The organism is Pseudomonas sp. AFG_SD02_1510_Pfu_092 (assembly GCF_003331055.1).
Lineage (GTDB): Bacteria > Pseudomonadota > Gammaproteobacteria > Pseudomonadales > Pseudomonadaceae > Aquipseudomonas.
Genome location: NZ_PUQD01000002.1, coordinates 1 through 55,716, shown reverse-complemented (window position 1 = coordinate 55,716; position 55,716 = coordinate 1). Strand labels below are relative to the sequence as shown.

Annotated in this window: 56 protein-coding genes (1 of these 56 only partly in view); 31 read left to right on the top strand and 25 right to left on the bottom strand. The window is 64.1% G+C overall.

Annotated elements, in window-relative coordinates; genetic code table 11:
* On the bottom strand, nt 1-816 hold the 5' portion of the coding sequence (locus C6A77_RS01520; RefSeq protein WP_114167722.1) for an ABC transporter substrate-binding protein. 810 nt of this gene lie to the left of the window's left edge; the window shows 816 of its 1,626 coding nt (coding positions 1-816); the start codon lies at nt 814-816; its stop codon lies off the left edge, out of view.
* Between the two features lie 384 nt (nt 817-1,200).
* On the bottom strand, nt 1,201-1,917 hold the full coding sequence (locus tag C6A77_RS01510) for an SIMPL domain-containing protein (protein WP_114167721.1): 717 nt from the start codon (nt 1,915-1,917) through the stop codon (nt 1,201-1,203).
* 203 nt (nt 1,918-2,120) lie between these two features.
* Here C6A77_RS01510 and C6A77_RS01505 point away from each other — a divergent pair, with 203 nt between their 5' ends.
* The 4 genes from C6A77_RS01505 to C6A77_RS01490 all read left to right on the top strand — a co-directional run bounded on the left by C6A77_RS01505 (nt 2,121) and on the right by C6A77_RS01490 (nt 6,509).
* Nucleotides 2,121-3,377: an ATP-binding protein gene (locus C6A77_RS01505; protein WP_114167720.1), complete on the top strand. Its 1,257-nt coding sequence runs from the start codon at nt 2,121-2,123 to the stop codon at nt 3,375-3,377.
* Complete coding sequence (locus C6A77_RS01500; RefSeq protein ID WP_056795893.1) at nt 3,377-3,937, top strand: response regulator transcription factor; 561 nt, start codon at nt 3,377-3,379, stop codon at nt 3,935-3,937. The genes C6A77_RS01505 and C6A77_RS01500 overlap by 1 nt, the downstream gene beginning before the upstream one ends.
* A gap of 215 nt (nt 3,938-4,152) precedes the next feature.
* The gene (locus tag C6A77_RS01495) at nt 4,153-5,094 is read left to right on the top strand and encodes an AEC family transporter (protein WP_114167719.1); all 942 of its coding nucleotides are present in this window, start codon (nt 4,153-4,155) and stop codon (nt 5,092-5,094) included.
* Nucleotides 5,095-5,150: 56 nt separating this feature from the next.
* Nucleotides 5,151-6,509 (top strand): amino acid permease, encoded by a 1,359-nt coding sequence (locus C6A77_RS01490; RefSeq protein WP_114167718.1) that lies wholly within the window; start codon nt 5,151-5,153, stop codon nt 6,507-6,509.
* A 104-nt stretch (nt 6,510-6,613) separates the two neighbouring features.
* Here C6A77_RS01490 and C6A77_RS01485 read toward each other — a convergent pair whose 3' ends face one another.
* The 6 genes from C6A77_RS01485 to gatC all read right to left on the bottom strand — a co-directional run bounded on the left by C6A77_RS01485 (nt 6,614) and on the right by gatC (nt 11,844).
* Nucleotides 6,614-6,988, bottom strand: a complete 375-nt coding sequence (locus C6A77_RS01485; protein ID WP_114167717.1) for a carboxymuconolactone decarboxylase family protein — start codon at nt 6,986-6,988, stop codon at nt 6,614-6,616.
* A gap of 9 nt (nt 6,989-6,997) precedes the next feature.
* Nucleotides 6,998-8,041 carry a calcium/sodium antiporter gene (locus C6A77_RS01480; protein ID WP_114167716.1) on the bottom strand — a complete coding sequence of 348 codons (1,044 nt, stop codon included), beginning with the start codon at nt 8,039-8,041 and terminating at the stop codon, nt 6,998-7,000.
* 60 nt (nt 8,042-8,101) lie between these two features.
* Entirely contained in the window at nt 8,102-8,488 is a 387-nt protein-coding gene (locus C6A77_RS01475) for a septal ring lytic transglycosylase RlpA family protein (protein WP_178082366.1), read from the bottom strand.
* A 144-nt stretch (nt 8,489-8,632) separates the two neighbouring features.
* Nucleotides 8,633-10,078: an Asp-tRNA(Asn)/Glu-tRNA(Gln) amidotransferase subunit GatB gene (gatB, locus tag C6A77_RS01470; RefSeq protein WP_114167714.1), complete on the bottom strand. Its 1,446-nt coding sequence runs from the start codon at nt 10,076-10,078 to the stop codon at nt 8,633-8,635.
* Between the two features lie 11 nt (nt 10,079-10,089).
* Entirely contained in the window at nt 10,090-11,541 is a 1,452-nt protein-coding gene (gene gatA, locus C6A77_RS01465) for an Asp-tRNA(Asn)/Glu-tRNA(Gln) amidotransferase subunit GatA (protein ID WP_114167713.1), read from the bottom strand.
* A gap of 15 nt (nt 11,542-11,556) precedes the next feature.
* Complete coding sequence (gene gatC / locus C6A77_RS01460; protein ID WP_056795914.1) at nt 11,557-11,844, bottom strand: Asp-tRNA(Asn)/Glu-tRNA(Gln) amidotransferase subunit GatC; 288 nt, start codon at nt 11,842-11,844, stop codon at nt 11,557-11,559.
* A 205-nt stretch (nt 11,845-12,049) separates the two neighbouring features.
* On the opposite strand from gatC, the gene mreB reads away from it, so the two are divergent.
* From mreB to tldD, 8 genes are all read left to right on the top strand, one after another.
* Nucleotides 12,050-13,087: a rod shape-determining protein MreB gene (gene mreB / locus C6A77_RS01455; protein WP_003255163.1), complete on the top strand. Its 1,038-nt coding sequence runs from the start codon at nt 12,050-12,052 to the stop codon at nt 13,085-13,087.
* A 166-nt stretch (nt 13,088-13,253) separates the two neighbouring features.
* Nucleotides 13,254-14,294: a rod shape-determining protein MreC gene (gene mreC, locus C6A77_RS01450; RefSeq protein ID WP_114167712.1), complete on the top strand. Its 1,041-nt coding sequence runs from the start codon at nt 13,254-13,256 to the stop codon at nt 14,292-14,294.
* On the top strand, nt 14,294-14,782 hold the full coding sequence (gene mreD, locus C6A77_RS01445) for a rod shape-determining protein MreD (protein ID WP_114167711.1): 489 nt from the start codon (nt 14,294-14,296) through the stop codon (nt 14,780-14,782). Before mreC ends, mreD begins: the two co-directional genes overlap by 1 nt.
* Before the next feature lie 33 nt (nt 14,783-14,815).
* The gene (locus tag C6A77_RS01440) at nt 14,816-15,415 is read left to right on the top strand and encodes a Maf family protein (RefSeq protein WP_114167710.1); all 600 of its coding nucleotides are present in this window, start codon (nt 14,816-14,818) and stop codon (nt 15,413-15,415) included.
* A gap of 54 nt (nt 15,416-15,469) precedes the next feature.
* Entirely contained in the window at nt 15,470-16,927 is a 1,458-nt protein-coding gene (gene rng, locus C6A77_RS01435) for a ribonuclease G (protein ID WP_114167709.1), read from the top strand.
* 88 nt (nt 16,928-17,015) lie between these two features.
* Nucleotides 17,016-20,843, top strand: coding sequence for a YhdP family protein (locus C6A77_RS01430; protein WP_114167708.1), 3,828 nt, complete (start codon nt 17,016-17,018; stop codon nt 20,841-20,843).
* Nucleotides 20,844-20,851: 8 nt separating this feature from the next.
* The gene (locus tag C6A77_RS01425; protein WP_114167707.1) at nt 20,852-21,703 is read left to right on the top strand and encodes a carbon-nitrogen hydrolase family protein; all 852 of its coding nucleotides are present in this window, start codon (nt 20,852-20,854) and stop codon (nt 21,701-21,703) included.
* 2 nt (nt 21,704-21,705) lie between these two features.
* Nucleotides 21,706-23,145 carry a metalloprotease TldD gene (gene tldD / locus C6A77_RS01420; RefSeq protein ID WP_114167706.1) on the top strand — a complete coding sequence of 480 codons (1,440 nt, stop codon included), beginning with the start codon at nt 21,706-21,708 and terminating at the stop codon, nt 23,143-23,145.
* A gap of 139 nt (nt 23,146-23,284) precedes the next feature.
* On the opposite strand, the gene yjgA is transcribed toward tldD, so the two are convergent.
* A complete protein-coding gene (yjgA, locus tag C6A77_RS01415; RefSeq protein ID WP_009683052.1) occupies nt 23,285-23,806 on the bottom strand; it encodes a ribosome biogenesis factor YjgA in 522 nt (173 codons plus the stop codon).
* A gap of 108 nt (nt 23,807-23,914) precedes the next feature.
* Between yjgA and pmbA the strand changes: the two genes are divergently transcribed.
* From pmbA to C6A77_RS01395, 3 genes are all read left to right on the top strand, one after another.
* On the top strand, nt 23,915-25,261 hold the full coding sequence (pmbA, locus tag C6A77_RS01410) for a metalloprotease PmbA (protein WP_114167705.1): 1,347 nt from the start codon (nt 23,915-23,917) through the stop codon (nt 25,259-25,261).
* Between the two features lie 242 nt (nt 25,262-25,503).
* Nucleotides 25,504-25,905 carry a FagA protein gene (locus C6A77_RS01400; RefSeq protein WP_114167703.1) on the top strand — a complete coding sequence of 134 codons (402 nt, stop codon included), beginning with the start codon at nt 25,504-25,506 and terminating at the stop codon, nt 25,903-25,905.
* The gene (locus C6A77_RS01395; RefSeq protein ID WP_114167702.1) at nt 25,898-27,274 is read left to right on the top strand and encodes a class II fumarate hydratase; all 1,377 of its coding nucleotides are present in this window, start codon (nt 25,898-25,900) and stop codon (nt 27,272-27,274) included. Before C6A77_RS01400 ends, C6A77_RS01395 begins: the two co-directional genes overlap by 8 nt.
* A gap of 12 nt (nt 27,275-27,286) precedes the next feature.
* On the opposite strand, the gene C6A77_RS01390 is transcribed toward C6A77_RS01395, so the two are convergent.
* From C6A77_RS01390 to C6A77_RS01345, 10 genes are all read right to left on the bottom strand, one after another.
* Nucleotides 27,287-27,559 carry an HPr family phosphocarrier protein gene (locus tag C6A77_RS01390; RefSeq protein ID WP_085623981.1) on the bottom strand — a complete coding sequence of 91 codons (273 nt, stop codon included), beginning with the start codon at nt 27,557-27,559 and terminating at the stop codon, nt 27,287-27,289.
* Nucleotides 27,560-27,578: 19 nt separating this feature from the next.
* On the bottom strand, nt 27,579-28,433 hold the full coding sequence (gene rapZ, locus C6A77_RS01385) for an RNase adapter RapZ (protein WP_114167701.1): 855 nt from the start codon (nt 28,431-28,433) through the stop codon (nt 27,579-27,581).
* 2 nt (nt 28,434-28,435) lie between these two features.
* Nucleotides 28,436-28,900, bottom strand: coding sequence for a PTS IIA-like nitrogen regulatory protein PtsN (ptsN, locus tag C6A77_RS01380; RefSeq protein ID WP_015269060.1), 465 nt, complete (start codon nt 28,898-28,900; stop codon nt 28,436-28,438).
* A 12-nt stretch (nt 28,901-28,912) separates the two neighbouring features.
* Nucleotides 28,913-29,221, bottom strand: a complete 309-nt coding sequence (raiA, locus tag C6A77_RS01375) for a ribosome-associated translation inhibitor RaiA (protein ID WP_003255135.1) — start codon at nt 29,219-29,221, stop codon at nt 28,913-28,915.
* A 79-nt stretch (nt 29,222-29,300) separates the two neighbouring features.
* The gene (locus C6A77_RS01370; protein ID WP_114167700.1) at nt 29,301-30,794 is read right to left on the bottom strand and encodes an RNA polymerase factor sigma-54; all 1,494 of its coding nucleotides are present in this window, start codon (nt 30,792-30,794) and stop codon (nt 29,301-29,303) included.
* A gap of 174 nt (nt 30,795-30,968) precedes the next feature.
* Nucleotides 30,969-31,694 carry an LPS export ABC transporter ATP-binding protein gene (gene lptB, locus C6A77_RS01365; RefSeq protein WP_003255132.1) on the bottom strand — a complete coding sequence of 242 codons (726 nt, stop codon included), beginning with the start codon at nt 31,692-31,694 and terminating at the stop codon, nt 30,969-30,971.
* A complete protein-coding gene (gene lptA, locus C6A77_RS01360) occupies nt 31,695-32,219 on the bottom strand; it encodes a lipopolysaccharide transport periplasmic protein LptA (RefSeq protein WP_112250782.1) in 525 nt (174 codons plus the stop codon).
* Complete coding sequence (lptC, locus tag C6A77_RS01355; RefSeq protein WP_003257918.1) at nt 32,206-32,778, bottom strand: LPS export ABC transporter periplasmic protein LptC; 573 nt, start codon at nt 32,776-32,778, stop codon at nt 32,206-32,208. Before lptC ends, lptA begins: the two co-directional genes overlap by 14 nt.
* 8 nt (nt 32,779-32,786) lie before the next feature.
* Nucleotides 32,787-33,311 carry an HAD family hydrolase gene (locus C6A77_RS01350; protein WP_112250784.1) on the bottom strand — a complete coding sequence of 175 codons (525 nt, stop codon included), beginning with the start codon at nt 33,309-33,311 and terminating at the stop codon, nt 32,787-32,789.
* 12 nt (nt 33,312-33,323) lie between these two features.
* Complete coding sequence (locus tag C6A77_RS01345) at nt 33,324-34,298, bottom strand: KpsF/GutQ family sugar-phosphate isomerase (protein ID WP_114167699.1); 975 nt, start codon at nt 34,296-34,298, stop codon at nt 33,324-33,326.
* Nucleotides 34,299-34,546: 248 nt separating this feature from the next.
* Between C6A77_RS01345 and C6A77_RS01340 the strand changes: the two genes are divergently transcribed.
* The 13 genes from C6A77_RS01340 (at nt 34,547) to C6A77_RS01280 (ending at nt 44,742) form a co-directional block, all read left to right on the top strand.
* Entirely contained in the window at nt 34,547-35,356 is an 810-nt protein-coding gene (locus tag C6A77_RS01340; RefSeq protein ID WP_012270662.1) for an ATP-binding cassette domain-containing protein, read from the top strand.
* Nucleotides 35,356-36,153 (top strand): lipid asymmetry maintenance ABC transporter permease subunit MlaE, encoded by a 798-nt coding sequence (mlaE, locus tag C6A77_RS01335; RefSeq protein WP_114167698.1) that lies wholly within the window; start codon nt 35,356-35,358, stop codon nt 36,151-36,153. The genes C6A77_RS01340 and mlaE overlap by 1 nt, the downstream gene beginning before the upstream one ends.
* Complete coding sequence (mlaD, locus tag C6A77_RS01330) at nt 36,153-36,638, top strand: outer membrane lipid asymmetry maintenance protein MlaD (protein WP_016485045.1); 486 nt, start codon at nt 36,153-36,155, stop codon at nt 36,636-36,638. The genes mlaE and mlaD overlap by 1 nt, the downstream gene beginning before the upstream one ends.
* 9 nt (nt 36,639-36,647) lie before the next feature.
* Nucleotides 36,648-37,295 (top strand): ABC transporter substrate-binding protein, encoded by a 648-nt coding sequence (locus C6A77_RS01325; RefSeq protein ID WP_114167697.1) that lies wholly within the window; start codon nt 36,648-36,650, stop codon nt 37,293-37,295.
* Nucleotides 37,292-37,594: an STAS domain-containing protein gene (locus C6A77_RS01320; RefSeq protein ID WP_114167696.1), complete on the top strand. Its 303-nt coding sequence runs from the start codon at nt 37,292-37,294 to the stop codon at nt 37,592-37,594. Before C6A77_RS01325 ends, C6A77_RS01320 begins: the two co-directional genes overlap by 4 nt.
* Before the next feature lie 117 nt (nt 37,595-37,711).
* The gene (locus tag C6A77_RS01315; protein WP_003255121.1) at nt 37,712-37,951 is read left to right on the top strand and encodes a BolA family protein; all 240 of its coding nucleotides are present in this window, start codon (nt 37,712-37,714) and stop codon (nt 37,949-37,951) included.
* Between the two features lie 23 nt (nt 37,952-37,974).
* Nucleotides 37,975-39,240 carry a UDP-N-acetylglucosamine 1-carboxyvinyltransferase gene (gene murA / locus C6A77_RS01310; RefSeq protein ID WP_114167695.1) on the top strand — a complete coding sequence of 422 codons (1,266 nt, stop codon included), beginning with the start codon at nt 37,975-37,977 and terminating at the stop codon, nt 39,238-39,240.
* A 108-nt stretch (nt 39,241-39,348) separates the two neighbouring features.
* On the top strand, nt 39,349-39,984 hold the full coding sequence (gene hisG, locus C6A77_RS01305; RefSeq protein ID WP_003257924.1) for an ATP phosphoribosyltransferase: 636 nt from the start codon (nt 39,349-39,351) through the stop codon (nt 39,982-39,984).
* A 134-nt stretch (nt 39,985-40,118) separates the two neighbouring features.
* Entirely contained in the window at nt 40,119-41,444 is a 1,326-nt protein-coding gene (hisD, locus tag C6A77_RS01300) for a histidinol dehydrogenase (RefSeq protein WP_114167694.1), read from the top strand.
* 2 nt (nt 41,445-41,446) lie between these two features.
* Complete coding sequence (gene hisC, locus C6A77_RS01295; RefSeq protein WP_114167693.1) at nt 41,447-42,493, top strand: histidinol-phosphate transaminase; 1,047 nt, start codon at nt 41,447-41,449, stop codon at nt 42,491-42,493.
* A 25-nt stretch (nt 42,494-42,518) separates the two neighbouring features.
* Nucleotides 42,519-43,799 (top strand): CynX/NimT family MFS transporter, encoded by a 1,281-nt coding sequence (locus C6A77_RS01290; protein ID WP_114167832.1) that lies wholly within the window; start codon nt 42,519-42,521, stop codon nt 43,797-43,799.
* A 177-nt stretch (nt 43,800-43,976) separates the two neighbouring features.
* Nucleotides 43,977-44,453 (top strand): nuclear transport factor 2 family protein, encoded by a 477-nt coding sequence (locus tag C6A77_RS01285; protein WP_114167692.1) that lies wholly within the window; start codon nt 43,977-43,979, stop codon nt 44,451-44,453.
* The gene (locus C6A77_RS01280) at nt 44,446-44,742 is read left to right on the top strand and encodes a GIY-YIG nuclease family protein (protein ID WP_114167691.1); all 297 of its coding nucleotides are present in this window, start codon (nt 44,446-44,448) and stop codon (nt 44,740-44,742) included. The genes C6A77_RS01285 and C6A77_RS01280 overlap by 8 nt, the downstream gene beginning before the upstream one ends.
* A gap of 122 nt (nt 44,743-44,864) precedes the next feature.
* On the opposite strand, the gene yejK is transcribed toward C6A77_RS01280, so the two are convergent.
* A complete protein-coding gene (yejK, locus tag C6A77_RS01275; RefSeq protein WP_114167690.1) occupies nt 44,865-45,872 on the bottom strand; it encodes a nucleoid-associated protein YejK in 1,008 nt (335 codons plus the stop codon).
* 370 nt (nt 45,873-46,242) lie between these two features.
* Here yejK and C6A77_RS01270 point away from each other — a divergent pair, with 370 nt between their 5' ends.
* Nucleotides 46,243-46,524: an HU family DNA-binding protein gene (locus C6A77_RS01270; protein ID WP_003255106.1), complete on the top strand. Its 282-nt coding sequence runs from the start codon at nt 46,243-46,245 to the stop codon at nt 46,522-46,524.
* 50 nt (nt 46,525-46,574) lie between these two features.
* On the opposite strand, the gene rlmF is transcribed toward C6A77_RS01270, so the two are convergent.
* The 5 genes from rlmF to C6A77_RS01245 form a co-directional block, all read right to left on the bottom strand.
* Nucleotides 46,575-47,528 (bottom strand): 23S rRNA (adenine(1618)-N(6))-methyltransferase RlmF, encoded by a 954-nt coding sequence (rlmF, locus tag C6A77_RS01265; RefSeq protein WP_114167689.1) that lies wholly within the window; start codon nt 47,526-47,528, stop codon nt 46,575-46,577.
* Nucleotides 47,529-47,706: 178 nt separating this feature from the next.
* Nucleotides 47,707-50,553: a valine--tRNA ligase gene (locus C6A77_RS01260; RefSeq protein ID WP_114167688.1), complete on the bottom strand. Its 2,847-nt coding sequence runs from the start codon at nt 50,551-50,553 to the stop codon at nt 47,707-47,709.
* A 209-nt stretch (nt 50,554-50,762) separates the two neighbouring features.
* Nucleotides 50,763-51,116, bottom strand: a complete 354-nt coding sequence (locus C6A77_RS01255) for a DNA polymerase III subunit chi (RefSeq protein WP_114167687.1) — start codon at nt 51,114-51,116, stop codon at nt 50,763-50,765.
* A 5-nt stretch (nt 51,117-51,121) separates the two neighbouring features.
* Complete coding sequence (locus C6A77_RS01250) at nt 51,122-51,553, bottom strand: DNA polymerase III subunit chi (protein ID WP_114167686.1); 432 nt, start codon at nt 51,551-51,553, stop codon at nt 51,122-51,124.
* Nucleotides 51,554-51,602: 49 nt separating this feature from the next.
* Complete coding sequence (locus C6A77_RS01245) at nt 51,603-53,096, bottom strand: leucyl aminopeptidase (protein ID WP_114167685.1); 1,494 nt, start codon at nt 53,094-53,096, stop codon at nt 51,603-51,605.
* A 301-nt stretch (nt 53,097-53,397) separates the two neighbouring features.
* On the opposite strand from C6A77_RS01245, the gene lptF reads away from it, so the two are divergent.
* Both lptF and lptG read left to right on the top strand, forming a co-directional pair.
* Nucleotides 53,398-54,513 (top strand): LPS export ABC transporter permease LptF, encoded by a 1,116-nt coding sequence (gene lptF / locus C6A77_RS01235; RefSeq protein WP_114167683.1) that lies wholly within the window; start codon nt 53,398-53,400, stop codon nt 54,511-54,513.
* On the top strand, nt 54,506-55,567 hold the full coding sequence (lptG, locus tag C6A77_RS01230; RefSeq protein ID WP_114167682.1) for an LPS export ABC transporter permease LptG: 1,062 nt from the start codon (nt 54,506-54,508) through the stop codon (nt 55,565-55,567). The genes lptF and lptG overlap by 8 nt, the downstream gene beginning before the upstream one ends.
* The last annotated feature ends 149 nt before the right edge of the window (nt 55,568-55,716 follow it).

Below are 55,716 nucleotides of genomic sequence, written 5' to 3'. Positions count from 1 at the left end.
CTGGATGTCGGCCGGGCGCGGGAACAGGGTGACCTGGCACTCGTTCTTCTTCAGTTTCTGCATGCGCACCGAGGCATCGGTGGTGATGGCGAAGATCAGGTTGTCGATCTTCACATCATCGGGTTGCCAGTAGTCCTTGTTGCCCTTGAAGCGGATCTGCGCGTCCTTCTGGTACTTGCTGAATACGAACGGGCCGGTGCCGATCGGCTTCTGGTTGAGGTCAGCGGCCTTGCCGTTCTTGAGCAACTGGTCGGCGTATTCGGCGGACTGGATCGAGGCGAAGCTCATGGCCAGGTTCTGGATGAACGCGGCGTCGACTTCGTTGAGGGTGAACCTCACCGTGTGTTCATCGAGCTTCTCCACCTTGGCGATGTTCTTGTCCATGCCCATGTCGGTGAAGTACGGGAACTCGGTGGGGTAGGCCTTGCGGAACGGGTGGTCCTTGTCGAGCATGCGCTGGAAGGTGAACAGCACATCGTCGGCGTTGAACGGGCGGGTGGGCTTGAAATAGTCGGTGGTGTGGAACTTGACCCCTTCGCGCAGGTGGAAGGTGTAGGTCTTGCCATCGTCGGACACTTCCCATTTGGTCGCCAGGCCCGGGATTACAGCAGTGCCGCCACGTTCGAACTGGGTCAGGCGGTTGAACACGGTCTCGGCCGAGGCGTCGAAGTCAGTCCCTGTGGTGTATTGCCCCGGGTCGAAGCCGGCCGGGCTGCCTTCGGAGCAGAACACCAGGTTGGACGCGGCGAGGGCCGCCGGTGCGCCGGATAGCAGGCCTGCGCCTAGCAGGAACGGAATGACTGCGTGTTTGAGCATGGTGGCCTCATTGTTGTCATTTTTCGATTGAGGTGGCCTCGTGAGCCGACCTGCGGATACTTATGCAGGGGGTGTACCCAATGCAATATGCCGAAGGTTCCCTGACGTCAGAAAAGTGGTACGGCCGTACATGGATGTCGCATTCGTATAACTTTTCGAGAAGTTGAACGTTTGCGCAGGCAAAATGATGGCTTTTTGCGGGATGTTGCGGGGCGGGATGGGTGTAGGAAGCACCTTTTTGGTGCGTAGGAAATGTCTGAAACCGCTTAATTTGAGCCTTCGCTATCCCTGTGGGAGCGCGCGCGCCCGCGAACACGGGCGCAGCCCGTGCCATCCAGCGCGTTGTCTTGTTCGCGGGCATGCCCGCTGCCACAGGTACGGCGTTTACGGCATCTGCACTTCGATCAGCCCGTCGGCATTCATGCTCACTTCGCTGGTACCGGCCTCGATATCCGGCGCCGGCGCGGCTTCGTCAGCGCCCATGGCCTTCATTGCCATCGGCGCACTGCGCAGGTACGGGCGTGGGTAACCGCTGCTGTTGAGGTTCAGGCTGACCACCTTGTAACCCTTGCCACCCAGTGCTTCGGTAGCCAGTTGCGCGCGCGCCTTGAAGGCATCTACCGCATCCTTGAGCAGGGCATCCTCGCTGGCCTTGCGCGTGGCCGGGGCAATGGAGAAGTCCATGCCGCCCATTTTCAGGTCCTGCAGCAGGTCGGCGGTCAGCTGCGACAGGGCCGGGAAGTTGGCGCTTTCCAGGCGCAGTTCGGCGCGCTCGCGCCAAGCGGTGATCTTCTGCCCCTTGCTGTCATACACCGGGTAGCTGTTGCGGCTGCCCTGGCTGATCTTCACATCCTTGACCTGGCGCGACTGCTGCACGGCCTTGTTCATGGCTTCGGTGATCTGTTGGGCAAGCTTGCCCGGGTCGCTGTTCTGCGCTTCGCTGTACAGGGTCACGACCATCAGGTCGCGCGCCACTTCCTTGCTGACTTCGGCGCGCAGCGATACCTGGTTGTAGCGCGGCTCATCGGCAGCCAGCGCCGGCAGGCTGGCAAGCAGGCCGCAGGACAGGATCAGGGCGGCGCCGCGAGGGGAAATGTGCATGGGGTACTCCTTGGCAATAAAAAGGCGTGGGCTCTGGCCATCCATGCCACGCATGGCCGATCAGACCGGCAACAGTGTAGTGGGTTCAAAAGTGCCATCATGAACCTGTGACAAAGTGTGGCGCTTTGCCGCATCGCTGCAGCAGGGCGCCCGGCTTCGGTATACTCCAGCCGATTTTTCTGGAGCACTCATCAGGAGAGCTCATGCTCGCCGCCGTACAACCGCTGTCCGCTACTCGCCAGAACCTCTGGCGCCTGACCGTCATCCGGGTTCTGGTCCTGGCTGCCCAGGCCGGCTCCGTGGGGGTCGCCTACTGGACCGAACTGCTGCCCTTGCCCTGGCTGTCGCTGGCCGGCACCTTGGCCTTGTCTTCGCTGCTGTGCGCCTTCACGGCTTTGCGCCTGCGCCTGTCGCTGCCGGTCACCGAGCTGGAATATGCCCTGCAACTGGCCTGTGACCTGCTGATCCACAGTGCCTTGCTGTACTACTCCGGTGGTTCGACCAACCCGTTCGTGTCCTATTACCTGGTGCCGCTGGCGATTGCGGCGGTGACCCTGCCGTGGCTGTATTCGCTGATCCTGTCCGGCATCGCACTGACGGCGTACAGCCTGCTGCTGGTGCAGTTCTACCCGCTCGAAGGCCTGCCGATGGCGCGGGACAAGATGCAGGTGTATGGCATGTGGCTGAGCATTGCCTTGGCCGCCGCAGTGATCACCTTCTTTGCTGCGCGCATGGCCGAGGAGCTGCGCCGCCAGGAGCAACTGCGTTCCGAGCGGCGTGAAGAAAGCCTGCGTGACGAACAGCTGTTGGCCGTGGCCACCCAGGCTGCTGGCGCCGCCCATGAGCTGGGCACACCGCTGGCGACCATGAGCGTGTTGCTTAACGAGATGCGCCAGGACCACGCCGACCCGCTGCTGCAGGAAGACCTGCAGATCCTTCAGGACCAGGTGAAACTGTGCAAAGAGACCTTGCAGCAGCTGGTACGGGCCGCCGAAGCCAACCGTCGCCTGGCGGTGATGGAGCAGGAGGTGACTGCCTGGCTGGACGAAGCGCTGAACCGCTGGCACCTGATGCGCCCGGAAGCCAGCTATCGCTTCCAGCGCCTGCGCGACGGCCAGGTGCCGCGCCTGACGCCGCCACCGGACCTGACCCAGGCGCTGCTGAACCTGTTGAACAATGCCGCCGATGCCTGCCCCGATGACCTGGAAGTGCGCCTGGACTGGGACACCCATGACATCGTCATCAGCATCCGCGACCATGGCCCCGGCGTGCCGCCGGCCATTGCCGAAGCGATCGGCAAACCTTTCATTACCACCAAGGGCAAAGGCTTCGGCCTGGGCCTGTTCTTGAGCAAGGCCAGCGTGACCCGTGCGGGCGGTTCGGTGAAACTCTATAGTCATGAACAGGGTGGCACCCTGACCGAACTGCGCCTGCCCTATGGCAAGCGAGGAGATGAATGATGAGCGAAGAAAACCAGGTCGAAAGCGAAGAGCTGCCGCACCTGCTGCTGGTGGATGACGACGCCACCTTCACCCGGGTCATGGCGCGCGCCATGAGCCGCCGCGGCTTCCGCGTGAGCACCGCCGGCTCTGCCGAGGAAGGGTTGATTTTGGCCCAGCAGGACCTGCCGGACTACGCCACGCTGGACCTGAAGATGGACGGCGACTCCGGGCTGGTGCTGCTGCCCAAGCTGCTGGAGCTTGACCCGGAAATGCGCGTGGTGATCCTGACCGGTTACTCGAGCATCGCCACGGCGGTGGAGGCGGTCAAGCGCGGCGCCTGCAACTACCTGTGCAAGCCGGCCGATGCCGATGATGTGCTGGCGGCGCTGCTCTCGGAGCACACCGACCTGGATACCCTGGTGCCGGAAAACCCGATGTCGGTCGACCGCCTGCAGTGGGAGCATATTCAGCGCGTGCTCAACGAGCACGAGGGCAATATCTCGGCCACCGCGCGGGCGCTGGGCATGCACCGGCGGACCTTGCAGCGCAAGCTGCAGAAGCGCCCGGTTCGGCGCTGATGCGGTACTTGCAGCGCCGGTCTCTTCGCGGGTAAACCCGCTCCCACAGGTATTGCGCAGGCCTCGAGACTTGCGCCGTACTTGTGGGAGTGGGTTCACCCGCGAAAGGGCCGTAACTGAGGGAAACTTCTCTTTATCACCCCGCGATCCCCGCAACTAACGGCTGTTGGCGTATCATTAGCCACCTAACGGCAACCTCCCGGGATCGCTAGCGCATGCTCGCCCTACTTATCCAGACGCTGAACATCACGGCACCGGTCTTCGCCATGCTGTTCATGGGCATGCTGCTCAAACGCATCCACCTGATCGACGACAATTTCAACCGCGTCGCCTCGCAGCTGGTGTTCAACGTGTGCATGCCGGCCCTGCTGTTCCTCGGCATCTACCACGCCGACCTTGGCGCGGCGGTCAAACCCGGCGTCCTGCTCTATTTCACCCTTGCCACCCTGGCCGGCTTCGCCATTGCCTGGGGCATGGCCATCTGGCGCAGCCCACTGGCGGACCGGGGCATTTATACCCAGGGCGCATTCCGCGGCAACAACGGCGTGATCGGCCTGGCCCTGGCTGCCAGCCTGTACGGCGATTATGGTATTTCCCTGGGGGCGGTGCTCGCCGGCCTGGTCATCCTCCTGTACAACTCGCTGTCGGCGGTGGTGCTGGCGGTGTACAGCCCGGACCTGAAGTCCGACCCCTGGAGCATCTGCAAGAACATCTTCAGCAACCCGCTGATCATCAGCGTGCTGGTGGCCACGCCCATGGCCTACGGCCAGGTGCCGCTGCCCAACTGGCTGCTGACTTCCGGCGATTACCTGGCGCAGATGACCTTGCCGCTGGCGCTGATCTGCATCGGCGGTACGCTGTCGCTGTCGGCGCTGCGTGACAGCGGCAGGCTGGCCATCGATGCCAGCCTGGTGAAGATGCTCTGGCTGCCGCTGCTCGGCACCCTTGGCGCCTGGTTGTGCGGCTTCCGCGGGGCCGAGCTGGGCATTCTGTTCCTGTACATCGGCAGCCCGACCGCAGCGGCCAGTTATGTCATGGCACGGGCGGCCAACGGCAACCACGAGCTGGCGGCGTCGATCATCGTGATCACCACGCTGATGGCGGCGATCACCACCAACATTGGTATTTTCATCTTGCAGTGGGGCGGATGGATCTAGATCCTTGACTGCAAATAACAGCAACAACACTGCCTCACTGAGCTAAAGGACACTTCATGCAAGACCAGAGCACGCCCGAGCTGTTACAGCGCGGGCTGAAGAATCGCCATATCCAGCTGATCGCGCTGGGCGGGGCCATCGGTACCGGGTTGTTCCTGGGCATCGCCCAGACCATCCAGCTGGCCGGCCCCTCCGTCCTGCTGGGCTATGCCATCGCCGGCCTGATGGCTTTCCTGATCATGCGCCAGCTTGGCGAAATGGTGGTGGAAGAGCCGGTCGCCGGCAGCTTCAGCCACTTCGCTCACCAGTACTGGAGCGAGTTCGCCGGTTTCGTCTCGGGCTGGAACTACTGGGTGGTGTACGTGCTGGTCGGCATGGCCGAGCTCACCGCAGTGGGCATCTACGTGCAGTACTGGTGGCCCGGCTTCCCTACCTGGGCCACGGCGGCGATCTTCTTCGTGGTGATTAACCTGATCAACCTGACCCAGGTGAAAGTCTACGGCGAGATGGAGTTCTGGTTCGCCCTGGTCAAGGTGGTGGCGATCGTCAGCATGATCGGCTTCGGTGCCTGGCTGCTGACCAGCGGCCATGGCGGCCCTGATGCCAGCGTGGCCAACCTGTGGCAGTACGGCGGCTTCTTCCCCAACGGTGTCAGCGGCCTGGTGATGGCGCTGGCAGTGATCATGTTCTCGTTCGGTGGCCTGGAGCTGGTGGGTATCACGGCCGCCGAGGCGGATAACCCGCGCCAGAGCATCCCCAAGGCCACCAACCAGGTGGTGTACCGCATCCTGATCTTCTACATCGGCGCCCTGGCAGTGCTGCTGTCGCTGTACCCGTGGCAGAAGGTGGTGCAGGGCGGCAGCCCGTTCGTGATGATCTTCCACGAGCTGGACAGCGACCTGGTGGCGACCATCCTCAACATCGTGGTGCTGACGGCGGCGCTGTCGGTGTACAACAGCTGCGTATACGCCAACAGCCGCATGCTGTTCGGCCTGGCCAGCCAGGGCGACGCACCGCGCCAGTTGCTCAAGGTAAGCCGCAGCGGCGTGCCGCTGACCGCGCTGGGCGTGTCGGCCTTTGCCACCGGGCTGTGTGTGCTGATCAACTACCTGATGCCGGGTGAGGCCTTCGGTTTGCTGATGGCCCTGGCGGTATCGGCGCTGGTGATCAACTGGGCCAGCATCAGCATCACCCATCTGAAGTTCCGCAAGGCCAAGCTGGCGGCCGGGATCACCCCGTTCTACAAGAGCTGGGGGCACCCGGTCAGCAACTACCTGTGCCTGGCGTTCATCGTGCTGATTCTGGTGGTGATGTACCTGACACCACCGATTCGCATCTCGGTGATGCTGATTCCGGCGTGGATTGCCGTGTTGTGGGTGGCTTTCAAGATGAAGAAGGCTCGCCAGGCCAGCTAGGCAAGGCAGGTTCGGCCTCTTCGCGGGCATGCCCGCCCCCACAGATACTGAAACCTGTGCAGTACCTGTGGGAGCTGGCTTGCCGGCGATAGGGCCAGTAGCCTTCAGCCTTGATAACTGTCGATCACTTCCTGAGCCGCCCTGAAAGCATCGATCGCCGCCGGCACCCCCGCATACACGGCGCAATGCAGCAGCGCCTCGCGAATCTCCGCCACCGTGCAGCCATTGTTCAATGCCCCGCGCACATGCCCCTTGAGCTCCTGCGGGCACTTGAGTGCGGTCAGTGTGGCCAGGGTAATCAGGCTGCGGGTTTTCAGCGGCAGGCCGTCGCGGGCCCACACGCTACCCCAGGCATGTTCGTTGACGAAGTCTTGCAGCGGCTGGGTAAAGTCGGTGGCATTGCCCAGCGCGCGATCGACGAACGCGTCGCCCATCACCTGGCGGCGAATCTGCTCGCCGGTCTTGTTGTTGTCAGCCATGTGGTTTCCTCAGTGTTGGCGGCGCCAGGCACGCACGGTGGTGTACAGCAATACCATGGCCAGCACCGGCAGAACGTAGAACAGCATCAACCGCTCCAGGCGCCCGGCCAGCGGCATGCCCATGGTAAACGCGGCCACGTGCAGCCCGTAGGCCAGGTACAGGCAGAGGAACACCAGGCCTTCGGCGCGGGTGATGCGGTAGCCGGAATAGAACACCGGCAGGCTCAGCGCGGCAACACCGAGCATCACCGGCAGGTCGAAGGCCAGGGCGTTGGGCGAGATCGACAGCGGTTCGGGGGTAACCAGTGCGGTCAGGCCCAGCACGGCCAGCAGGTTGAACAGGTTGCTGCCGATGACCGTGCCCACGGCGATCTCCCGTTCCCCGCGCAGGGCGGCGATCAGCGCGGCGGCCAGTTCCGGCAGCGAGGTACAGATGGCGACCACGGTCAGGCCGATGATGCGCTCGGACAGGCCCAGGTCGGTCGCCACCTCTACGGCGGCCTCCAGCAGCAGGTGGCCTGCCAGGCTGAGCAGGCCGAGGCCGGCCAGTACCTGCAGCAGCGTGCCCGACCAGAAGCGCCCGGCTGCGCCGGTGACAGTGGTCGGTGCAGGGTAGGTGCGCGCGTAGTGGCGCGACTGGTGCCAGAGTATCGCCAGGTACCCGGCCAGGCCGAGCAGCAGCAACACACCTTCGACCCGGCCAAGGTGGCCGTTGGCGGACAATGCGTAGACCAGGCCGCTGGCGATGATCATCAGTGGAATGTCCAGGCGTACCAGCTGCCGTGACACGCGCAGCGGGATGATCAGCGCGGCCAGGCCGAGGATGACCAGCACGTTGAAGATATTGCTGCCGATGAGGCTGCCCACTGCCACATCCGGCGCGCCCTGGTAGGCCGCCTGCAGGCTCACGGTCATCTGCGGGGCGGTGCTGCCGAACGCCACCAGGCTCAGGCCGATGATCAGCGGGCGGACATGAAGGCGCTGGGCCAGGCGCAAGGCGGCGCGCACCAGCAGTTCGGCACCGCCGACCAGCAAAAGCAGGGCGATGCCCAGTTGCAGGAGGCTGAAGGTGGGAAGGGTGGCGAGGTCGAAAATGGTCGGACTCCTGTCGCGTCAGTCGCTAAGCCCTTGTACCCGCACGCGCGCGGTTCCGCTACGGATCATGCCGATTTTTTCTGCGGCGGCACGTGACAGATCGATCAGGCGGCCGCGGGTATGCGGGCCGCGGTCGTTGATGCGTACCACCACGCTGCGCTGGTTGGCCAGGTTGGTCACCCGAACCCGGGTGCCGAAGGGCAGGCTGCGGTGGGCGGCGGTGAGGCCGTGCTGGTTGAACGGTTCGCCGCTGGCGGTGCGTTTGCCGTGGTGGCGAGCGCCGTAATAGGAAGCAGTGCCGGTCTTGTCGTAGCCGTCGGGGTCGACGTCGACGTCGATGTCCTGGCTGGCGCAGCCGGCCAGCAGGGTGAAGAGGGCGAGGGTGCTAAGGGATCGCTTTAACAACTCAGATGCTCCGATATGGCCCATTCGCGGCTAAAGCCGCTCCCACAGGCACATCACCGCTTTCGAGAGCAGCGCTGTACCTGTGGGAGCGGCTTCAGCCGCGAACGAGGGCGAAGCCCTCGCAGGACTACAGGGAAAAAACAATCACCCTTCGAGCTTGGCTTTGAGCAATTGGTTCACCTGCCCCGGGTTGGCCTTGCCTTTGGAGGCTTTCATCGCCTGGCCGACGAAGAAGCCGAACATCTTGCCGCGCTTGGCCTCGTCGGCGGCGCGGTACTGTTCGACCTGGTCAGCGTTGGCCGCCAGCACTTCGTCGAGCATCTTGTCGATCGCACCGGTATCGGTGACCTGTTTCAGGCCTTTGCTCTCGATGATGCTGTCGGCGTCGCCCTCACCGGCGGCCATCGCCTCGAACACGGTCTTGGCGATCTTGCCGCTGATGGTGTTGTCGCGAATGCGCAGCAGCATGCCGCCGAGTTGCGCGGCGCTGACCGGTGCCTGGTCGATCTCGATGCCCAGCTTGTTCAGCAGGCTGCCCAGTTCGACCATGACCCAGTTGGCGGCCAGCTTGGCATCGCCACCGATGTTCACCACTTCCTCGAAATAGTCTGCCTGTTCGCGGCTGGATGCCAACACGTTGGCATCGTAGGCCGACAGGCCGTACTGGTTCTGGAAGCGCTCGACCTTTTGCGTCGGCAGCTCTGGCAGGCCGGCGCGAACGGTTTCGAGGAAGCTGTCCTCGATCACCACCGGCAGCAGGTCCGGGTCGGGGAAGTAACGGTAGTCGTTGGCTTCCTCCTTGCTGCGCATGGAGCGGGTCTCGTCCTTGTTCGGGTCGTACAGGCGGGTTTCCTGGACCACCTTGCCGCCATCTTCGATCAGGTCGATCTGGCGCTGGATTTCGCTGTTGATCGCGCGCTCGATGAAGCGGAACGAGTTGACGTTCTTGATCTCGCAGCGAGTGCCGAATTCGGCCTGGCCTTTCGGGCGGATCGACACGTTGCAGTCGCACCGCAGCGAGCCTTCGGCCATGTTGCCGTCACAGATGCCCAGGTAGCGCACCAGCGCATGGATCGCCTTGACGTAGGCCACGGCCTCCTTGGCGCTGCGCATGTCAGGCTCGGAAACGATTTCCAGCAGCGGGGTACCGGCACGGTTCAGGTCGATACCGGTGGAGCCGCTGAAGTCTTCGTGCAGGCTCTTGCCGGCGTCTTCTTCCAGGTGCGCGCGGGTGACCCCGATGCGCTTGATGGTGCCGTCTTCCAGGGCGATGTCCAGGTGGCCCTTGCCGACGATCGGCAGGTCCATCTGGCTGATCTGGTAGCCCTTGGGCAGGTCCGGGTAGAAGTAGTTCTTGCGCGCGAACACGTTGCGCTTGCCGATCTCGGCATCGATCGCCAGGCCGAACATGCAGGCCATGCGCACGGCTTCCTGGTTCAGTACCGGCAGTACGCCGGGCATGCCCAGGTCAACCAGGCTGGCCTGGGTGTTCGGTTCGGAACCGAAGGTGGTGGCGCTGCCGGAGAAGATCTTCGACTGGGTGGCGAGCTGAGTGTGGATTTCCAGCCCGATCACAACTTCCCATTGCATGTGTGAACTCCTCAGAAGCCGTTGGGGGCGCGGGTGTGCCAGTCGGTCACTTGCTGGTAGCGGTGCGCGACATTGAGCAGGCGGCCTTCCTGGAAGTACGGCGCCAGCAGTTGCACGCCGACCGGCAAGCCGTCGACGAAGCCGGCTGGCATCGACAGGCCGGGCAGGCCGGCCAGGTTGGCGGTGATGGTGTAGACGTCTTCCAGGTAGGCGGCGACCGGGTCGCTGCTCTTGGCGCCGAGTTTCCAGGCCGGGTTGGGCGTGGTCGGGCCGAGGATCAGGTCGACGTCATTGAAGGCGGCCATGAAGTCGTTCTTGATCAGGCGGCGGATCTGCTGCGCCTTCACGTAGTAGGCGTCGTAATAACCGGCCGACAGGGCGTAGGTGCCGACCATGATGCGGCGCTGCACCTCGAGGCCGAAGCCTTCGCCACGGGAGCGCTTGTACAGGTCGGTGAGGTCCTTGGGGTTCTCGCAGCGGTAGCCGAAGCGTACGCCGTCGAAACGCGACAGGTTGGACGAGGCTTCGGCCGGGGCGATCACGTAGTAGGCCGGGATGGCATGCTGCATGTTCGGCAGGCTGATTTCCTTGACCACCGCGCCGAGCTTTTCCAGCTCCTTGACGCTGGCCTGGACCCGTTCGGCGATACGCGGGTCGAGGCCGGCACCGAAGTACTCTTTCGGCAGGCCGATGCGCAGGCCCTGCAGCGACGCGTTGAGGTTGGCGCTGTAGTCCGGCACCGGCTCGTCGATGCTGGTGGAGTCCTTGGCATCGAAACCGGCCATGCCTTGCAGCAGCAGGGCGCAGTCTTCGGCGGTGCGGGCCAGCGGGCCACCCTGATCGAGGCTGGAGGCGTAGGCGATCATGCCCCAGCGCGACACGCGGCCGTAGGTCGGCTTGAGGCCGGTGAGGTTGGTCAGTGCCGCCGGCTGGCGGATCGAGCCGCCGGTGTCGGTGCCGGTGGAAGCTGGCAGCAGGCGCGCAGCCACGGCCGCAGCTGAACCACCCGACGAACCGCCGGGGACGTGCTCGAGGTTCCACGGGTTCTTCACCGCGCCGTAGTGGCTGGATTCGTTGGCCGAACCCATGGCGAATTCGTCCATGTTGGTCTTGCCCAGGGTGACCATGCCGGCTGCGGCCAGCCTGGCAACCACGGTGGCGTCGTAGGGCGCCTTGAAGTTGTCGAGCATCTTCGAGCCGCAGCTGGTGCGCACGCCGTTGGTGCAGAACAGGTCCTTGTGGGCAATCGGCGCACCCAGCAGCGCGCCGCTTTCGCCGGCGGCGCGACGGGCGTCGGCGGCACGTGCCTGGCCCAGGGCCAGGTCTTCGGTGACGCTGATGAAGCTGTTGATCTGTGGGTCGAGCTGCTTGATGCGCGCCAGCAGGGCGCCGGTCAGCTCTTCGGAAGAAAACGACTTGTCGGCGAGTCCGCGGGCGATCTCGGCCAGGGTCAATTGATGCATGGCAGGCTCTATCCCTTACTCGATGACTTTGGGAACCAGGTACAGACCGCTTTCGGTCGAAGGCGCGATGGCCTGGTAGGTGTCGCGCTGGTTGCTTTCGGTGACCTGGTCAGGACGCAGGCGCTGGCTGGCCTCCAGCGGGTGTGCCAGGGGCTCGATGCCAGTGGTATCGACCGCTTGCATCTGGTCGACCAGGCCGAGAATGCTGTTCAGGGCGTCGGTAATGCGTGGCAGTTCGCCATCATTCAGCCCCAGACGGGCCAGATGGGCGATCTTTTCCACGTCGCAGCGTTCAAGCGCCATGAGGATCTCCAAGGGAAACAAAGAACGGAATTGAGGTCCGCAGTGAGGAACATGTCAGCTTTCTGACGGTCTAACGGCCGCGAAATTCTGCTGGCGTGCTCGGAAAAACAGCCAATTTAACATATTGGCTCCTTGCCCAAAATCCCTGCCATTGTTAGAGTTTGCCGCACTTTTTTACCCACGCTTTCCCCAGGGTCACTTTCCCATGTTCAAGAAACTGCGTGGCATGTTTTCCAGCGATCTCTCCATCGACCTGGGTACTGCCAACACCCTTATTTACGTGCGTGAGCGCGGTATCGTCCTGAATGAGCCCTCGGTTGTTGCCATCCGTACCCATGGCAACCAGAAAAGCGTCGTCGCCGTCGGTACCGAAGCCAAGCGCATGCTGGGCCGTACGCCTGGCAACATTGCTGCCATTCGTCCGATGAAGGACGGCGTGATCGCCGACTTCAGCGTCTGCGAAAAAATGTTGCAATATTTTATCAACAAGGTTCACGAGAACAGCTTCCTGCAGCCGAGCCCGCGTGTGCTGATCTGCGTGCCGTGCAAGTCGACCCAGGTCGAGCGCCGCGCCATTCGCGAGTCGGCCCTGGGCGCCGGTGCCCGTGAAGTGTTCCTGATCGAAGAACCCATGGCCGCCGCCATCGGTGCCGGCCTGCCGGTCGAAGAAGCGCGCGGTTCGATGGTGGTCGATATCGGTGGCGGTACCACCGAAATCGCCCTGATCTCGCTGAACGGCGTGGTCTATGCCGAATCCGTCCGCGTTGGCGGCGACCGCTTCGACGAAGCCATCGTCACCTACGTGCGCCGCAACTACGGCAGCCTGATCGGCGAATCCACCGCCGAGCGCATCAAGCAGGAAATCGGCACCGCCTACCCGGGCGGCGAAGTCCGCGAAGTCGATGTCCGCGGCCGCAACCTGGCCGAGGGCGTACCGCGTGCCTTCACCCTGAATTCGAACGAAGTGCTCGAAGCGCTGCAGGAGTCCCTGGCGACCATCGTCCAGGCGGTCAAGAGCGCCCTGGAGCAATCGCCGCCCGAACTGGCCTCGGACATCGCCGAGCGTGGCCTGGTGCTGACCGGCGGTGGCGCGCTGCTGCGTGACCTGGACAAGCTGCTGGCCCAGGAAACCGGCCTGCCGGTAATCGTCGCCGAGGACCCGCTGACCTGTGTCGCCCGTGGCGGTGGTCGTGCCCTCGAGATGATGGACAAGCACGCGATGGACCTGCTCTCCAGCGAGTGATCCCACCCGCTGTCAATGAGCGCCCGGTTTACAGGTGGTACGCACAGTGCTACCTGTATGTGCTGGGCTGGCGCCCGTCGAGGGCGCCGTATCCGTCAACCCGCAACCAGGCTGGTGCGTTGTCCCATGTCCAATGACCTCCTGAGTCGTCCACGAGGAACGGCCCATTAAACCGCTTTTCTCCAAGGGCCCTTCGCTGGGCGTTCGCCTGCTCGTCCTGGTGGTGATGTCGGTCGCGTTGATGGTGGTCGACGCGCGTTTCGACGTGCTCAAGCCAGTGCGCAGCCAGATGGGCCTGGTACTCATGGAGTCGTACTGGATCACCGACCTGCCGCAGCGTGTATGGCAAGGTGTGGCCGGCCAGTTCGGCAGCCGCACCGAACTGATCGCGGAAAACGAAAAGCTCAAGACCGAAGCCCTGCTGCTGCAGGGGCGCCTGCAGAAACTGGCGGCCCTGACCGAGCAGAACGTGCGCCTGCGCGAGCTGCTCAACTCGTCGGCGCTGGTCAACGAAAAGGTCGAGGTGGCCGAGCTGATCGGTGTCGACCCCAACCCGTTCACCCACCGCATCCTGATCAACAAGGGCGAGCGTGATGGCGTATTCCTTGGCCAGCCGGTGCTCGACGCCCGTGGCCTGATGGGCCAGGTGGTCGAGTTGATGCCCTACACCTCGCGGGTGTTGCTGCTGACCGATACCACCCATAGCATCCCGGTGCAGGTCAACCGCAACGGCCTGCGCGCCATCGCCAGCGGCACCGGCAACCCGGAGCGCCTGGAGCTGCGCCACGTGGCCGATACCGCCGACATCAAGCAAGGCGACCTGCTGGTCAGCTCCGGCATGGGTCAGCGTTTCCCGGCGGGCTACCCGGTGGCCACGGTCAACGAAGTGATCCACGATTCCGGCCAGCCGTTCGCCATCGTGCGCGCCATCCCCACTGCTGCGCTCAACCGCAGCCGCTACATGCTGCTGGTGTTCAGCGACCGGCGTAGCCCCGAGCAGCGCGCCACCGAAGCCGCCATCGCCCAGGAAGAAGCTGACCGCAAGGGCACCGCGGCCCCGGGCCAGGCGACCGCTACGGGCGAACAGGGTGCAGCTGGCGCGCCGGCCACGCCCGCAGCCCCTGCTGCGCAGTCTGCCGCCCCGGCGGCTTCACCAGCCACGCCGGCCGCAGCGCCTGCCGCGCCCGTTACCCCCCGGAGGCAATGATGGCAGTCTCGCGCCGCAACCACGGCTGGGTCATCTGGCTGACGTTCGCCATCGGCCTGCTGCTCAGCGTTTCGCCGATGCCGCAGTTCATGGAAGTGTTCCGGCCCATGTGGCTGGCCTTGCTGGTGTCGTTCTGGACCCTCGCCGTGCCGAACAAGGTCGGTATGACCACCGCCTTCGTGCTGGGCCTGGCCGAGGATGTGCTGTATGGCACCCTGCTCGGGCAGAACGCGCTGATCCTCACGCTCATCACCTTCCTGGTGCTGTCGCTGCAGCAGCGCCTGCGCATGTTCCCCATGTGGCAACAGAGCTTGGTCATCCTGGTGATCTTCGGCATCGCCCAGCTGATCCAGCTGTGGCTCAGCGCGCTGACCGGCAACCGCCTGCCCACCCTGGCGCTGGTCTGGTCGGCGGTCATCAGTGCCTTGCTCTGGCCGTGGATCAGCTTTGCCCTGCGCGATCTGCGCCGACGCTTGCACATCAACTGACGGCGCCGTCACCACTGACAGGGAGATGTCCGCATGAACCCGCTTTACCTGGCCTCCGGCTCGCCCCGTCGTCGTGAACTGCTGACCCAGATCGGTGTGCCGTTCAGCGTCGTCAGCGCCCCCATCGATGAAACCCCGCTGGCCGAGGAAGGTGTTGCGGCCTACGCCGTGCGCCTGGCACGTGCCAAGGCCGAGGCAGGTCTGGCCCGGTTGCCGGGGCCCGGCGTGGTCCTGGCGGCAGACACGGTGGTAGCGGTGAACGGCCAGATTCTCGGTAAACCGCGTGACCGCGAACATGCCCTGGCCATGCTCGCCGAATTGTCCGATAACCAGCATCAGGTGCTCACCGCAGTGGCGGTGACCGATGGCACGCGCTGCCTCGATGTCTGCGTCGGCACCGATGTGCATTTTCGCCCTGTCAGCCCGCAGGAGGCTGAGCGCTACTGGGCGACCGGCGAGCCGCTGGACAAGGCGGGCGGCTATGCCATCCAGGGCTTGGGTGCGGTTTTCGTCAGGGCGCTGAGCGGCAGTTATTCGGCGGTCGTCGGCCTGCCACTGTTCGAGACCGCCCGTTTGCTGGAGGCGTTTTCCATTCCCTGCTGGCAGCAACACGAGGTATCAGCACCGCGCTAGCCAGCGACCCGATCGCGATCCATCATTACCGAATACCTTTGACGAGAGCGTGCCATGAGTGAAGAGATCCTGATCAACATCACCCCGATGGAGTCACGCGTGGCGGTGGTGGAAAACGGGGTACTGCAGGAAGTGCACGTCGAGCGTACCCAGCGCCGGGGCATCGTCGGCAATATCTACAAAGGCAAGGTGGTGCGCGTGCTGCCGGGCATGCAGGCGGCCTTCGTCGACATCGGTCTGGAGCGCGCGGCCTTCATCCATGCCTCGGAAATATCCCAGCGCGAAGGCTCGGCGGTGGAAAACATCACCGCCCTGGTGCACGAAGGCCAGGCGCTGGTGGTGCAGGTGACCAAGGACCCGATCGGTACCAAAGGCGCGCGCCTGACCACCCAGCTGTCAATTCCCTCGCGCTACCTGGTGTACATGCCGCGCAGTAGCCATGTCGGCATTTCCCTGAAGATCGAAGACGAAGCCGAGCGCGAGCGCCTCAAGCAGGTGGTCAGCGACTGCATGGACAGCGAAAACATCAAGGATGCCGGTGGTTTCATCCTGCGCACTGCCGCCGAGGGCGCGCGTGCGGAGGAGATCCTGCAGGACATCCGCTACCTGCGCCGCCTGTGGGAGCAGATCGGCACCCAGATCAACACCTGCGGCGCGCCCATGGTCATCTACGAAGACCTGGGCCTGGCGCTGCGTACGCTGCGCGACCTGGTCAACCCGAAGATCGAGAAAATCCGCATCGACTCGCGGGAAACCTTCCAGAAGACCACGCAGTTCGTTGGCGAGCTGATGCCGGAAATTGCCGACCGCCTCGAGCACTACCCGGGCGAGCGGCCGATCTTCGACCTGTACGGCGTCGAGGACGAGATCCAGCGCGCGCTGGAGCGCAAGGTGCCGCTGAAGTCCGGCGGCTACCTGGTGGTCGACCCGGCCGAAGCGATGACCACCATCGATGTGAACACCGGGGCTTTCGTCGGCCACCGCAACCTTGAAGAGACCATCTTCAAGACCAACCTCGAAGCTGCCACTGCCATCGCCCGGCAGCTGCGCCTGCGCAACATTGGCGGCATCATCATCATCGACTTCATCGACATGGAAGATGAAGAACACCAGCGCCAGGTGCTGCGCACCCTGGAGAAACAGCTGGAGCGCGATCATGCCAAGACCAACATCATCGGCATCACCGAACTGGGCCTGGTGCAGATGACCCGCAAGCGCACCCGCGAAAGCCTGGAGCAGGTGCTGTGCGAACCCTGCCTGGCCTGCCAGGGCCGTGGCAAGCTGAAAACCCCCGAGACCATTTGTTACGAAATCTTCCGCGAGATCCTGCGCGAGGCCCGTGCCTACCAGGCCGAAGGCTACCGCGTGCTGGCCAACCAGAAGGTGGTCGACCGGCTGCTGGATGAAGAGTCCGGTAACGTCGCGGAACTGGAGGCTTTCATCGGCCGAACCATTCGTTTTCAGGTGGAGTCGATGTATTCCCAGGAACAATACGATGTGGTGCTGCTCTGAGGCCTTCTGATACACGCTGCGGGTGGACCGGGCTGGCACGCCCGGCACGCGCTGTCGTCATGGATAAACGACCTGGAGGCCAACGGCCATGGAACGTCTGAGCCGCGTTCTGGTTGCCTTGACCCGCTGGGGGCTGGGCGTTTGCGCCCTGCTGGCGGTGCTGGTGGCGCTGTATGTCAGCCTTGGCCGCGAACTGGTGCCGCTGGTGGCCGAGTACCGGGCCGATGTCGAAAGCAAGGCCGAGCAGGCTCTGGGCCTGCCGGTGCATGTCGGTGCCCTGGAAGGCCGCTGGAGCGGCCTGGCACCGGTGCTGCAAGTGCGCGATCTGCAGCTGGGCGAAGGGGCCACGGCGCTGCGCCTGGACGAGGTCAAGGTGGTGCCCGACCTCTGGGCCAGCCTCACTGCGCGTGAAGTGCGCCTGGCACGCATTCAGCTGGGCGGCCTGCAACTGATCCTGCGCGAGAACGAGCAGGGCGCCTGGAACCTCGAAGGCCTGCCGAAGAAGGACGACGCGCCCCTCGACCCGGCCGAGCTGCTGCAACGCCTGCGCCAGCTGGGCCGCATCGATGTGTTCGACAGCCAGGTCACCTTGCACCCCTGGCAACGCGACCCGCTGACCCTGACCTATGTGAGCGCCGGTTTGCAGGCCGGTGCTTCACGCCAGGCCCTGGACCTGCGCGCGACCCTGCCCGATGGCCAGCCGCTGGCCCTGAACCTGCGGAGTCGGGCGTCGGCCGGCGCCTGGCGCGAAGGCCAGGCCGAAGCCTACCTGAGCCTGCCGCAGAGTGACTGGGCGCGCTGGCTGCCGCCACGCCTGCTCGGGCAGTGGCATGCCGACGCCTTGCGCGCCGGCGGCGAGTTCTGGGTCGATTGGCGCCAGGGGCAGTTGCAGCAGGCCGTTGTCCGCCTCAATGCACCTGAACTGCAGGGCGCCTATGCCGGGCGCAAGGCCGCTGGCGTTAACAACCTGGCGCTGGGCGCCTGGTTCCAGCGTCAGGAGCAAGGCTTCGACGTGGTGGTCGACTCGCTGGCCATGGACATCGGCAAGCGCCGCTGGGAGTCGCACCTGCAATTGCAGCAGCGCCCCGGCGAGGATGCTGCTGCAGAACGCTGGCAGCTTCAGGCCGACCGCCTGGACCTGACCCCCTTGACGCCGCTGATCGATGCCCTGGCGCCGCTGCCGGACAAGGTCATGGCCGTGGTCGATGGCTTGAAGGTGACCGGGGTGCTGCGCAATGTGCGCCTGGTCGCCCGGCCCAAGGCCGCGGGTGACCAGCGCCTGCAGTTCGAGGCCAACCTGGAAAAGGTCGGCTTCGATGCCTATCGCAATGCCCCGGCTGCCGGTAATGTCAGCGGCAGCATCAGCGGTGACCTGGGCCAGGGTGAACTGCGCCTGGATACCGATGCGTTCATGCTGCATCTGTACCCGATCTTCGCCAAACCCTGGCATTACCAGAAGGCCAACGCGCGGCTGACCTGGGCTTTGGACCAGCAAGGTTTCACCCTGGTCGCCCCTTATCTCAAGGTGTTGGGCGAGGAGGGCAAGATCGCCGGTGACTTCCTCATTCGGCTGTTGTTCGAGGAGGGCCGCGAGGACTACATGGACCTGCGCGTCGGCCTGACCGAAGGCGATGGCCGCTACACCGCCAAGTACCTGCCCGAAGTGCTCAGCCCGGCCCTCGACGAATGGCTGCGCAGCGCGATCGTCAAAGGCACGGTGGACGAAGGTTATTTCCAGTACCAGGGCTCGCTGAACCATGGCGTGGCGCCGGAAGCCCGCAGCATCAGCCTGTTCTTCAAGGTGCGTGATGCCGCCCTGGACTTCCAGCCGGGCTGGCCACAGGTGCAGCATGTGGATGGCGATGTGTTCATCGAGGACAGCGGTGTACGTATCACGGCCCAGCGGGGCATGCTGCTCGACACCCAGGTCAGTGATGTGACCGTCGATATCCCGCATGTCGAAGAGGGCCAGCACAGCCACCTGTACCTGAATGGCGACTTCGACGGCAGCCTGGGCGATGGCCTGAAGATTCTCAAGGAAGCGCCGATCGGCACCGGCGAGGTCTTCGCTGGTTGGGAGGGGGAAGGGCCGCTCAAGGGCAAGCTCAAGCTCGACATTCCGCTGGCCCACGGGCAGCGGCCGAACGTGCAGGTGGACTTCGCCACGCACGATGCGCGGCTGAAGGTGGCGCCGCCGAGCCTGGAGTTGAGCCGCCTGAAGGGTGACTTCAGTTTCGATTACGACAAGGGCCTGAGCGGCAAGGGCATCAGCCTGCAAGCCTTCGGCAAGCCGGTGACGGCGCAGATCAGCGCCGAAGGCCAGCCTGGGCAGATGCAGACCCGCATCGACGCCAATGGCAAGGTCTCGCTCAAGGCGCTGACCGACTGGCTGCAGTTCACCCAGGCCGTGCCAGTATCCGGCGAGCTGCCGTACCAGTTGCAACTCAGCCTGGGTAGCCGTGACAACCGCCTGAGCATCAACTCCAGCCTCAAAGGCCTGGCCATCGACCTGCCGGCGCCGTTCGGCAAGGCCGCGGCGGATGCTCGTGACAGCCGTTTCAGCATGACCCTGCAGGGGCCTGAACGGCGTTTCGACGCGGCTTACATCGACCTCGCCCGTTTTGCCTATGCAGCGCCGGCCGGCAAACTGGCCCAGGGCCGTGGCGAGCTGCTGCTGGGCGCAGGTGACGCCCAGCTACCTGCCGGCCAGGGCCTGCGGGTACGGGGTCGGCTGGAGGCGCTGGACCTGGCGCCCTGGCAGGAGCAGGCGGCGCGGCTGGCGGGGGACGACCCGGGTGGTAGCGCGCGACAGAACCTGCAAAGCGTCGACCTGAGCATCGGCCAACTCAAAGCCTTCGGCCAGGAGCTGAACCAGGCCGTGGTGCGCCTGGTGCGTGGCGGCCCCGCCTGGGACTTGCGCCTGGACAGCAAGGAAGTCATTGGCAACGCCCGCGTGCCGGATGCCAAGGGTGCACCGATGGTGGTGCGCCTGCAGACCTTGCGCCTGCCTGCCGCCAGCGCGGCTGAAAAACAGGCCGACGCGCAGGCGGCGGAGGCACCGGACCCGCTGGCCTCGTTCGACCCGCGCAAGGTGCCGGCGCTGGACCTGGGCATCGACAAGCTCTACCGCGGTGACGACCTGTACGGCAGCGCATCGCTGAAGTTGCGGCCGACCGCGCGCGGTGTGACCGCCAGCGATATCAACCTCGACTTCAAAGGCCTGCGTATCAATGGCGGTGGCGGCTGGGAGGGCCAGCCGGGGAGTACCAGCAGCTGGTACAAGGGCCGTCTGGACGGCAAGAACCTGGCGGATGTGCTCAACGCCTGGGGCTTTGCCCCGACCGTGACCAGCCGCGACTTCCGCCTGGATGTGGATGGCCGCTGGCCGGGTTCGCCCGCCTCGGTGAGCCTGACGCGCTTCTCCGGCAGCATGGACGCGGCACTGCGCACCGGCCAGTTCGTCGAAGTGGAGGGCAGTGCCCAGGCGCTGCGGGTGTTCGGCCTGCTCAATTTCAACTCCATTGGTCGGCGGCTGCGCCTGGACTTCTCCGACCTGTTCGACAAGGGCCTTGCCTACGACCGGGTCAAGGGCCTGCTGGTGGCCAGTGATGGGGTCTACGTGACCCGAGAGCCGATCAGCGTGACCGGCCCGTCGAGCAATTTCGAGCTGGATGGCACCCTGGACATGGTCCGCGACCGCGTCGATGCCAACCTGCAGGTGACCTTGCCGGTGACCAACAACCTGCCGCTGGCGGCGCTGATCGTCGGCGCGCCGGCGGTCGGTGGGGCGCTGTTCCTGGTCGACCGGCTGATCGGCGACCGCGTATCGCGCTTTGCCAGCGTGCACTACCGTGTCGAAGGGCCGTGGAAAGAGCCTAGAATCACTTTTGTGAAACCTTTCGAGAAATCCCGTTAGGAGTGCCCATGAAGGCAGCGGTAATCCAGATGGTCAGCCAGGACGATGTACTGGCCAACCTGCAGCGAGCCGGTGCCCTGCTGGAGCAGGCGGCGCTCGGTGGCGCCCGCCTGGCCGTGCTGCCGGAAAACTTCGCCGCCATGGGCCGCAAGGACGCCGCCGCCATTGGCCGCGCCGAAGCGCTGGGCGAAGGGCCGATCCTGCCCTGGTTGAAACGCACCGCCCGCGACCTCAAGTTATGGATTGTCGCCGGGACCTTGCCCTTGCCACCGGTCGGCCAGCCCGAAGCCAAGGCCCATGCCTGCTCGCTGCTGGTCGACGAGCACGGCGAGGTGGTAGCACGCTATGACAAGCTGCACCTGTTCGATGTGGACGTTGCCGACAACCGCGGCCGTTATCGCGAATCCGACGATTACGCCCATGGCGGCCAGGTGGTGGTGGCAGATACACCCTTGGGTCGCCTGGGGTTGAGTGTGTGCTACGACCTGCGTTTCCCCGAACTGTACAGCGCGCTGCGTGCCGCCGGTGCGGAACTGATCACCGCGCCCGCTGCCTTTACAGCAGTGACCGGCGCTGCGCACTGGGAAGTGCTGGTGCGTGCCCGCGCCATCGAGACGCAGTGCTATGTGCTGGCTGCGGCGCAGGGCGGCACCCATCCGGGCCCACGGGAAACCCATGGCCATGCCGCGATCGTCGACCCCTGGGGGCGTATCGTCGCGGAACAGGCGCAAGGTGAAGCGGTATTGCTCGCCGAGCGCGACATTGATGAACAGGCGTCCATCCGGGCGCGCATGCCGGTGGTTTCGCACCGGCGCTTTTTCTCGCAGGGCGCATTGCGGCCTGCGCACACCTCGGAGTGACTATGAGCCAGATGTTATCCACCGTCAGTGAGCAGCTCCTGGCCCCAGGCGGCTTGACCCTGGACAGCCTGCAGAGCGTACTGGGTGAGTTGGCCGGCCCCGGCATCGACGCCGCCGACCTGTATTTCCAGGGCCAGATCTCGGAAACCTGGGCGCTGGAAGACGGCATCGTCAAAGAGGGCAGTTTCAACCTCGACCAAGGCGTGGGCGTGCGTGCCCAATCCGGTGAAAAGACCGGCTTCGCCTATAGCAACGCGATCAACCTCGAGGCCCTGACCTCGGCCGCCCGCGCCGCCCGTTCGATCTCGCGTGCCGGGCAGAACGGCCGGGTGCAGGCCTTCCGTAGCCAGGATGTGACAGCCTTGTACCCGGCGGACAACCCGCTGGATGTGCTCAGCCGTGCCGAAAAGGTCGAGCTGCTTAAACGGGTCGACGCGGCCACCCGTGCCCTCGACCCGCGTATTCAGCAGGTCAGCGTGAGCATGGCCGGGGTCTGGGAGCGAATCCTGATCGCCGCAGCCGATGGCAGCCTGGCTGCCGATGTGCGCCCGCTGGTGCGCTTCAACGTCAGCGTCATCGTCGAGCAGAACGGCCGCCGCGAGCGTGGCGGGCAGGGCGGTGGCGGGCGTACCGACTACCGCTTCTTCACCGAAGAGCGGGTGATGGGTTACGCCCGCGAAGCGCTGCGCCAGGCATTGGTGAACCTGGAGGCGATCCCCGCACCGGCCGGTACCTTGCCGGTGGTGCTGGGCTCGGGCTGGTCGGGCGTGCTGTTGCACGAGGCGGTCGGCCATGGCCTGGAGGGTGACTTCAACCGCAAGGGCAGTTCGGCGTTCAGCGGCCGCATCGGCGAGCAAGTGGCGTCGAGCCTGTGCACCATCGTTGACGATGGCACCCTCGAAGGCCGCCGTGGTTCGCTGAGCGTGGACGATGAAGGCACCCCGACCGAATGCACCACGTTGATCGAGAACGGGGTACTCAAGGGCTACATGCAGGACAAGCTGAACGCGCGCCTGATGGGCATGGCGGTGACCGGCAACGGCCGCCGTGAATCCTACGCGCACTTGCCGATGCCACGCATGACCAATACCTACATGCGTGCTGGCGAAAGCGACCCGCAGGAAATCATCGCTTCGGTGAAAAAGGGCATCTACTGCGCCAACCTCGGTGGCGGCCAGGTGGATATCACCAGTGGTAAATTCGTGTTCTCGACCAGTGAGGCCTACCTGATCGAAGACGGCAGGATTACCGCGCCGGTGAAGGGCGCGACCCTGATCGGCAATGGTCCGGAGGCGATGAGCCGGGTGTCGATGGTCGGTAACGACCTGGCGCTGGACAGCGGGGTAGGGACCTGTGGCAAGGACGGGCAGTCGGTGCCGGTCGGGGTCGGGCAGCCGACCTTGAAGCTGGATGCGATTACCGTTGGCGGTACCGGGGCGTGATGGCCATCTGGGACCGCTTTGCGGTCCTTTCGCGACGCAAGGCCGCTCCTACAGGAATTGCGCCATGCAGAAATGGCCGTGCACTTACTGTGGGAGCGGCCTTGTGTCGCGATTGGGCCGCAAAGCGGCCCCAGGGTGATCAGCGTAACCCGCGCTGCAATTCGTCGAGGTCGCGGATGTACTTGAACACCTTGCGCGCAGCGGCAGGCGGCTTGTTCCGTGCCTTTTCGTGCTGGGCATGGCGCACCAGCGAGCGCAACTGCTGGCGATCGGTGTCGGGGTACTCGTTGACGAAGCGTTCGAGGTCTTCGTCGTTGCCGTCGATCAACCGGTCACGCCAGCGCTCCAGACCGTGGAAACGCTCGTTGTATTGCCGTGTCGAGCTGTCCATCTGTTCGAGCAGGGCGTGGATGGCGTCCAGGTCTTGTACGCGCATCAGCTTGCCGACGAACGACATATGGCGTTTGCGGGCACCGTGAGCGGTGTGCTTGCTGGCTTCGGCCAAGGCCTTGCGCAGCTCGTCGGTCAACGGCAGGCGCGCCAGGGTGTCGGCCTTGAGCGTGGTAAGGCGCTCGCCGAGTTCGACCAGCGCATGCAGCTCGCGCTTGATCTGGGTTTTGCTTTTTTCGCCGTCGAAGGCGTCGTCGTTTGAATCAACCATGGTGGCAGTCCGCTAAAGATCGCCGCCATGATAACCAGTCGGGGGCCGCTTGTCCGGCCCGGTCGTAGAATGACCCTCGCCGAACGCAGAATTTGAGTGGAGAGAACCATGAGTGCAGTCCAGAGCGTAGGTCCGCAAGACCTGCCAGCATTGCAGGAGCAGGTCGAGGCGATCATCGCCGAGGCGCGCCGCCAGGGCGCCAGCGCCTGCGAAGTGGCGGTGTCGCTGGAGCAGGGCCTGTCCACCACGGTACGCCAGCGTGAGGTCGAAACGGTCGAATTCAACCGCGACCAGGGCTTTGGCATCACCCTTTATGTCGGCCAGCGCAAAGGCTCGGCCAGCACCTCGGCCAGCGGCCCGGAAGCGATCCGCGAAACCGTCGCGGCAGCCTTGGCGATTGCCCGGCATACCTCCGAGGACGACTGCTCCGGCCTGGCCGACGCGGCGCTGATGGCCCGCGAGATCCCAGACCTGGACCTTTACCACGACTGGGATCTGGAGCCCGAGAAGGCCATCGAGATGGCTTTGGCCTGCGAGGCGGCGGCGTTCGACGCCGATCCGCGTATCCTCAACGCCGACGGCACCACCCTCAATACCCACCAAGGCTGCCGCGTGTATGGCAACAGCCATGGTTTCATCGGTGGCTACGCCTCGACCCGGCACAGCTTGAGCTGCGTGATGATCGCCGAAGGCGACGGGCAGATGCAGCGTGACTACTGGTATGACGTGAACCGCCAGGGCAACCTGCTGGCCGACCCGCGTAGCATCGGCGTGCGCGCTGCCCAGCGTGCCGCCAGCCGCCTGGGCGCGCGGCCGGTGCCGACCTGCGAGGTGCCGGTGCTGTTCTCGGCCGAGCTGGCCGGCGGCCTGTTCGGCAGCTTCCTGTCGGCCATTTCCGGCGGCAATCTGTACCGCAAGTCGTCCTTCCTCGAGGGCACCCTTGGCCAGCGCTTGTTCCCCTCCTGGCTGACCCTCGACGAGCGCCCGCATATCCCGCGCGCACTGGCCAGTGCTGCATTCGACGGTGATGGCCTGGCCACCTATGCCAAGCCGTTCGTCGACAAGGGCGAGCTGGTTTCGTACCTGCTGGGTACCTATTCCGGGCGCAAGCTGGGTTTGCCAAGCACGGCCAACGCCGGCGGCGTGCACAACCTGTTCGTCAGCCATGGCGTCGAAGACCAGGCGGCGCTGATCCGGCGCATGGGCCGCGGGCTGCTGATCACCGAACTGATGGGCCACGGCCTGAACATGGTGACGGGCGATTATTCCCGTGGTGCGGCGGGCTTCTGGGTCGAAAATGGCGAGATCCAGCATGCGGTGCAGGAAGTGACCATTGCCGGCAATATGAAGGATATGTTCCAGCAGATTGTCGCGATTGGCAGTGATCTTGAGACCCGCAGCAATATCCACACGGGGTCTGTGCTGATCGAGCGGATGACCGTTGCTGGTAGCTGATCTTTAGCCTGTACCGGCCTCTTCGCGGGCTTGCCCGCTCCCACAGGTAGTGCACAAGCTTGAAGCCTGTGCGATCCCTGTGGGAGCGGGCAAGCCCGCGAAAGGGCCGGTGCAGGCAGTGGAAAATTTCCAGTGAAACCGAAGACCCGGCCCTCCGCCGGGTTTTTCTGTTTGATCACCCCACACTTGAATTGATATCAAATATCAATTAATAATGAATCTCATTATCCGACCACCCGGCGATGATGTTCATGAAACCCGTCCTCCGCGAACTGCCCTACCTGGACAACTGGCGCTGGCTCAGCCGACGCATTCGTTGCGCGCTCGAGCCTGACGAGCCGCGCCTCATCGAGCACTACCTGGCCGAAGGCCGTTACCTGGCGTGTTGCACCGAGACCTCACCCTGGACTGTGGCGATGACTTCCTTCCGCCTGCTGCTCGATACCGCCAGCGACCGCATGCTGCCTTGGCATTGGCGCTGCCTATGCCTGGACCAGGCCTGGCGGCCGCTGCTGCAACTGCGCAACCTCGACCGCCAGGCCCAGAACCAGCGCTGGCAGCCGTACGCCCTGCAACTGGCCAGTTGCCGCCTGCTGCCGTCGATTTCTCCCGATGAACTGATGCAAGGATTTGACCATGAGTGATACCCGTATCGAACGCGACAGCATGGGTGAATTGCAAGTGCCGGCCCAGGCCCTGTACGGTGCCCAGACTCAGCGCGCTGTCGACAACTTCCCGATCAGCGGCCAGCGCATGCCGGCCCAGTTCATTCGTGCGCTGCTGCTGGCCAAGGCTGCCGCGGCCAAGGCCAACGTCGAACTGCAGCAGCTGTCGGCGGCACAGGGCGAGGCTATCGTCAAAGCCGTCGAGCAACTGCTGGCGGGGGACTACCTGCAGCATTTCCCGGTGGATGTGTTCCAGACCGGTTCCGGCACCAGCTCGAACATGAACGCCAACGAGGTGATCGCCACCTTGGCCAGCCGTGTTCTGGGCGACGCTGTCAACGCCAACGACCACGTCAACTGTGGCCAAAGCAGCAATGACATCATCCCCACCACCATTCATGTCAGTGCCGCCCTGGCCCTGCATGAGCAACTGCTGCCAGCCTTGGCGCACCTGGTCGAGGTAATCGAGGCCAAATCGGTGCAGGTGCACCCGTACGTGAAGACCGGCCGTACCCACCTGATGGACGCGATGCCGGTGCGCATGAGCCAGGTGCTGGATGGCTGGGCGGCGCAGATCGACGCTGCCAAGGCCCACCTCGAAGCGACCTTGCCGAGCCTGCAAGCGCTGGCCCAGGGCGGCACTGCCGTGGGCACCGGCATCAACGCCCATCCGCAGTTCGCCAGCGGCTTCGCCCGCCAGCTCAGCGACCTGACCCGGGTCGAATTCCGCCCCGGGCAGAACCTGTTCGCCCTGATCGGCTCGCAAGACACCGCCGTGGCCCTGTCCGGGCAGCTGAAGACGACCGCGGTGGCGTTGATGAAGATCGCCAACGACCTGCGCTGGATGAACTCGGGCCCGCTGGCCGGCCTCGGTGAGATCGAGTTGCAGGGGCTGCAGCCGGGCTCTTCGATCATGCCGGGCAAGGTCAACCCGGTCATTCCGGAGGCCACCGCCATGGTCGCGGCGCAGGTGATCGGCAATGACGCCACCATCGCCATCGCTGGCCAGTCCGGCAACTTCGAATTGAACGTGATGCTGCCGGTGATTGCCCGCAACCTGCTGGAAAGCATCGGGCTGATGGCCAACGTCAGCCGCCTGCTGGCCGACAAAGCCATCGCCAGCTTCAAGGTCAACGAAGGCAAGCTCAAGGAAGCCCTGGCGCGCAACCCGATCCTGGTCACGGCGTTGAACCCGATCATCGGCTATCTCAAAGCCGCCGAAATCGCCAAGACCGCCTACAAACAGGGCCGCCCGATCATTGATGTGGCGCTGGAGCACACCGACCTGTCGCGTGAGCAGCTGGAGAAGCTGCTGGACCCGGAAAAGCTGACCGCCGGTGGTATCTGACCGGCGTGAACGTTATTCGCCTTCGTCGAAATAGTTGTTGATCAGCTCGACCAGCGCGGCCATGGCATCCTCGTCCTGCTCACCTTCGGTATGCAGGTGCACCTGGGTGCCTTTGCCGGCCGCCAGCATCATCACCGCCATGATGCTCTTGCCGTCTACCAGCTTGTCCGGCGCGCGGCCGACCCTGACCTGGCAGGGGAAGCGGCCGGCTACGCCGACGAACTTGGCCGCCGCCCGGGCATGCAGGCCCAGCTTGTTGATGATGGTGATTTCACGGGCGGGCATCGTGGGGCGGATCCTTGGGCTAGAGGTCGCGATGGCGAACCTGGACGTTTTTCAGGGATTGCTGCAACAACTGGCCAAGGCGTTCGGTAATGTACACCGAGCGGTGGTGGCCGCCGGTGCAACCGATGGCAATGGTAACGTAGGCGCGGTTGCTGGCGGCGAAGCGCGGTAGCCACTTGAGCAGGTAGCTGGAAATGTCGTTGAACATCTCTTCGACATCCGGCTGCGCGGCCAGGTAGTCGATCACCGGTTGCTCAAGGCCCGAGTGCTCACGCAACTCGGGCTTCCAGTAGGGGTTGGGCAGGCAGCGTACATCGAACACCAGGTCGGCATCGACCGGCATGCCACGCTTGAAACCGAACGACTCGACCAGAAACGCCGTGCCTGGCTCGGGCTGGTTGAGCAGGCGCAGCTTGATCGAATCACGCAGCTGGTACAGGTTCAGGCTAGTGGTGTCGATCTTCAGGTCAGCCAGGTCGGCAATCGGCCCGAGCAATTCGCTTTCCACCCGAATCGCTTCGGCAAGCGAGCGGTCGGCGTTGGTCAACGGGTGGCGCCGGCGGGTTTCCGAGAAGCGCTTGAGCAGCACGTCTTCGTCGGCATCCAGGTACAGCACATCGCACTGGATATGCCGGGCACGGGCTTCTTCGAGCAATTCGGGGAAGCGCGTCAGGTGGCTGGGCAGGTTGCGCGCGTCGATCGACACGGCGACCTTGGGTTGCAGCAACTCGGTGTTGATCAGGGCATTTTCCGCCAGCTGCGGCAGCAGCCCGGCTGGCAGGTTGTCAATGCAGTAGAAACCGTTGTCTTCCAAGACATCGAGGGCGGTGCTCTTGCCGGAGCCGGACCGGCCGCTGACGATGATCAGGCGCATGTTCAGTGCTCGTTCTGTACGTCCAGGACAACCTGGAACAGGGCCTCGCTGCTGGTGGCCGCACGCAGGCGATCACGAACCTCCTTGCGATCAAGCATGCTGGCAATCTGGCGCAGCAGTTCCAGATGGGCATCGGTGGCGGCTTCCGGCACCAGCAGGACGAACAGCAGGTCCACCGGTGCGCCATCGATGGCGTCGTAGTCGATAGGGGCTTCCAGGTGCAGCAGGGCGCTGACCGGAGCGGAGCATCCTTCAAGGCGGCAGTGCGGGATGGCGATGCCGTTGCCGAAACCGGTCGAACCGAGTTTTTCCCGGGCGACCAGTTTTTCGAAGACGTCTTGCATCTCCAGTTCCGGCACTTGTTCGGCGATGACGGTGGCGACCTTTTCCAGGGCGCGCTTCTTGCTGCCGCCCGGCACGTTCACGAGGGAACGGCCGGGGGTCAGGATGGTTTCAAGTCGGATCATGGATGAGGGGGATCAGCGAGCAGCTGCACCTTGCAGCAGGCTTTGCTGTTTTTCCTTGTGTTTTTTCAGTTGGCGGTCGAGCTTGTCAGCCAAGGCGTCGATCGCTGCATACATGTCTTCGTGTTCGGCGTTGGCAACCACTTCGCCGCCGGGAATCTGCAAGGTCGCCTCGACCTTCTGCTGCAGCTTCTCGACCTTCATGATGACCTGCACGTTGGTGATCTTGTCGAAGTGACTTTCCACGCGAGCGAGCTTTTCAAGCACGTAATCGCGCAGTGGTTGGGTGACTTCTACATGCTGTCCACTGATATTGACTTGCATACAGCTTCTCCTTTGTTGCCCGTGCATAAAGAGGCAGGTCTTGCACCTGCCCCACAAACGCTGTGGCACATCTCAGGGGCTACATCAGTCGCTTGCGCTCGCTCGACGGAGCGATGCCGAGGGACTCGCGGTACTTGGCGACGGTGCGACGGGCTACCTGGATGCCTTGTGCCTCCAGTAAACCAGCGATCTTGCTGTCACTCAATGGCTTTTTCTGATTTTCCGCCGCAACCAGTTTCTTGATGATCGCGCGGATCGCCGTGGACGAGCATTCTCCGCCTTCGGAGGTGCTGACATGGCTGGAGAAAAAGTATTTCAGTTCGTAGATGCCACGCGGCGTGTGCATGTATTTCTGCGTGGTCACCCGCGAAATGGTCGACTCGTGCATGCCCACCGCTTCGGCGATGTCATGCAGCACCAGCGGCTTCATCGCCTCGTCGCCGTGGTCGAGGAAGCCGCGCTGATGTTCGACGATCTGCGTGGCCACCTTCATCAGGGTTTCGTTGCGGCTTTGCAGGCTCTTGATGAACCAGCGCGCTTCCTGCAGCTGGTTGCGCATGAAGGTGTTGTCGGCGCTGGTGTCGGCCCGGCGCACGAACCCGGCGTACTGCGGGTTGACGCGCAGGCGCGGAATGGCCTCCTGGTTCAGCTCCACCAGCCAGCGGTCGCTGTCCTTGCGCACGATCACATCGGGCACCACGTACTCGGGCTCGCTGGACTCGATCTGCGAGCCGGGGCGCGGGTTGAGGCTTTGCACCAGCTCGATGACCTGGCGCAGCTCGTCTTCCTTGATTTTCATGCGACGCATCAGCTGGCTGTAATCACGGCTGCCGAGCAAGTCGATGAAATCGCTGACCAGGCGCTTGGCTTCGGTCATCCACGGGGTATTGGCGGGCAACTGGCGCAATTGCAGCAACAGGCATTCACCCAGGTTGCGCGCGCCGACACCGGCCGGCTCGAACTGCTGAATGCGGTGCAGTACCGCTTCGACCTCGTCCAGTTCAATATCCAGCTCGGGGTCGAAGCCGGCGCAGATTTCCTCGAGGGTATCTTCCAGGTAACCCTGGCCGTTGATGCTGTCGATCAGGGTGACGGCGATCAGGCGATCGGTATCGGACATCGGCGCCAGGTTGAGTTGCCACAGCAGGTGGCTTTGCAGGCTCTCGCCGGCCGATGTGCGGGTGGTGAAATCCCACTCGTCGTCGTCATTGCTCGGCAGGCTGCTGGCGCTGGTCTGGTAGATGTCTTCCCAGGCGGTGTCGACCGGCAGCTCGTTGGGAATGCGCTCGCTCCACTCGCCATCTTCCAGGTTGTCGGCACTGACGGTGGTTTCCTGGAAACTGTTGTCCTGGACTTCGGCGGCCGGCTTGTTCTCGGCGTTGTCCGCCATCGGGTCGCTGTTGTCGAAGTCGTCGCCGTCTTCCTGACGTTCGAGCATCGGGTTCGACTCCAGCGCTTCCTGGATTTCCTGTTGGAGGTCCAGGGTGGAGAGCTGGAGCAGGCGGATGGCCTGTTGCAACTGCGGTGTCATCGTCAGTTGCTGGCCCATTTTTAGGACGAGCGATGGTTTCATGGCTGGGGCTTAATACCTTGTTCGCCGGCGCGCATGCGCCATCCACTACACGAGGGCGCCGGAGCGCCAGATCAAGCAAGTTTTATGCCTTAAATTGTAGCGTTTGCCTAGAGCACTGTAACAACTTTGCCCTCGGTGTCGGGCGAATTTCAGTGCTCCAGGCGCGTGCAGGGCTCAGAGCCGGAACTCGTGGCCCAGGTAAACCTCTTTGACCAGGTCGTTGGCCAGGATGGTTTCGGCGTCGCCTTCAGCGATCAGTCGGCCATCATTGACGATATAGGCGGTTTCGCAGATATCCAGCGTCTCGCGCACGTTGTGGTCGGTGATCAGTACACCGATGCCCTTGGCCTTGAGGTGGTGGATGATCTGCTTGATGTCGCCGACCGAGATCGGGTCGACACCTGCGAACGGTTCGTCCAGCAGGATGAACTTGGGGGCGGTCGCCAGCGCGCGGGCAATTTCCACGCGGCGGCGCTCACCGCCGGACAGGCTCATGCCGAGGTTGTCGCGGATGTGGCTGATGTGGAACTCCTGCAGCAGGCTTTCCAGCTCTTTGCGTCGGCCGTCGCGGTCGAGGTCCTTGCGGGTCTCGAGGATGGCCATGATGTTATCGGCCACCGACAGCTTGCGGAAGATCGAGGCTTCCTGCGGCAGGTAGCCGATGCCGGCGCGGGCGCGACCGTGCATGGGCTGGTGGCTGACATCGAGGTTGTCGATCAGCACGCGCCCCTGTTCGGCCTGGACCAGGCCGACGATCATGTAGAAGCAGGTGGTCTTGCCGGCGCCGTTGGGGCCGAGCAGGCCGACGATCTGGCCGCTGTCGATCGACAGGCTGACGTCACGCACGACTTGCCGCCCCTTGTAGCTCTTGGCCAGGTGCTGGGCTTTGAGGGTTGCCATTTACTCGGCCTTCTTCTTGGGCTGGATCACCATGTCGATACGCTGACGCGGCGAAGTCACGTTGCCACCACGACCGGCGGTTGCCACCTGGGTCTTGGTGTTGTAGACGATCTTCTCGCCTTCGGTCGTGTTGCCTTCGTTCTCGACTTTGGCGCGGTCGGTGAGAACCACCAGGTCTTTCTGCGCCTGATACTGGATGGTCACGCCCCAGCCTTTCATCTTGTCCGGCTTGGCTGCGCTCTGCTGCTGCTCGAAGTAGGCCAGGTTGCCCACCGAGGTCACCACGTCGATATCGCCGGAGGCGGAACGGGTGATGGTCACGGTGTTGCCTTTGATCATCATCGAACCCTGGGTGATGATCACATCGCCGGTGTAGGTGGCCACGCCCTGCTTGTCGTCCAGGTGGGCATTGTCGGCCTGGATGCGAATAGGCTGGTCACGGTCGTTCGGCAGGGCGAGGGCGCTCGCGCTTCCCAGTGCTGCGCTCAGGCTGAGCAGAAGGGGGAGGGTTTTAACGAGCCTCATACTGTCCTCTTACGTTAGAGAGCAAGTCCATCTTGCCTTCTTTCAAATACGCTTTCATTCCTTTGCCCGTAGTTGTGCCACCGGCGCCGTCGATTCTAACGGCTTGCTCGGTCTGCGCATATTGCTTCTGCGGGAACACGGTCATGCGTGAGCTGGTAATGATCATTTCGCGCTGCTTTTCATCGGTGCGGGCGACCCGTACGTTGTCGATCAGTTCGACTTCGCTGCCGTCCGGGTTGACCTCGGCGCGGGTGCTCTGCACATGCCACGGGTATTCGGTGCCGCGGTACAGGTGCAGGTCCGGCGTGGTCAGCAGGGTGATTTCACTGGCCTTGAGGTGCTCGACCTTGTCGGCGGTCATTTCGTACTGCAGCTTGCCGTCGGGCAGGAACTGCACACTGTGGGCGTTGACCGCATAGTAGTCGATGGCGCTTTCGTCGACCTGGGCCACCGGCTTGTCGAGGAAGCTTTCCGGGCTGACATTCCAGTAGCCGATCGCTACCAGCAGCGCGGCGATCACTGCGAGCAGCGCAATGTTGCGGGCTTTCTTGCTGAACATGGGCAGCCTTACAGGTAGTTGGCGTTGGCAGCGTCCAGGGTGCCCTGGGCGTGCATGATCAATTCGCAGAATTCACGGGCTGCACCTTCGCCGCCGCGTGCCTGGGTCACGCCATGGGCGTGCTGGCGAACGAACGGCGCGGCGTTGGCCACTGCCATGCCCAGGGCAACCCGGCGGATCACCGGCAGGTCGGGCAGGTCGTCGCCCAGATAGGCCACTTGAGCATAGCTCAGGCCCAGTTCGGCGAGCAGGCCGTCGAGCACCACCAGTTTGTCCTCGCGGCCCTGGTACAGGTGCGGGATGCCCAGGTTCTTCGCCCGGCGCTCGACCACCGGGGTCTTGCGCCCGCTGATGATCGCGGTGGTCACGCCCGACGCCATGAGCATCTTGATGCCTTGGCCGTCGAGGGTATTGAAGGTCTTGAACTCGCTGCCGTCCTCGAGGAAGTACAGGCGCCCGTCGGTGAGCACGCCGTCGACATCGAACACTGCCAGCTTGATGTGCTTGCCGCGTTGCATGAGGTCCTGGTTCATTCCATCGCTCCTTTACATTACGCCGGCGCGCAACAGGTCGTGCATGTTCAGCGCGCCGGTCGGTCGGTCGTCGCGGTCCACCACCACGAGGGCGCCGATCTTGTGGTCTTCCATGATCTTCAGGGCCTCCGCGGCGAGCATTTCGGCGCGGGCGGTCTTGCCGTGCACGGTCATCACCTGGTCGATCAGGGTGGTGTGCACATCGATGTTGCGGTCCAGGCTGCGGCGCAGGTCGCCGTCGGTGAAGATCCCGGCCAGCTTGCCGTCGGCTTCGACGATCACGGTCATGCCCAGGCCTTTGCGGGACATTTCAAGGAGGGCATCCTTGAGCAGCGTGCCGCGGGGCACCTGAGGCAATTCGTCGCCGGCGTGCATCACGTTCTCCACCTTGAGCAGCAGGCGCCGGCCCAATGCGCCACCGGGGTGCGAGAAGGCAAAGTCCTCGGCAGTGAAGCCGCGCGCTTCGAGCAGGGCGATGGCCAGCGCGTCGCCCAGCACCAGCGAGGCGGTGGTGGAGGAGGTGGGTGCCAGGTTCAGCGGGCAGGCTTCTTGCTCGACACGGGCGTCGAGGTTGACCTCGGCCGCCTGGGCCAGGGGCGAGTCAGGGTTGCCGGTCAGGCTGATCAGCTTGATGCCCAGGCGCTTGATCAGCGGCAGCAAGGTGACGATTTCTGCGGTGCTGCCGGAGTTCGACAGGGCCAGGATGACGTCATCGCGGGTGATCATGCCCATGTCGCCATGGCTGGCTTCGGCCGGGTGCACGAAAAACGCCGGGGTGCCGGTGCTGGCCAGGGTCGCGGCGATCTTGTTGCCGATATGCCCCGACTTGCCCATGCCGACCACGACGACCCGGCCCTTGCTGGCCAGGATCAGCTCGCAGGCCTTGACGAAATTGTCGTCGATGCGCGCCAGCAGGGCCTCTACGGCCTCGAGTTCCAGGCGCAGGGTGCGTTGGGCGGATTGGATCAGCTCGCTGGATTGGCTCATGTCGAAAAAGCAATGCCTGATGAAAAGGCGGCGATTATAGCTGCAATGAAAGAAACCCTCACGCTTTCGATTGCCGTGGCGAACCTCTCGCCAGTCTGTCGCGGGGCTGAACGACTCGTTAGCCGACCTTGGGGCGGCGCTGTCAGCGGTGCTATAGTTCGCCGCTATTCGGCCTGCCAAAGGCGCTTGTGCCTTCCAGACGGAGGCCGGCGTCCATTAGGACGAGGCTGCACCAGCAAGGAGTCTAGATGAGTGTGGATAGCGCCTACGCGGTCGAGTTGAAGGGGGTTACCTTCAAACGCGGGTCGCGCAGCATTTTCAGCAACGTCGACATTCGCATCCCGCGCGGCAAGGTCACCGGTATCATGGGGCCATCGGGTTGCGGCAAGACCACGTTGCTCCGCCTGATGGGCGCGCAGTTGCGCCCGTCCAGCGGTGAAGTCTGGGTTGCCGGGCAGAACCTGCCGACGCTGTCGCGCAGCGACCTGTTCGACGCCCGCAAGCAGATGGGTGTGCTGTTCCAGAGCGGCGCACTGTTCACCGACCTCGATGTGTTCGAGAACGTCGCGTTCCCGCTGCGCGTGCACACCCAGCTGTCGGATGAAATGATTCGCGACATCGTGCTGATGAAGCTGCAGGCCGTGGGCCTGCGCGGTGCCATCGACCTGATGCCCGACGAGCTGTCCGGTGGCATGAAGCGCCGCGTGGCGCTGGCCCGGGCGATTGCGCTGGATCCGCAGATTCTGATGTACGACGAACCGTTCGTCGGCCAGGACCCGATCGCCATGGGCGTACTGGTGCGCCTGATCCGCCTGCTCAACGATGCGCTGGGCATCACCAGCATCGTGGTGTCCCATGACCTGGCAGAAACCGCCAGCATCGCCGACTACATCTACGTGGTCGGTGACGGCCAGGTGCTGGGCCAAGGCACGCCTGACGAGCTGATGGGCTCGGACAACCCGCGGATTCGCCAGTTCATGAAAGGCGACCCGGACGGCCCGGTACCCTTCCACTTTCCCGCGCCTGACTACCGCGCCGACCTGCTGGGGGCGCGTTGATGCGCAGAAAATCCTTACTCGAACGTGTCCGCCTGCTGGGTCGTTCGGCGATCGATGTGCTGGCGGTACTGGGGCGTTCCTGCCTGTTCCTGTTCCATGCACTGATCGGCCGCGGTGGCATCGGTGGCGGCTTCCAGCTGCTGACCAAACAGCTGTACTCGGTGGGCGTGCTGTCGCTGGCGATCATCGTCGTGTCCGGGGTATTCATCGGCATGGTGCTGGCGCTGCAGGGCTACAGCATCCTGACCAAATATGGCTCGGAGCAGGCGGTGGGGCAGATGGTCGCGCTGACCCTGCTGCGTGAGCTCGGCCCGGTAGTGACGGCCTTGCTGTTCGCCGGCCGTGCCGGCTCTGCGCTGACCGCCGAAATCGGCAACATGAAATCCACCGAGCAGCTGTCGAGCCTGGAAATGATCGGTGTCGACCCGCTCAAGTACATCGTTGCCCCGCGCCTGTGGGCCGGTTTCATCTCGCTGCCGCTGCTGGCGCTGATCTTCAGCGTGGTCGGCATCTGGGGTGGATCCTGGGTGGCGGTGGACTGGCTGGGCGTCTACGAAGGCTCGTTCTGGGCCAACATGCAGAACAGTGTTTCGTTCACCGACGATGTGCTCAACGGGCTGATCAAGAGCCTGGTATTCGCCTTCGTCACGACCTGGATCGCCGTATTCCAGGGGTACGACTGTGAGCCCACCTCAGAGGGGATCAGCCGTGCCACCACCAAGACCGTGGTTTATGCCTCGTTGGCAGTGCTGGGTCTGGACTTTATTCTGACCGCCTTGATGTTTGGAGATTTCTGATGCAAAACCGCACCCTGGAAATCGGTGTCGGCCTGTTCCTCCTGGCCGGGATCCTGGCGCTGCTGCTGCTGGCCCTGCGTGTCAGCGGCCTGTCGGCCAGCCCGAGCAGCGATACCTATAAAGTTTATGCCTACTTCGACAATATCGCCGGTTTGACGGTCAGAGCTAAAGTGACCATGGCCGGTGTGACCATCGGCAAGGTTACCGCCATCGACCTGGATCGTGATTCCTACACCGGTCGGGTGACGCTGCAGCTGGACAAGTCGGTGGACAACCTGCCGACCGATTCCACTGCCTCGATCCTGACCGCCGGGTTGCTCGGCGAGAAGTACATCGGCATCAGCGTGGGCGGTGAGGACCAGGTGCTCAAGGATGGCGCGACCATTCACGACACCCAGTCGGCACTGGTGCTGGAAGATCTGATTGGCAAGTTCCTGCTCAACTCCGTTGGCAAGGAACCGAAAGAAGCGCAACCGGCTAATTAAGGAGTTTCCATGATTTCCATCCTGCGACGTGGCCTGCTGGTCCTGCTGGCGGCCTTCCCCCTGATGGCACTGGCCGCGCAGTCGCCGCACGACGTGGTGCAGAGCACCACCACCGAGCTGCTGGGTGAGCTCAAGGCCAACAAGGAGCAGTACAAGTCCAACCCGCAAGCGTTCTACGACACCCTTGACCGGATCCTCGCGCCGGTGGTCGATGCCGACGGTATTTCCAGAAGCATCATGACCGTCAAGTACTCGCGCAAGGCCACGCCCGAGCAGATGCAGCGCTTCCAGGAAAACTTCAAGCGCAGCCTGTTCCAGTTCTACGGTAACGCGCTGCTGGAGTACAACAACCAGGGCATCGTCGTAGACCCGGCCAAGGCCGATGACGGCAAGCGCGCCTCCGTAGGCATGAAGGTCACCGGCAACAATGGTGCCGTGTACCCGGTGCAGTACACCCTGGAAAACCTGGGTGGCGAATGGAAAGTGCGTAACGTGATCGTCAACGGCATCAACATCGGCAAGCTGTTCCGCGACCAGTTCGCCGATGCCATGCAGCGCAATGGCAACGACCTGGACAAGACCATCGACGGCTGGGCTGGCGAAGTGGCCAAGGCCAAGCAGGCCGCCGACAACTCGCCTGAGAAGACCGTCAAATGAGTGAGGCCGCTGTAAGCATGGCCGAGCCGGGCGTGCTGCGCCTGGCCGGCGTGCTGGACTACCGCAGCGGGCCGCTCCTGCGCAAGCAGGGCAAGGCGCTGATCGCGGCGTGCCGCGAGGCGCAACTGGTGCTCGACTGCTCGGCTGTGCAGCACTCCACCAGTGTCGGCCTGTCGTTGCTGCTGGGCTTCATGCGCGATGCCCAGGCCGCTGGCAAGGCTTGCCAGGTGCGCAGCATGCCCGACGACATGCGGGAAATTGCCGAGGTCTACGACCTCGACGAAGTACTGGCGACCTGATGGCCCGACACGGATGATGGCCCCTCGGTCAGCGAAGCCTTCGTTGGGCTTCGCAGGCGAGGGGCTTTTTTGTATGATGGCCGACCCGTGCGCATCGGGCGCCGATTGAGGTTGAGCATGCAGGCCGTAGAAGTTAAAAGCTTCCTTGAAGAGAAATTGCCGGGTTCCCGGGTCGAAGTTGAAGGCGAAGGCTGCAACTTTCAGTTGAACGTGATCAGCGACGAGTTGGCTGGCCTGAGCCCGGTCAAACGCCAGCAGGCGATCTATGCTCACCTGAATCCGTGGATCGCCAATGGCAGCATCCATGCGGTAACCATGAAATTTTTCAGCAGCGCAGCCTGGGCTGAGCGCACCTGAGCCAACGTGGCGGCGAGATTCCAATGGACAAACTGATTATTACTGGCGGCGCTCGTCTTGATGGCGAGATCCGCATTTCGGGCGCGAAGAACGCAGCCCTGCCGATTCTGGCGGCGACCCTGCTGGCCGACGGCCCGGTCACCGTGGGCAACCTGCCGCACCTGCACGACATCACCACCATGATCGAGCTGTTCGGTCGCATGGGCATCGAGCCGGTGATCGACGAAAAGCTGGCGGTGGAAATCGACCCGCGCACCATCAAGACCCTGGTCGCGCCTTACGAGCTGGTCAAGACCATGCGCGCCTCGATCCTGGTGCTGGGCCCGATGGTCGCCCGCTTCGGCGAGGCCGAAGTGGCCCTGCCTGGCGGTTGCGCGATCGGCTCGCGTCCGGTCGACCTGCACATCCGTGGCCTCGAGGCCATGGGCGCGAAGATCGAAGTCGAAGCCGGCTACATCAAGGCCAAGGCGCCTGAGGGTGGCCTGCGCGGTGCGCACTTCTTCTTCGACACCGTGAGCGTGACCGGTACCGAGAACATCATGATGGCCGCAGCCCTGGCCAAGGGCCGCAGCGTGCTGCAGAACGCCGCGCGCGAGCCGGAAGTGGTCGACCTGGCCAACTTCATCAACGCCATGGGCGGCAAGGTGCAAGGTGCCGGTACCGACACCATCGTCATCGATGGCGTCGAGCGCCTGGCTTCGGCCAGCTACCGGGTGATGCCAGACCGTATCGAGACCGGTACCTACCTGGTTGCCGCTGCCGTGACCGGTGGCCGCGTCAAGGTCAAGGACACCGACCCGACCATCCTTGAAGCGGTACTGGAAAAGCTCAAGGAAGCCGGCGCCGACATCAACACCGGCGAAGACTGGATCGAGCTGGACATGCACGGCAAGCGGCCCAAGGCCGTCAACCTGCGTACCGCCCCGTACCCGGCGTTCCCGACCGACATGCAGGCGCAGTTCATCTCGCTCAACGCCATTGCCGAAGGCACCGGTGCGGTGATCGAGACGATCTTCGAGAACCGCTTCATGCATGTCTACGAAATGCACCGCATGGGCGCGCAGATCCAGGTCGAAGGCAACACCGCCATCGTCACTGGCGTTAAGGCGCTCAAGGGTGCCCCGGTAATGGCCACCGACCTGCGCGCTTCCGCCAGCCTGGTGCTGTCGGCGCTGGTTGCCGAAGGCGATACCCTGATCGATCGCATCTACCACATCGACCGTGGATACGAGTGCATCGAAGAAAAACTGCAGATGCTGGGCGCGAAGATCCGTCGCGTACCGGGCTAATCGTCTGCCTGGCGCATCCTGTGGCTCTGCTGCAGGATGTGACGCCGAATTGAATGCGGTCGGGCCCAGCGCCCGGCCGGCAGTAGCCGCTTAAGGACCGACGTTCCAATGTTGACCATCGCGCTTTCCAAAGGCCGTATTCTCGACGATACCCTGCCGTTGCTGGCCGAGGCCGGTATCGTGCCGACCGAGAACCCGGACAAGAGCCGCAAGCTGATCATCCCCACCACGCAGGACGATGTGCGCCTCTTGATCGTGCGCGCCACCGATGTGCCGACCTATGTCGAGCATGGTGCCGCCGACCTCGGTGTGGCTGGCAAGGACGTGCTGATGGAGTACGGCGGCCAGGGCCTGTACGAGCCGCTGGACCTGCAGATTGCCCGCTGCAAGCTGATGACCGCTGGCGTGGTCGGCGCACCCGAGCCCAAGGGCCGCCTGCGCGTGGCTACCAAGTTCGTCAACGTGGCCAAGCGCTACTACGCCGAACAGGGCCGCCAGGTCGACATCATCAAGCTGTACGGTTCGATGGAGCTGGCGCCACTGATCAACCTTGCCGACAAGATCATCGACGTGGTCGACACCGGCAATACCCTGCGCGCCAACGGCCTGGAACCCCAGGAACTGATCGCCACGATCAGCTCGCGCCTGGTGGTCAACAAGGCCTCCATGAAAATGCAGCACGCCCGTATCCAGAGCCTGATCGACACGCTGCGCGGAGCGGTCGAATCGCGACACCGCGGCTGACTCACTACCTCCTGTGCGCGACCTTCGCTGTCGCGCCCGTCTATCCGCGTCATAGCCATTTTTCTCGGGTGCCCGCGCGGATGGACTGGTAGCCTAGGGCGCCTGAGCATTCGCCAATCATCGAGGCCCTCGCCATGACCGTGTCCACTGCAATTGCCCGTCTCAACGCTGCTGATCCGGATTTCGCCCGACATCTGGATCATCTGCTGAGCTGGGAAAGTGTGTCCGATGACGCGGTCAACCAGCGGGTGCTCGACATCATCAAGGCCGTGCGCGAGCGCGGCGATGCGGCACTGGTGGAATTCACCCAGCGTTTCGATGGCGTGGATGCCCAGTCGATCGACCAGCTGATCCTTGGTCGCGAGCGCCTGGAACTGGCCCTGACCCGCATTACCCCGGCCCAGCGCGAAGCCCTGGAAAAGGCCGCCAACCGTGTGCGCATGTATCACGAGCGGCAGAAACAGGATTCCTGGCAGTACACCGAAGCCGACGGCACCGTGCTCGGGCAGAAGGTCACCCCACTGGACCGCGCCGGGCTGTATGTGCCGGGCGGCAAGGCGTCGTACCCGTCTTCGGTGCTGATGAACGCGATTCCGGCCAAGGTGGCCGGCGTGACCGAAGTGGTCATGGTGGTACCGACCCCGCGCGGCGAGGTCAACGAGCTGGTGCTGGCCGCTGCCTGCATCGCCGGTGTCGACCGCGTGTTCACCGTCGGTGGCGCCCAGGCCGTTGCTGCCCTGGCCTACGGTACCGAAAGCGTGCCGCAGGTCGACAAGATCGTCGGCCCGGGCAACATCTACGTCGCCACCGCCAAGCGCCACGTGTTCGGCCAGGTGGGCATCGACATGATCGCCGGCCCGTCGGAAATCCTCGTGGTGTGCGACGGCCAGACCGACCCGGACTGGATCGCCATGGACCTGTTCTCCCAGGCCGAGCACGATGAAGACGCCCAGGCGATCCTGGTCAGCCCGGATGCCGCGTTCCTCGACCAGGTTGCCGCCAGCATCGACAAGCTGCTGCTGACCATGGAGCGTGCCGCGATCATCGAAAAATCGATCAATGGCCGTGGTGCGCTGATTCAGGTACGTGACATGCAGCAGGCCATGGAAGTGGCCAACCGCATCGCACCGGAGCACCTGGAACTGTCGGTGGCCGACCCGCAGGCCTGGCTGCCGCACATCCGCCACGCCGGCGCGATCTTCATGGGCCGCCACACCAGCGAAGCGCTGGGCGACTACTGCGCCGGCCCCAACCACGTGCTGCCCACCTCCGGCACCGCACGTTTCTCGTCGCCGCTGGGGGTGTATGACTTCCAGAAGCGTTCGTCGATCATCTTCTGCTCCGAGCAGGGCGCGTCGGAACTGGGCCACACCGCCTCGGTCCTGGCCCGTGGCGAATCGCTGACCGCCCACGCCCGCAGTGCTGAATACCGTATCCTGACCCAAGAGAAGGGGAACTGAACATGAGTCGCTTCTGGAGCCCCTTCGTCAAGGACCTGGTGCCCTATGTGCCGGGCGAGCAGCCCAAGCTGGCCCGGCTGGTCAAGCTCAACACCAACGAGAACCCCTATGGCCCGTCGCCCAAGGCGCTGGCGGCCATGCGCGGCGAGCTGAACGACAACCTGCGCCTGTACCCGGACCCGAACGGTGACCGCTTGAAGCAAGCCGTGGCCGAATACTACGGCGTGACCCCGGCGCAAGTGTTCGTCGGCAACGGCTCGGACGAGGTGCTGGCGCACATCTTCCACGGCCTGTTCCAGCACGAAGCACCGCTGTTGTTCCCGGACATCAGTTACAGCTTCTACCCGGTCTACTGCGGCCTGTACGGTATCGCCTTCGAACAAGTGGCGCTGGACGAGCAGTTCCAGATCCGCATCGAGGACTACAACAAGCCGAACGCCGGCATCATCTTCCCCAACCCCAACGCACCGACCGGCTGCCTGATGCCGCTGCAGGCGGTGGAGCAGCTGCTGCAGGCCAACCGGGATTCGGTGGTGGTGGTCGATGAAGCGTACATCGACTTTGGTGGTGAAACGGCCATCAGCCTGGTGGACCGCTACGACAACCTGCTGGTCACCCAGACCTTGTCGAAGTCGCGCTCGCTGGCCGGGCTGCGGGTCGGCCTGGCGGTAGGCCACCCGGACCTGATCGAGGCGCTGGAGCGGATCAAGAACAGCTTCAACTCTTATCCGCTGGACCGTGCCGCGATCGTCGGCGCAGCCGTGGCGTTCGAGGACCGCGAGTACTTCGAGGAAACCTGCCGGAAAGTGATCGACAGCCGCGAGCTGCTGGTTACGCAACTGCGGGCCAAGGGCTTCGAGGTGCTGCCGTCGGCGGCCAACTTCATCTTCGCCCGTCACCCGCAGCAGGATGCCGGCGAGCTGGCGGCGCGCCTGCGTGAGCAGGGCGTGATCGTGCGCCACTTCAAGCAGCCACGCATTGCCCAGTTCCTGCGCATCACCATCGGCACGCCAGAGATGAACCAGGCGCTGCTCGATGCGTTGAGCTGACATCACCGTGCTTGCCGAGAAGGCCATGGCTGAATCCATCACCCGCAATACCCCGACGAACGAGCGCGATCTCGATGAATTGCTGATCGACGCCGAAGCTGACGACGAGCAGGTCCAGCAGCAGCCTGTGCTGCTGCGCAGGCCCTGGCTGCTGCTGCTCGGGCTGGTGCTGGTGGCATTGAACCTGCGCCCGGCGCTGTCGAGCATGGCGCCGGTGCTGGGCCAGGTGTCCGCAGGGCTGGGGCTGAGCGCCTCGCAAGCCGGCTTGCTGACCACCTTGCCGGTACTGTGCCTGGGCCTTTTCGCGCCGTTGGCGCCGGTGCTGGCGCGGCGCTTCGGCAGCGAACGGGTGATTCTCGGCATCCTCGTCACCTTGGCGTTGGGCATCGTGGTGCGCAGTACCCTGGGTACCGTCGGCGTATTCCTCGGCAGCCTGGTGGCCGGGGCCAGCATCGGCATCATCGGCGTGCTGTTGCCCGGTATCGTCAAGCGCGACTTCCCGCAGCACGCCGGTACGCTGACCGGGGTCTACACCATGGCGCTGTGCTTGGGTGCGGCCATGGCGGCGGGGGCCACCGTGCCGCTGGCGCAGCATTTCGACGGCAGCTGGGCGCTGGGGCTGGGTTTCTGGGCCGTGCCGGCGCTGCTGGCCATGCTGGTCTGGCTGCCCCAGGCAGGCCAGGGGCATGGCTTGCACAAGGTGGCCTACCGCGTGCGCGGCCTGTGGCGTGATCCGTTGGCCTGGCAGGTGACCTTGTACATGGGGCTGCAGTCGTCGCTGGCCTACATCGTTTTCGGCTGGTTGCCGTCGATCCTGATCGGCCGCGGCCTGAGCCCGACCGAGGCGGGGCTGGTGCTTTCGGGGTCGGTGATCGTGCAACTGGTCAGCTCGCTCAGCGCACCCTGGCTGGCGACTCGCGGCAAGGACCAGCGCCTGGCGATCGTGCTGGTCATGCTGATCACCCTGGCTGGCCTGTTCGGTTGCCTGTATGCGCCGCTTTCCGGGCTGTGGGGCTGGGCGGTGGTGCTGGGCCTGGGGCAGGGAGGCACCTTTGCCCTGGCGCTGACGCTGATCGTGCTGCGTTCGAAGGACGCCCATGTGGCGGCCAACCTGTCGAGCATGGCCCAGGGGGTCGGTTATACGCTGGCCTCGATGGGGCCGTTTGCGGTGGGGTTGGTGCATGACCTTACCGGGGGCTGGGCGGCAGTGGGCTGGATTTTTGCCGTGCTGGGGGTTGGCGCCATCGTGTTCGGGCTGGGGGCCGGGCGGGCTTTGCATGTGCAGGTGAGTAGCGAAAAAGTCTGAAGCTGATATTGGCAGTGCCGGCCTCTTCGCGGGTGAACCCGCTCCCACAGGTACAGCACAGCGTTCAAGATGTGTGCGATCCCTGTGGGAGCGGGTTCACCCGCGAAGAGGCCGGCACTGGCGTAAGCCCTCCGCGCAGATTATCGTGCTGCTTTCGACCCAGCACGGACCAGCCCCATGAGCGATGCCAACCGCGACCTGATCACCCGCTTCTACCAGGCCTTCCAGCGCCTGGATGCCGAGGCGATGATCGCCTGCTACAGCGACGATATCGTGTTCAGCGACCCGGTGTTCGGCACCCTGCGCGGCCAGGACGCGGGCGACATGTGGCGGATGCTCACCACCCGGGCGAAAAATTTCACCCTGACCTTCGACAACATCCGCGCCGATGAGCGCAGTGGCGGGGCGCACTGGGTGGCAACCTACCTGTTCAGCCAGACCGGGCGCACCGTGGTCAACGATATCCAGGCGCGGTTCGTGATCCGCGATGGTTTGATCTGCCAGCACGATGACCACTTCGACTTGTGGCGCTGGTCGCGGCAGGCGCTGGGTGTGCCTGGTGTGCTGCTGGGCTGGTCGCCGCTGCTGCAGAACAAGGTGCGCGGGCAGGCGTTCAAGGGCCTGCGCATGTTCCAGCAGGCCCAAGGTGAGTGAGATTGTCGATAACGCCGCCAGCAAAGCTTGGTATGTCTATCTGGTGAGGGCGGCCAATGGTTCGTTGTACTGCGGTATCAGCGATGATCCGCAGCGGCGCTTTCTGGCGCATCAGAAAGGGCAGGGCGCGCGTTACTTCAAGACCAGCCCGGCGCAGGCGCTGGTGTATGTGGAGCAATGGCCGGACAAGGGCGAGGCGTTGCGCCAGGAGCGGTTGGTCAAGCGCTTGCGCAAGTCGGCCAAGGAGGCGTTGGTTGCTTCCTATGGCGCAGTAACGGCTGCCAATTAGGGCCGCTTCGCGCCCCATCGCCGGCAAGCCAGCTCCCACAGGTGCTGCACAGGCCTGAGGTCTATGCGGTCGATGTGGGAGCTGGCTTGCCGGCGATGGGCTGCCCAGCAGCCCCGGGGCCATCAGTCCTTGCGCCGCTTCAACTGATCCACCAAGGTGGTTGGCAGCCCCTTGATGATCAAGGTCCCCGCTGCCTCGTCATACTCGACTTTGTCGCCCAGCAGATGCGCTTCAAAGCTGATCGACAGCCCTTCGGCACGCCCGGTAAAGCGCCGGAACTGGTTGAGGGTGCGCTTGTCCGCAGGGATTTCCGGTGACAGGCCGTAGTCCTTGTTGCGGATGTGATCGTAGAACGCCTTGGGGCGGTCCTCGTCGATCAGGCTGGACAGCTCTTCGAGGGTTACCGGCTCGCCCAGCTTGGTCTGGGTGGTGGCATATTCGACCAGGGTCTGGGTCTTTTCCCGGGCGGATTCTTCCGGCAGGTCTTCGCTCTCGACGAAGTCGCTGAAGGCCTTGAGCAGCGTGCGGGTTTCGCCCGGGCCGTCGACACCTTCCTGGCAGCCGATGAAGTCGCGGAAGTAGTCCGAGACCTTCTTGCCGTTCTTGCCTTTGATGAACGAAATGTACTGCTTGGAGTTCTGGTTGTTTTTCCACTCCGAGAGGTTGATGCGTGCCGCCAGGTGCAGCTGGCCCAGGTCCAGGTGGCGTGAAGGGGTCACATCGAGTTCGGCATTCACCGCCACACCTTCGCTGTGGTGCAGCAGGGCGATCGCCAGGTACTCGGTCATGCCTTGCTGGTAGTGGGCAAACAGGACGTGGCCGCCGGTGGACAGGTTGGACTCTTCCATCAACTTCTGCAGGTGCTCGACGGCCATGCGGCTGAATGCGGTGAAGTCCTTTTCTTGGTCCAGATACTGCTTCAGCCAGCCGCTCAGCGGGTAGGCGCCAGACTCACCGTGGAAAAAGCCCCAGGCCTTGCCTTGCTTGGCGTTGTAGCTGTCATTGAGGTCGGCCAGCAGGTTCTCGATGGCGTCCGAGGCCGCCAGTTCCGAATCGCGGGCATGCAGCACGGCGGGGCTGCCATCGGGCTTTTTGTCGATCAGGTGAACGATGCAATGACGGATTGGCATGGAATTCTCGGCGAGCTGCAAAAGTCGTGCAGTTTACCCTAGACACAAGGTGGTGCAGTGGCCGGATGTTGGCAGAAATGGCGGTTGTTCGTTTTTTGTGCAAATTTCCGCGTTTCAGGCTGAAACCCCCGAAAAACCTGCATTAAATCGCAGTGCGCAGCGGATATTTATCCGTTCCTGTGGTAGCTTTGCGCGGTCTTGCGCCCAGCATGTGGCGCATTGCTGGCAGCGTGCTGTCGGCGTGTCGAACCAAACGCCGATTTGCGTATCTACATACGCGATTGGCGCGGCCCTCCATGTTCAGGGGCTGGCCCGATAACGTCGTAGTCCGCTGCTTAACCATCGAATTTGATAGGGAAGGAACACCACCATGGCATTGACCAAAGACCAACTGATTGCCGACATCGCCGAATCGATCGCCGCGCCAAAAGCCACCGCCAAAAACGCTCTGGAGCAACTGGGCCAGATCGTTGCCGACCAGCTGGAAAACGGCGCTGAAATCACCCTGCCAGGCATCGGCAAACTGAAAGTCTCCGAGCGTCCTGCCCGTACCGGCCGTAACCCTTCGACTGGCGCTGCCATCGAAATCGCTGCCAAGAAAGTCGTCAAGTTCGTGCCAGCCAAAGTGCTGACCGACGCCATCAACAAGTAATTGTTGCTGCGTTGAAAAGACCGCGCCCGGCTTGCCCGGGCGCGGTTTTTTCATGCCTGTGATTTACGCCCTGCGTGCCAGGCCTGGCGCGCTGCATCGTCATGGAAGCTCCAGGCGACCATGCGGCTCTGCTTCTGCCCCTGGCCCATTTCGCTGATGCGCACGGCCTTGGCGCCGGCCTTCTTCAGCGCAGCTTCGATCCCCGGCAGGTTGCTGGCCTTGGACACCAGGCTGGTGAACCACAACACCTGCTCGGCGTACTGCACGCTTTCGCCGACCAGTTGGCTGACAAAGCGGATTTCGCCGCCCTCGCACCACAGCTCATTGTTCTGGCCGCCGAAGTTCAGCACCGGCAGCTTGCGCTTGGGGTCCTGCTTGCCAAGGTTCTTCCACTTGCGCTGGCTGCCGCGGGTGGCTTCGTCGCGCGAAGCGTGGAAGGGCGGGTTGCACAGGGTCAGGTCGAAGCGTTCGTCTTCCTGCAGCAGGCCGCTGAGGATGTGTGCGCGGTTGGCCTGTTGGCGCAGGCTGATGGCCTTGCCCAGGCCGTTGGCCTGAACGATGGCCTTGGCCGAAGCCAGGGCCACCGGGTCGATGTCCGAACCCAGAAAGCGCCAGCGGTAGTCGCTATGGCCCAGCAACGGGTAGATGCAGTTGGCACCCACGCCGATGTCCAGCGCACGCACCTGGGCGCCCCTGGGGATTTCGCCGGCGTTGTCGTCGGCCAGCAGGTCGGCGGCCACGTGGATGTAGTCGGCGCGGCCCGGGATGGGCGGGCACAGGTAGTCGGCGGGGATGTCCCAGTGCTGGATGCCGTACTGGGCCTTGAGCAAGGCACGGTTGAACACGCGCACGGCTTCGGGGTTGGCGAAGTCGATGCTGGGTTTGCCGTGGGGGTTGGTGATGGTGAAGCGCGCCAGGTCAGGGTGGGCCTTGATCAGGCTGGGGAAGTCGTAGCGGCCCTGGTGGCGGTTGCGCGGGTGCAGGGTGGGTTTGTTCGAGGTCATGGCAGTGTCCAGCCCTATACGAGCGGTGGCTTGAAGAACCTGGGGCTGCTGCGCAGCCCTTTCGCGACACAAGGCCGCTCCCACAGGATGGTAGCGCCTTCGAGGTTGGCGCCGTCCTGTGGGAGCGGCCTTGTGTCGCGAAAGGGCCGCACAGCGGCCCCAACGGTCTCTCTAGTGATTACAGCGCTGCAATCCGCGCATGCTGCTCGGTGAAGTTGGCCAGCGCCTGTTCGGACTCGGCCAGCTTGGCGCGTTCCTTCTCGATCACCGCAGGCGGTGCCTTGTCGACGAAGGCGGCGTTGGACAGCTTGCCGCCCACGCGTGCCACTTCGCCCTGCAGACGCTGGATTTCCTTGTTCAGGCGCGCCAGCTCGGCATCCTTGTCGATCAGCCCGGCCATCGGCACCAGCACCTGCAGGTCACCGACCAGGGCGGTGGCCGACAGCGGCGCTTGGTCGGCGTCGCCCAGTACCGTGAACGACTCGACCTTGGCCAGCTTCTTCAGCAGCGCTTCGTTTTCCTGCAGGCGGCGCTGGTCGTCGGCGTTGGCGTTCCTCAGGAACAGCGGCAGTGGCTTGCCCGGGCCGATGTTCATCTCGGCGCGGATGTTGCGCAGGCCGACCATCAGCTCCTTGAGCCACTCGATGTCACCTTCGGCGGCCGGGTCGATGCGGCTTTCATTGGCCACCGGCCATGGCTGCAGCATGATGGTCTTGCCGTGGATGCCAGCCAGCGGTGCGATGCGCTGCCAGATTTCCTCGGTGATGAACGGCATGAACGGGTGCGCCAGGCGCAGCGCCACTTCCAGCACGCGAACCAGGGTGCGGCGGGTGCCACGAGCGCGCTCGATCGGCGCGTTCTCATCCCACAGCACCGGCTTGGACAGCTCCAGGTACCAGTCGCAGTACTGGTTCCAGATGAACTCGTACAGCGCCTGGCTGGCCAGGTCGAAGCGGAACTGCTCCAGCTGGCGGGTCACTTCGGCTTCGGTACGCTGCAGCTGCGAGATGATCCAGCGGTCGGCCAGCGACAGCTCGACGGCTTCGCCGTTCTGGCCGCAGTCTTCGCCCTTGTCCAGCACGTAGCGGGCGGCGTTCCAGATCTTGTTGCAGAAGTTGCGGTAGCCTTCGACGCGGCCCATGTCGAACTTGATGTCGCGGCCGGTGGAGGCCAGCGAGCAGAAGGTGAAGCGCAGGGCGTCGGTGCCGTAGCTGGCGATACCTTCGGGGAACTCGGCCTTGGTCTGCTTGGCGATCTTCTCGGCGAGCTTCGGCTGCATCATGCCGCTGGTGCGTTTTTCCAGCAGGGCGTCGAGGGTGATGCCGTCGACGATGTCCAGCGGGTCCAGCACGTTGCCCTTGGACTTGGACATCTTCTGGCCCTGGCCGTCACGCACCAGGCCGTGGACGTACACGGTCTTGAACGGTACCTGCGGGGTGCCGTCCTCGTTCTTGATCAGGTGCATGGTCAGCATGATCATGCGCGCAACCCAGAAGAAGATGATGTCGAAGCCGGTCACCAGCACATCGGTGGAGTGGAATTTCTTGAGGAATTCGGTCTGTTCCGGCCAGCCCAGGGTGGAGAAGGTCCACAGCCCGGAACTGAACCAGGTGTCGAGCACATCGTCGTCCTGGCGCAGCGCTACATCGGCGCCCAGGTTGTGTTTGGCGCGCACTTCTTCCTCGTTGCGGCCGACATAGACCTGGCCGGCCTCGTCGTACCACGCCGGAATGCGGTGGCCCCACCACAGCTGGCGGCTGATGCACCAGTCCTGGATATCGCGCATCCAGGAGAAGTACATGTTCTCGTACTGCTTGGGCACGAACTGGATGCGGCCGTCTTCGACGGCGGCGATGGCCGGTTCTGCCAGCGGCTTGGTGGAGACGTACCACTGGTCGGTCAGCCACGGCTCGATGACGGTGCCCGAACGGTCGCCTTTCGGCACTTTCAGGGCGTGGTCGTCGATGCTGACCAGCAGGCCCTGGGCGTCCAGGTCGGCGACGATCTGCTTGCGTGCGACGAAGCGGTCGAGGTTGGCGTACTGGGCCGGCAGGCGGGTATCGACCTGCTCGTTGACGCTGCCATCGAGGTTGAAGGCCTGGGCGCTGGCGAGCACGAAGGCGTTCTTGTCGAAGATGTTCAGCAGCGGCAGGTTGTGGCGCTTGCCGACTTCGTAGTCATTGAAGTCGTGAGCCGGGGTGATCTTCACGCAGCCGGTACCGAACTCGGGGTCGCAGTAGTCGTCGGCGATGATCGGAATGCGGCGGCCGACCAGCGGCAGTTCGACGAACTTGCCGATCAGTGCCTGGTAGCGCTCGTCGTTCGGGTTGACGGCCACGGCGGCGTCACCCAGCAGGGTTTCCGGACGGGTGGTGGCGACCACCAGGTAATCCTTGCCTTCAGCGGTCTTGGCGCCGTCGGCCAGCGGGTAGCGCAGGTTCCACAGGTGGCCTTTCTCGTCGTGGTTTTCCACTTCGAGGTCGGAGATGGCCGTGTGCAGCTTGGTGTCCCAGTTGACCAGGCGCTTGCCGCGGTAGATCAGGCCATCTTCGTGCAGGCGCACGAAGGCTTCCTTGACCGCTTCGGACAGGCCGTCGTCCATGGTGAAGCGCTCGCGGCTCCAGTCGACCGACGAGCCCAGGCGGCGGATCTGGCGGCTGATGTTGCCGCCCGACTGGTCCTTCCATTCCCAGACCTTTTCCAGGAACTTTTCGCGGCCCAGGTCGTGGCGGTTCTGGCCCTTGGCTTCGAGCTGGCGCTCGACCAGCATCTGGGTGGCGATACCGGCGTGGTCGGTGCCTGGCTGCCACAGGGTGTCGCGGCCTTGCATGCGGCGGAAACGGATCAGGGCGTCCATGATCGCGTTGTTGAACCCGTGGCCCATGTGCAGGCTGCCCGTCACGTTCGGTGGCGGGATCATGATGGTGTAGGACTCGCCTGCACCTTGTGGAGCGAAATAGTTCTCTGACTCCCAGGTGTTGTACCAGGAAGTTTCGATGGCGTGCGGCTGGTAGGTCTTATCCATGCGCGGCGGGACCCTGTGCATTTATTCGGGAAAGCCGGGAAGTATAACCAAGCTGGGGGCCGCAGGCGACAAGCTGCTGCTATCTGGCAGGCAGGGGCGGCCTATTCGCGGGTGAACCCGCTCCCACAGGAGCTGCGCAAGCTTTGAGACTTGCGCCGGTCCTGTGGGAGCGGGTTTACCCGCGAAGAAGGCACCGCCGAATTTCGGTTTTACTCGGAACGCTTGATCAACCGCTCGATCCGCGCATCCAGCCGGCGCTTGATCTCGTTCTCGATGTGCGGAGTGAAGTCGTTGATCACGTCCTGCATGATCATCTGCGCCGCCGCGCGCAGCTCGCTTTCCAGGTGCAGCAGGGTGTCCTGGCGCCGGGTCTGCGGGTCGTCCACGGACGGTTCGGCCACAGGTGCAGAGTTGTCGGGCGTTGCTTCCAGCAGCAACGGGATCTGCTCCACCGTCTCGGTCAGCAGCGGCGGTTGCAGGTCGGCGTCGCCAAGCAACTGGCGGATCGACTCGAGGTCGTCGAGCAGATGGGCGGAGTCGGGCAGGGGGGAAGGTTTGTCCATCGTCGTCAAAGTCGCTGTAAGCGGTGGTCTTGCAGAGCATAGCCCTGTTCACGGTAGAAACGGAATCGTTCCCGGGCCGATTGGCGGCTGCCAGGCTCTTCCACGACGATTTCCGCCACGCGCTCGAACTGGCCGACAAAGCCGGGTACGCCAGCGCCGAGGTTGATCAACAGGCCGTGGTGAGCGCCTGCGCTGTCTTCGCCCAGGCCTAGCGCCACGCTGGCCTCAGCGTGTGCTTCGGCCAGGTCGTGGGGCACGAAAGCCTCGCCCTTGAAGCGCCACAGGCGTTGGTCCAGCTCGCTGCGCTGCTCGGCGTCCTGGCAATGCAGGTAGACCCGGTGGCCGAGGCGCCAGGCCTTTTCGCACAGCTTGCAGGCGAAATCGAGCCGCGCCGACAGCGAGTCGGTGGGCAGGATGTAGAAATCGACTTTGCTCATGGTGGTCTCGCCAGCCGATGGCGCGCGGGGCGCCACCGGCTTCACGGCATCAGGCGCCAGCGCGGTCCAGCAGGTACTGGGTCAGCAGGGGCACCGGGCGGCCAGTGGCGCCCTTGTCCTTGCCGCCGCTGACCCAGGCGGTGCCGGCGATGTCCATGTGCGCCCAGTCGTAGGCTTTGGCGAAGCGCGACAGGAAGCAGCCGGCGGTGATGGTGCCGGCCTTCGGCCCGCCGATGTTGCCCATGTCGGCGAACGGGCTGTCCAGTTGCTCCTGGTATTCATCGAACAGCGGCAGCTGCCAGGCACGGTCGTCGGCACGCTTGCCGGCGTCGAGCAGTTGCCCGACCAAATCGTCGTTGTTGCCCATCAGGCCGGTGGTGTGGCTGCCCAGGGCGACGATGCAGGCCCCGGTCAGGGTGGCGATGTCGATGACGGCCTGCGGCTTGAAGCGCTCGGCGTAGGTCAGGGTGTCGCACAGCACCAGGCGGCCTTCGGCGTCGGTGTTGAGAATTTCGACGGTCTGCCCGCTCATGGTGGTGACGATGTCACCCGGGCGGGTGGCGCCGCCGCTTGGCATGTTCTCGGCGCAGGCCAGCAGGCACACCAGGTTGACCGGCAGCTGCAGCTCGAGCACTGCACGCAGGGTGCCGAGCACGCTGGCAGCGCCGCACATGTCGTATTTCATTTCGTCCATGCCGGCGCCAGGCTTGAGGCTGATGCCGCCGGTGTCGAAGGTGATGCCCTTGCCCACCAGCACGAACGGCTTGTCGGCCTTCTTGCCGCCCTGGTAGTTGAGCACGATCAGGCGTGGCGGCTGGTCGCTGCCCTGGCCCACGGCGTAGAACGCGCCCATGCCCAGGTCCTTGATCTTCTTCTCGTCCAGCACTTCGACCTTCAGCGCCTTGTGCGCCTTGCCCAGGTCCCTGGCCTGCTCGGCGAGGAAGCTCGGGTGGCACAGGTTGGGCGGCAGGTTGCCCAGGTCACGGGTGAAGGCCATGCCGGTGGCGATCGCGCTGGCGTGCTTGACGGCGCGTTCCACTTCGGCCTGGCCGGCCTTTTCGGCCAGCAGGGTGATTTTCTTCAGGGCGCGCGGTTCGGCCTTCTGGCTCTTGAAGCGGTCGAACACGTATTCGCCGTCGAGCAGGGTTTCGGCCAGCAGGCGGTATTTGCCGTAGTAGGCGTCGCGGTTGCTCACCGCGATGTCGTCCAGCGCCAGCACTGCGTCGCTGCCGTTCAAGCCTTTGAGCACGCCGGCGATACTGCCGACCAGTTTGCGCCAGGCGCGGTCGCCCAGGGCCTCGTCCTTGCCGCTGCCGACCAGCAGCACGCGCTCGGCCTTCAGGCCAGGGAGGTTCTGCAGCAGCAAGGTCTGGCCCGGCTTGCCGGCCAGGTCACCACGCTTGAGCACGGCACTGATGGCACCTTCGCTGGCCTGGTCGACGGCCTTTGCCAGGCTACCGAGCTTGCGGTTTTCACCTACCGGGAGGACCAGGGTGGCGGTTTTTACGGATGCAGCAGCTACGCTTTTTACAACCAGTTCCATGTCAGGATCCCCGAATGATCGATGCAGTCGGCGCTGTATGTTCCAGCGCTCTGGACGGGCCTGGCCGCGTCGTCGCGTGCCAGCGGAAAAGCTGCCAGTTTGAGCCTGCGGCAAGCGTGCTGACAACCCCGTCATGCGCCTTCATGCGCGGCGAAGTGACAGGGGCGGTCAATCACAGGATAATGCGCGCACTTTACATGGAGGTTCGCCTTTGGCGAACCGGCATTGGTCTTGGATGTACTAAGTCATTGTCTGGCGCCATTGCTTGGCAGTCCGCCCTGACAACCCAGGAGTGTCTGGTTTGATCGTCTTTCGTTATCTGTCCCGCGAGGTCCTGGTGACCTTGAGCGCCGTCAGCGCCGTGCTGCTGGTGATCATCATGAGTGGGCGCTTCATCAAGTACCTGGCCCAGGCTGCCCAGGGTGTGCTCGACCCGAGCGTGCTGTTCCTGATCATGGGCTTCCGCATGCCGGGCTTCCTGCAGCTGATCCTGCCGTTGGGGCTGTTCCTCGGCATCCTCCTGGCGTACGGGCGTCTGTACCTGGAAAGCGAGATGACCGTGCTCTCGGCCACCGGCATGAGCCAGCAGCGCCTGCTGGGCCTGACCATGGCGCCGGCCGCCCTGGTCGCCCTGCTGGTGGCCTGGCTGAGCCTGAGCCTGGCGCCGCTGGGCGTGGCCCAGGTGCAGCAGATCATCAGCCAGCAGGATGCCCTGACCGAGTTCGACACCCTGGTACCGGGTCGTTTCCAGACCTTGCGCGACGGCTCGCGGGTGACCTACACCGAACAACTCTCGGACGACCGCATCAACCTGGCCGGGGTGTTCATCTCCGAGAAGCGCTTCAACCAGGACAAGACCAAGGACCGCGCCCCGTCGGTGCTGGTCGCCGAAAAAGGCCACCAGGAAATCCAGGCCGACGGCAACCGCTACCTGGTGCTGGAAAACGGCTACCGCTACGACGGCAACCCGGGCCAGGCCGACTACCGTGCCATCAAGTACGATACCTACGGCGTGCTGCTGCCCAAGCCGGAAGTCAGCGAGGAAGTGACCGAGCGCGAAGCCATTCCTACCTCCGAACTGATCGGCAAGAAGGGCCTGCGCGAGCGCGCCGAGCTGCAATGGCGGCTGTCGTTGCCGATCCTGGTGTTCATCGTTACCTTGCTGGCGGTGCCACTGTCGCGGGTCAACCCGCGCCAGGGCCGCTTCCTCAAGTTGCTGCCGGCGATTCTTCTGTACATGGCCTACCTGACAATGCTGATTTCCGTACGCGGCGCCCTCGAGAAGGGCAAATTGCCGATCGCCCTGGGCATGTGGTGGGTCCACGGCCTGTTCCTGCTGATCGGCCTGGGCCTGATGTACTGGGAGCCGCTGCGCCTCAAGCGCGCCGCCCGTCGTGCGGAGGTGGCCCGTGGCTAAGCTCGACCGCTACATCGGCCAGAGCGTGCTGCTGGCCATTCTTGCCGTGCTGGGGATCATCCTCGGCCTGGCTTCGCTGTTCGCCTTCATCGACGAGATGAGCGACCTGAGCGATACCTACACGGTGATGGAGGCGGGCAACTTCGTCCTGCTGACAGCACCGCGGCGGCTTTACGAAATGCTGCCGATGGCCGCCCTGATCGGCTGCCTGATCGGCCTGGGTGCCCTGGCCAGCAGCAGCGAGCTGACCATCATGCGCGCTGCCGGGGTTTCCATCGGCCGCATCGTCTGGGCGGTGATGAAACCGATGCTGTTGCTGATGCTGGTCGGTCTGCTGATCGGCGAGTACGTGGCGCCGGTGACCGAGAACAAGGCCCAGGCCGACCGTTCCCTGGCCCAGGGCGGCGGTGAGGCACAAAGCTCCAAGCGTGGCATGTGGCACCGCCAGGGCGAGGAATACGTGCACATCAACGCCGTGCAGCCCAACGGCTTGCTGCTGGGGGTGACCCGCTACCGGTTCGACAGCGAGCGCAAGATCATCACCTCGAGTTTCGCGCGCCGTGCGCAGTACCAGGCTGACCACTGGCTGCTCGCCGATGTGCGCACCACCTTCTTCCGGGGTGACCACACCGAAGTGGTGAGCGCGCCGCAGGAGCGCTGGGACGTATCGCTCACGCCGCAACTGCTCAATACCGTGATACTGGCGCCGGAGTCGCTGTCGATCACCGGGCTGTGGGACTACATCCATTACCTGTCCGACCAGGGCCTGAACAATGCCCGCTACTGGCTGGCGTTCTGGACCAAGGTGCTGCAGCCGCTGGTGACTGCAGCGCTGGTGCTGATGGCGATTTCCTTCATCTTCGGCCCGCTGCGTTCGGTGACGCTCGGCCAGCGCGTGTTCACCGGTGTGCTGGTGGGCTTCGTGTTCCGCATCGCCCAGGACCTGCTGGGGCCGTCGAGCCAGGTGTTCGGCTTCCCGCCGCTGCTGGCGGTGGTGATTCCGGCGGGCATCTGTGCGCTGGCGGGGGTGTGGTTGTTGCGCCGGGCCGGTTGATGGCCTGAGCGGTACAAAAAAGCCGACCTCAGGGTCGGCTTTTTGCTGGCATTCGTGTTGCCTTCTTCGCGGGGGTGGCCCCCCCCCCAACGTAAAAACAGGGGGCCCGGGCGGGGGGGGGGGGGGGGGGGGGGGGGGGCCCGCCCACC

Coding starts and splice junctions, on each gene's coding strand:
- C6A77_RS01430 (WP_114167708.1), top strand. CDS start 17,016: ATGGAACGTCTGAGCCGCGTTCTGGTTGCCTTGACCCGCTGGGGGCTG.
- rapZ (WP_114167701.1), bottom strand. CDS start 28,433: ATGCGCCTGATCATCGTCAGCGGCCGGTCCGGCTCCGGCAAGAGCACC.
- mlaD (WP_016485045.1), top strand. CDS start 36,153: ATGCAAAACCGCACCCTGGAAATCGGTGTCGGCCTGTTCCTCCTGGCC.
- C6A77_RS01440 (WP_114167710.1), top strand. CDS start 14,816: ATGAACCCGCTTTACCTGGCCTCCGGCTCGCCCCGTCGTCGTGAACTG.
- lptB (WP_003255132.1), bottom strand. CDS start 31,694: ATGGCAACCCTCAAAGCCCAGCACCTGGCCAAGAGCTACAAGGGGCGG.
- C6A77_RS01260 (WP_114167688.1), bottom strand. CDS start 50,553: ATGGATAAGACCTACCAGCCGCACGCCATCGAAACTTCCTGGTACAAC.
- raiA (WP_003255135.1), bottom strand. CDS start 29,221: ATGCAAGTCAATATCAGTGGACAGCATGTAGAAGTCACCCAACCACTG.
- C6A77_RS01270 (WP_003255106.1), top strand. CDS start 46,243: ATGGCATTGACCAAAGACCAACTGATTGCCGACATCGCCGAATCGATC.
- C6A77_RS01255 (WP_114167687.1), bottom strand. CDS start 51,116: ATGGACAAACCTTCCCCCCTGCCCGACTCCGCCCATCTGCTCGACGAC.
- C6A77_RS01505 (WP_114167720.1), top strand. CDS start 2,121: ATGCTCGCCGCCGTACAACCGCTGTCCGCTACTCGCCAGAACCTCTGG.
- C6A77_RS01495 (WP_114167719.1), top strand. CDS start 4,153: ATGCTCGCCCTACTTATCCAGACGCTGAACATCACGGCACCGGTCTTC.
- ptsN (WP_015269060.1), bottom strand. CDS start 28,900: ATGATCCGACTTGAAACCATCCTGACCCCCGGCCGTTCCCTCGTGAAC.
- C6A77_RS01390 (WP_085623981.1), bottom strand. CDS start 27,559: ATGCCCGCCCGTGAAATCACCATCATCAACAAGCTGGGCCTGCATGCC.
- C6A77_RS01325 (WP_114167697.1), top strand. CDS start 36,648: ATGATTTCCATCCTGCGACGTGGCCTGCTGGTCCTGCTGGCGGCCTTC.
- lptA (WP_112250782.1), bottom strand. CDS start 32,219: ATGAGGCTCGTTAAAACCCTCCCCCTTCTGCTCAGCCTGAGCGCAGCA.
- C6A77_RS01425 (WP_114167707.1), top strand. CDS start 20,852: ATGAAGGCAGCGGTAATCCAGATGGTCAGCCAGGACGATGTACTGGCC.
- hisD (WP_114167694.1), top strand. CDS start 40,119: ATGACCGTGTCCACTGCAATTGCCCGTCTCAACGCTGCTGATCCGGAT.
- hisC (WP_114167693.1), top strand. CDS start 41,447: ATGAGTCGCTTCTGGAGCCCCTTCGTCAAGGACCTGGTGCCCTATGTG.
- yjgA (WP_009683052.1), bottom strand. CDS start 23,806: ATGGTTGATTCAAACGACGACGCCTTCGACGGCGAAAAAAGCAAAACC.
- C6A77_RS01250 (WP_114167686.1), bottom strand. CDS start 51,553: ATGAGCAAAGTCGATTTCTACATCCTGCCCACCGACTCGCTGTCGGCG.
- C6A77_RS01320 (WP_114167696.1), top strand. CDS start 37,292: ATGAGTGAGGCCGCTGTAAGCATGGCCGAGCCGGGCGTGCTGCGCCTG.
- gatC (WP_056795914.1), bottom strand. CDS start 11,844: ATGGCGCTTGAACGCTGCGACGTGGAAAAGATCGCCCATCTGGCCCGT.
- gatB (WP_114167714.1), bottom strand. CDS start 10,078: ATGCAATGGGAAGTTGTGATCGGGCTGGAAATCCACACTCAGCTCGCC.
- mreB (WP_003255163.1), top strand. CDS start 12,050: ATGTTCAAGAAACTGCGTGGCATGTTTTCCAGCGATCTCTCCATCGAC.
- tldD (WP_114167706.1), top strand. CDS start 21,706: ATGAGCCAGATGTTATCCACCGTCAGTGAGCAGCTCCTGGCCCCAGGC.
- C6A77_RS01395 (WP_114167702.1), top strand. CDS start 25,898: ATGAGTGATACCCGTATCGAACGCGACAGCATGGGTGAATTGCAAGTG.
- rlmF (WP_114167689.1), bottom strand. CDS start 47,528: ATGACCTCGAACAAACCCACCCTGCACCCGCGCAACCGCCACCAGGGC.
- mlaE (WP_114167698.1), top strand. CDS start 35,356: ATGCGCAGAAAATCCTTACTCGAACGTGTCCGCCTGCTGGGTCGTTCG.
- C6A77_RS01500 (WP_056795893.1), top strand. CDS start 3,377: ATGAGCGAAGAAAACCAGGTCGAAAGCGAAGAGCTGCCGCACCTGCTG.
- rng (WP_114167709.1), top strand. CDS start 15,470: ATGAGTGAAGAGATCCTGATCAACATCACCCCGATGGAGTCACGCGTG.
- gatA (WP_114167713.1), bottom strand. CDS start 11,541: ATGCATCAATTGACCCTGGCCGAGATCGCCCGCGGACTCGCCGACAAG.
- C6A77_RS01315 (WP_003255121.1), top strand. CDS start 37,712: ATGCAGGCCGTAGAAGTTAAAAGCTTCCTTGAAGAGAAATTGCCGGGT.
- C6A77_RS01345 (WP_114167699.1), bottom strand. CDS start 34,298: ATGAGCCAATCCAGCGAGCTGATCCAATCCGCCCAACGCACCCTGCGC.
- yejK (WP_114167690.1), bottom strand. CDS start 45,872: ATGCCAATCCGTCATTGCATCGTTCACCTGATCGACAAAAAGCCCGAT.
- C6A77_RS01245 (WP_114167685.1), bottom strand. CDS start 53,096: ATGGAACTGGTTGTAAAAAGCGTAGCTGCTGCATCCGTAAAAACCGCC.
- lptC (WP_003257918.1), bottom strand. CDS start 32,778: ATGTTCAGCAAGAAAGCCCGCAACATTGCGCTGCTCGCAGTGATCGCC.
- C6A77_RS01350 (WP_112250784.1), bottom strand. CDS start 33,311: ATGAACCAGGACCTCATGCAACGCGGCAAGCACATCAAGCTGGCAGTG.
- C6A77_RS01490 (WP_114167718.1), top strand. CDS start 5,151: ATGCAAGACCAGAGCACGCCCGAGCTGTTACAGCGCGGGCTGAAGAAT.
- pmbA (WP_114167705.1), top strand. CDS start 23,915: ATGAGTGCAGTCCAGAGCGTAGGTCCGCAAGACCTGCCAGCATTGCAG.
- C6A77_RS01285 (WP_114167692.1), top strand. CDS start 43,977: ATGAGCGATGCCAACCGCGACCTGATCACCCGCTTCTACCAGGCCTTC.
- C6A77_RS01290 (WP_114167832.1), top strand. CDS start 42,519: ATGGCTGAATCCATCACCCGCAATACCCCGACGAACGAGCGCGATCTC.
- C6A77_RS01340 (WP_012270662.1), top strand. CDS start 34,547: ATGAGTGTGGATAGCGCCTACGCGGTCGAGTTGAAGGGGGTTACCTTC.
- C6A77_RS01370 (WP_114167700.1), bottom strand. CDS start 30,794: ATGAAACCATCGCTCGTCCTAAAAATGGGCCAGCAACTGACGATGACA.
- mreD (WP_114167711.1), top strand. CDS start 14,294: ATGGCAGTCTCGCGCCGCAACCACGGCTGGGTCATCTGGCTGACGTTC.
- C6A77_RS01400 (WP_114167703.1), top strand. CDS start 25,504: ATGATGTTCATGAAACCCGTCCTCCGCGAACTGCCCTACCTGGACAAC.
- C6A77_RS01510 (WP_114167721.1), bottom strand. CDS start 1,917: ATGCACATTTCCCCTCGCGGCGCCGCCCTGATCCTGTCCTGCGGCCTG.
- C6A77_RS01485 (WP_114167717.1), bottom strand. CDS start 6,988: ATGGCTGACAACAACAAGACCGGCGAGCAGATTCGCCGCCAGGTGATG.
- hisG (WP_003257924.1), top strand. CDS start 39,349: ATGTTGACCATCGCGCTTTCCAAAGGCCGTATTCTCGACGATACCCTG.
- murA (WP_114167695.1), top strand. CDS start 37,975: ATGGACAAACTGATTATTACTGGCGGCGCTCGTCTTGATGGCGAGATC.